The organism is Paraburkholderia sp. CNPSo 3272 (genome assembly GCF_024206495.1).
In the GTDB taxonomy this organism is placed as follows: domain Bacteria; phylum Pseudomonadota; class Gammaproteobacteria; order Burkholderiales; family Burkholderiaceae; genus Paraburkholderia.
This window is the reverse complement of record NZ_JAMBPQ010000020.1, coordinates 1-57671: the sequence shown is the minus strand read 5'-3', so window position 1 is coordinate 57671 and position 57671 is coordinate 1. Positions and strand designations below refer to the sequence as shown.

The window sequence follows — 57671 nt, the reverse complement described above, 5'->3', positions numbered from 1 at the left end:
CGCCGCCCAGGCGCGTGTGCGCGAAGCGCGCTCGATGGTCGGCGTGGCCCAAGCCGGGCTCCTGCCGCAAATCAACGGCAGCATGTCCATCCAGCGCCAGCAATGGTCCGACAACGTCTACTACGGGCCGGGCCCGCTCGCGGGTGCGAACACGTGGAACAACACGGCTACCCTCGGCCTGTCGTATCACCTCGACCTCTGGGGCCAGGACAGGAACAACGCCGAGCGCGCGCTGGACGTGGCGCACGCCACCGCCGCCGACGCGCGCGCGGCGCAGCTCGAACTCGAAGTCAACGTCACGCGCACCTACATCGAGATGTCGATGAACTACGCGCTGCTCGACATTGCGAAGCAAACGCTGGCCCAGCAGCAGCGCATTCTCACGCTCGCGCAAAAGCGCCTGGCCGGCGGCATCGGCACGCAGCTCGAAGTGAGCCAGGCGCAAACGCCGCTGCCCGAATACGAACGCCAGATCGACGCGCTCGAAGAATCCATTGCGCTCGGCAAGAACCAGCTCGCGGCGCTCGCGGGCAAGGGCCCGGGCGCCGGTGAAGCGATCGAGCGGCCTGCGCTCTCGCTCGCGGCGCCCGCGGGCCTGCCCTCCGCGCTGCCCGCCCAGTTGATCGGCTATCGCCCCGACGTGGTCGCGGCGCGCTGGCTCGTCGCCGCGCAGGCGCGCGGCATCGACGTCGCGAAGGCCGACTTCTATCCGAACGTAAACCTGCTGGTTTCGATGGGCGGCTACGCGGCGGCCGGACCGCTATTCCAGTTCCTCAAGTCGATGAGCGGCAGCTATGCGGGCGGCCCCGCGTTCTCGCTGCCGATCTTCGACGGCGGACGCCTGCGCGCGCAGCTCGGCGCGCAGTCCGCCGCGTACGACATCGCCGTCGATCAGTACAACCAGACGATCGTCACCGCGCTCAAGGAAATCGCCGATCAGGTCGTGCGCATGCGCTCGCTCGCGACGCAGGAGGACGACGCGCACCGCTCTGTCGCGGCCGCGCAGCGCAATTACGATCTCGCGCAGGAAGGCTTCCGCCGCGGCCTGACCGACTATGTGAACGTGCTGATTGCGCAAACGCAGTTGCTGCGCGCGCAGGAAGGCGTCGCGCACATCCAGGCCGAGCGGCTCGCCGCGCACGCCACGCTCGTCGCGGCGCTGGGTGGCGGCATGATCGACGCATCGAGCGATGCCGCCGCGAAGGGCCCGACCGAAGCCGAGCAACTCCCCGCGCACGGCAAGAAGACGCGTGACGTGCCGCTCATGCCCGCGGCGCTGCTCGCGCCGCATGGCTCGCATGCTTCGTCCGGCCCCGACGCCGCCGATGCGAGCGCATCGGGCAACGCCGGCGCAGCCGGCACGGTGCACTGAGGCAGACGACGATGCAAGCGTCCACCTCCTCCCCTTCGCAGCCGGGCGGCCAAAGCCTCTACGCCGCGCTCGCCGACTGGGCGCGTACCGACGGCCTCGTGTGGATCTATCTCTTCAAGGCGATCGCGGCCGCGCTGCTCGCGCTCGGCATCGCCATGAAGCTCGATCTGCCGCAGCCGCGCACGGCCATGACGACCGTGTTCATCGTGATGCAGCCGCAAAGCGGTCCCGTGTTCGCAAAGAGCTTCTACCGGCTGTGCGGTACGCTCGTGGGCCTCGTCGTGATGCTCGCGCTGATCGGGCTCTTCGCGCAGCAGCCGGAACTCTTCATCGTCTCGACGGCGCTGTGGGTCGGCCTGTGCACCGCGGGCGCCGCGCGCAACCGCAACTTCCGTTCGTACGGCTTCGTGCTCGCGGGCTATACCGCGGCGCTCATCGGCATTCCGGCCTCGCAGCATCCCGACGGCGCGTTCATGTCGGCGATGACGCGCGTGGGCGAGATCTCGATCGGCATCCTTTGCTCGGGCTTCGTCAGCGCCGTGGTGTTTCCGCAGTTTACGGGCGAGCTGCTGCGCTCGAACGTGCGGCGCCGTTTCTCGTCGTTCGTCGACTACGTTTCGGCGGCGCTCGCCGGGCGCGTCGATCGTTCGCATATAGAAGCGAGCAATGCGCGCTTCGTCGCCGACGTCGTGGGCCTCGAAGCGAATCGCAGCACGGCCGTGTTCGAGTCGCCCGACGCGCGCATGCGCTCGGGGCGCCTCGCGCGCCTGAACACCGAGTTCATGACGGTCTCCACGCGCTTTCATGCGCTGCATCAGTTGATGAACCGTCTGCGCGCGGACGGCTCCTCTGCAACCGTCGATGCGCTCGAACCGTACTTCCGCGAGATCGCGCCGCTGTTCGCCAAAGCGGGCGAGCCGGTGCTCACGGCCGCCGACGCGACGCACGTCTCAAAGCAACTCGACGACTACCGTTCGGCGCTGCCGCGGCGCGTGCGCGCCACGCGCGCCGAACTCGAAGCGCAAGGCGACGCACGCCTGCTCGACTTCGACACCGCCACGGAACTGTTCTACCGCTTCGTGCACGAGATGACCGAGTACACGGCCACCTACGCGTCGCTCGCCGTCGATACGCACTCGCGGGAGAAATGGCTTTCGCGCTACGTGCCGAAGACCAACCTGATCGCGGCGGGCGTGGCGGGTCTGCGCGCGGCCATCGTGATGACGCTGCTCGGCGCGTTCTGGATCGCCACCGCGTGGCCGAGCGGCACTAACCTCGTGCTCAACGCCGCCGCGACCTGCGCGCTCGCCTCATCCGCGCCGCAGCCCTCGCGCATGGCGACGCAGATGGCGCTCGGCACCGTGCTCGCATCGGTCGTCGGCATGATTCTCACGTTCGGCGTGTTTCCGCATATCGATGGCTTCGTCATGCTGTGCGTCGCGCTCGCCCCTGCGCTCGCGTTCGGCGTGTTTCTCACGACGCGCCCGAAGTACGCGGGCTACGGCGTGGGCTACTGCATCTTCCTGTGCTTTCTCGCGGGGCCGGACAACGTCGTGCAGTACAACCCGAGCAGCTACATGAACGACGCGCTCGCGCTCGTCGCGTCGATGGCGGTCTCGGCGCTGGCGTTCGCCGTGCTCCTGCCGCCTTCCACGCCGTGGCTGCGCCGGCGACTGCTGGCCGACTTGCGCGGCGGCGCCGTGCACGCTTGCTGCTCGCGCCTGAAAGGACTGCGCAACCGCTTCGAGAGCGGCGCGCGCGACCTGATGTTTCAGCTCTCGGCGATCGCGGGCAACGACGACGCGCAACGCCGCGACACGATGCGCTGGCTCTTCTCGACGCTCGAAGTGGGCAACGCCGCACTCGATCTGCGCCACGAGCTGGCCACGCTGCCCGCGCATCCGCAGTACGCGCGCGGAACGGCGTGGCGCATGGCGATCGACGCGACGCTCAAAGCCGTGAGCGCGCTCTTCGACCGCCCAGGCGAGGCGCGTTACCGCGACGCGCTCGCGGCGACGGCTCGCGCGATCGACGCAAGCCAGGCCGTACTGCAAGGCATGTGGCAGCCCGCTGCAACGAGCGCAGCCGGGAACGGCGATGCGCCGCCGCGCGAAGAGCGCCACCAGCTGCAGCGCATCCAGAGCCATCTGCATTTCATCCGCACCGCGCTCATCGACCCGCAATCGCCGCTCGCGGCGTATCCGGGCAACGAAAGCGCGAATCCGGGCGTGAGCCAAGGAGCCAACCATGCCTCGTGACGTCGCGTTTCTCGACGCCTATATCCCGGCGATCGTGCTGCTCTTCATTCTGGGCGCGGCGATCACCTGGGTGCTCGATTCCGTACTGGCCCGAACCGGCCTCTACCGGGTCGTGTGGCACCCATCCCTCTTTCGCGTGAGCCTGCTCGTGGTCGTGTGCTGCCTGCTCGGTCTCGCGGTCTATCACTAAATGCGTCGCTGCATGCATCGCTGAACGAATCAACCGAATCATGACAATCCGCAACCTCATTGGCTTTATCGCGACGGCCATCATCTTCGTCGTCGCCATTCTGGTCGGGCGCGTCCTGTGGGTTCACTACATGGACGAGCCGTGGACCCGCGACGGCCGCGTGCGCGCCGAAGTGGTGAACATCGCCCCCGACGTCTCGGGCGCCGTGGTCGAGCTGCCCGTGAAGGACAACCAGTTCGTGCACAAGGGCGACCTGCTCATGCAGATCGACCCGTCGCACTATCAGATCGCCGTGGAGCAGGCCGAGGCCGCCGTGGCCGCGCGCAAGGCCGAGCTGACAATGCGCCAGGACGACGCGCGCCGCCGCGCCGACATGGACAGCGAAGTGGTCTCGGCCGAAAACCGCGAAAACGCCTCGCATACGGCAAATTCGGCACAGGCGCAGTACCAGCAGGCAATCGCCGCGCTCGACGCAGCCAAGCTCAACCTCGAACGCACGCGCGTGGTCTCGCCGGTGGACGGCTACATCACGAACCTGCAGGTGTTCCAGGGCGACTACGCGATCTCGGGCCAGGCCAAGCTTGCCGTGGTGGACAGCCATTCGTTCTGGGTCTACGGCTACTTCGAGGAAACCAAGCTGCCGCACGTGAAGGTGGGCAACAAGGCCGACATCAAGCTGATGAGCGGCGGCACACTCCAGGGCCACGTCGAGAGCATCTCGCGCGGCATTTACGACCGCGACAATCCGCAAAGCCGCGAACTGCTCGCCGACGTGAACCCGACCTTCAACTGGGTGCGCCTCGCGCAGCGTGTGCCGGTGCGCATCCACATCGACAAGGTGCCGGACGACATGGTCCTCGCCGCGGGCACGACCTGCACGGTGGTCGTCAAACCAGGCACGTGATGGCGCCGTGACGGCGCGTACTGCCAGCCGGGCTACGCAACAGCGCAAGCAAAAAGGGAACGCCAGTTTGGCGTTCCCTTTTTTGTTGCTGTGCGCACACGGAGTGTTAGCGCTTGCCGCACAGTGCGCCGACAGCGAATCGATGAGTATTGCAAAACAATGTCTTTATCACGTTAAAGCCTCTCTCGTTTGATCCATGTCAACGGATGTTGGTCGGATTACTCGGATTATTCCTATTCCCCAGTCTTCCAATCAGCCCTCAACGTGATCCTTCGCCTACATCGACCTCGCGAAATCGGCGCCATGCCGCGGACGGCGCGCGACGACGGCGCGGTGCGCGCGTTCGCGCGCCGCGCGCTGGCCGGGCTCGCGAAGCGCCAGGCTCTCGCGCCGCAACGGGTGGTCGTGCTCAGTCTAGGCAACGTTCAATGGGGCGACGCCGGCGTTGGGGTGCTCGCGCTCGAGCGACTGAAAGCGGCCTGGCAATGCCCCGCGCAGGTCGAGCTCGTGGAAGGCGGCACGCGCGGCCGCGCGCTGCTGCCCGTCGTCGAATCCACGCAGCGTTTGATCGTGCTTAGCGCAATCGATTTCGGGCTCGAGCCGGGCGCGCTGCGCGTCCTCACCGGCGATGCGGCCGCCGAACACCTCTACACGCGGCGCCCGAGCCGGCCCGGCATGGCCTTCGCCGACGCGCTCGCCTGCGCGCAGCTGAGCGGCCGCTCGCCACGCGAGATCGTGCTGATCGGCGTGCAGCCGCAAGGCAGCGACTGTTACGGCGCGGGCTTGTCGAGCACGGTGCGCGCGCAACTCGATGCGACTGTCGATGCCGCCCGGCTCTGGCTGCGCCGCTGGCGCGTCGCACCGCTGCCGCGTCTCGAGCACCCCGAAATCGACGGCTGAGCGCCGCGCAGGGGTTGCGCGGGCTTTGCACGAGCCCGGCGGGCGCACAGCATGCGCCCGTACCCGGAAATCTGCGAGAGAATCCGCGGGAGAACCCGCGTTGCCCGGGCGCATTGCACTGCACTATCCTGAAAAACTGCGCCAGATCGGCCAACGGCTGCACCATCAGCACGGGAGGAAGGTAGTCATGCGTTACCGCGATTTTCACTGCGAGTCGGTCGCGAACCCCGACGACTTCTGGCGCCGCGAGGCCGAGCGCATCCATTGGGAGACGCCGTTCGACCATGTGCTCGACCGCTCGAACCCGCCTTTCGCGCGCTGGTTCTGCGGCGGCCGCACGAACCTGTGCTTCAACGCCGTGGACCGTCACCTCGCGGCGCGCGCGCACCAGAATGCGCTCGTATATGTCTCGACCGAGACCGGCATCGAGCGGCGCTACACCTACGCCGACCTGCACGCCGAAGTGAACCGCATGGCCGCCGTGATGCGCTCGCTCGGCGTCGCGCGCGGCGAGCGCGTGCTGATCTATCTGCCGATGATTCCGGAGGCCGTGTTCGCCATGCTCGCCTGTGCGCGCCTGGGCGCAATCCACTCGGTGGTGTTCGGCGGATTCGCCGCACCGAGCCTCGCCGCGCGCATGGACGACGCGAAGCCCGTGCTGCTCGTGAGCGCCGACGCCGGGGCGCGCGGCGGCAAGGTGATCGACTACACGCCGCTCGTGGACGAAGCCATGGCGCGCGCCGAATATCCGCCGCCCAAGGTGCTGCTGATCGACCGCCAGCTCGCGCCCGAGCGGCTGAACGCGCCGTATCTCGTCGACTACGAGCCGCTGCGCGAGCAGCACTACGACGTGCAGATTCCCTGCGAATGGCTCGAATCGAACGAGCCTTCGTACATCCTCTACACCTCGGGCACGACGGGCAAACCCAAGGGCGTGCAGCGCGACGTGGGCGGCTACGCGGTGGCGCTCGCGGCATCGATGGAATACATCTTCGAGGGACGCGCCGGCGACACCATGTTCACGGCTTCGGACATCGGCTGGGTGGTCGGTCACAGCTACATCATCTATGCGCCGCTGCTCGCGGGCATGACCACGGTGATGTACGAAGGCACGCCGGTGCGCCCCGATGGCGGCATCTGGTGGCGCCTCGTCGAGCAGCACCGCATCAATCTGATGTTCACGGCGCCGACGGCCATTCGCGTGCTCAAGAAGCAGGACCCGGCGCTGCTTCACTGCGCCGATCTTTCGAGCCTGCGCACGCTCTTTCTCGCCGGCGAACCGCTCGACGAGCCCACGGCCGAATGGATTTCCGAGGCGCTCGGCAAGCCCGTCGTCGACAACTACTGGCAGACCGAGACCGGCTGGCCGATGCTGGCGATCCAGCGCGGCGTCGATCCGCTGCCGCAAAAGCTTGGTTCGCCGGGCGTGCCCTGCTACGGCTACGATCTCGTGCTGCGCAACGAACATACGGGCGAGCCCTGCGCGCAAGGCGAGAAGGGTGTGATCACGCTCAGCTACCCGTTGCCGCCCGGCTGCATGCAGACCGTGTGGGGCGACGATGCGCGCTTCGTGAAAACGTACTGGGAAAGCGTGCCTGGCCAGCAGGTGTATTCGACCTTCGACTGGGGCGTGCAGGACAGCGACGGCTACGTGACGATCCTCGGGCGCACCGACGACGTGATCAATGTGGCGGGCCATCGCCTCGGCACGCGCGAGATCGAAGAGGCGATCTCGTCGCACGCGGCCGTCGCGGAAGTGGCCGTGGTGGGCGTGAACGACGCGGTGAAGGGTCAGGCGGCGCTCGCGTTCGTCGTGCTGCGCGACGCGAATGCGGCCGCCAGTCCCGCCGAGGCACAGAAGCTCGCGGCTTCCCTCACCGCGACGGTGGACCGCCAGCTCGGCGCGATCGGCCGGCCCGCGCGCGTTCACTTCGTGCCGATGCTGCCCAAGACGCGCTCCGGCAAGCTATTGCGGCGCGCGATCGCTGCGCTCGCCGAAGGGCGCGACCCGGGCGATCTGCCGACCATCGAGGACGCCTCGGCGCTGCAGTCGATTCGCGAGGCGGTGGACGCAGGCGACAACTGAGGCCTGCGCGTACGCCCGCTCAGCGTGCGAGCGGGCGGTACGCGGCCAGGAAGCGCTTGAGGATGCCCGTCGAGTACGTGCCCGCGATATCGGTGAGGAAGCTCGAGAACGAGGTGCTCGCGTGCTCGTCGGCGGTATCGGAGATCGTGCGCACGATCGCGCACGGCACGTCGTACTCGTGGCAGACCTGGGCGATCGCGGCGCCTTCCATCTCGACGGCGAGCGCATCGGGCAGCAGCGCGCGCAGCGCGCCCACGGCCGCGGCGCTCGCCACGAACTGGTCGCCGCTGATCACGAGCCCGCGATGCACCTGCGGCAGCGCGGTCTCCAGGCGCGGCAGCGCGGCCTTGAAGCGCGCCGTCAACTCCGGCCCCTCCTCGGCGATGAAACGCTCGCAGGCGGCGGCGAGCGCCTGCGCCAGCACATGATCGGCATCGAAACGCGAGCGCGCGAGCAGCGGGATCTCGTGACGCGGGAACAGCGGCTCCGCGTTCATGTCGTGCTGGAGCAGCGTTTCGCCCACCACCACGTCGCCCACGTGGACGCCCGAACCCACGCCGCCGGCGACACCCGTAAAGACGATCGCTTCCACGTCGAACGCATGAATCAGCGCGCTGGCCGTGGCGGCCGCCGCGACCTTGCCGACGCGTGCGAGCGTCACCACGCACGGCGCGCCGTGCACGGTGCCGAGGTGATAGTCACGCCGGCCGAACGTTCGGGTCACGACACCCGATTCGGCCTGCATGGCCGCGATCAGATCGCCGAGTTCCTGGGGCAGCGCGGCGAGTACGCCGAGCGGACGGGCGGTCGTGCCGCCCGCCTGGATCGAGAGGTTCATCTTCGAATGATTTCCGTCTGAGTCGTTTGAGGCTTGCGCGCGCTCACTCCACCGGCTGCAGCTTGGCCACCGCCAGCGCGAGCCACTTCTCGCCGTGACGCTTGAAGCGCACCTGCGCCTTGGCGTCGGTGCCGCTGCCTTCGAGCGCCGTGATGGTGCCTTCGCCGAACTTCGTGTGGAACACGCCCTGGCCCACACGGAAGCCCGTCTCGGCGGCGCGCTGTTCGTTGGCGAACGCGGGCGCCGGGCTCTTGTCGGCGATATAGGCGTCGCGCTCGCGACGGCCGCCTTCGCCGCCGCCACTGCCGCCGCCCGGACGCGCAAACCAGTCGCGGCCCCAGCCGGCGTTGTCGGAACGCCCGCCCCAGCGCGAACCCGCCTCGACCTTGGGCGTGAGCCACTTGAGCGATTCCTGCGGCAGTTCGTCGAAAAAGCGCGAGCGCACGTTGTAGCGCGTCTGGCCGTGCAGCAAGCGGCTCTGCGCGAACGAGATATAGAGCCGCTCTTTCGCACGCGTGATCGCCACGTACATCAGGCGGCGCTCTTCTTCGAGGCCGTCGGCTTCCATCGCGCTGTTCTCGTGCGGGAACAGGCCCTCTTCGAGACCGGTGATGAAGACCGCCGTGAATTCGAGGCCCTTCGCCGCGTGCACCGTCATCAGCTGCACGGCGTCCTGGCCTGCCTGCGCCTGGTTGTCGCCGGCTTCGAGCGACGCATGCGAGAGGAAGCCCGCGAGCGGCGTCATGACGTCGGGGTTCTGCGCGGGATCGGTGATCGTGGGCGCGTCGAGCACTTCGATCTCGCCGTCCTGCGAGACGATCTCGGGCACCGCGCTCGCGCCCGGGCGCAGCGGAATCGAGCGCGCGGGCGTGTCGAGGCCGTAGCCCTCTTCGCTCACGAACGCCGTGGCCGCGGTCACGAGTTCCTGCAAGTTCTCGAGGCGATCCTGGCCTTCGCGCTCGTTCTGATAGAACTCGGCGAGACCGCTCATGCGCACCGTGTATTCGACCGTTTCCGGCAGGCTCATCTGCGCGGTCTCGGCGCGCATCTTCGCGACCAGATTGGCGAACGAACCCAGGCTCGAGCCTGCCTTGCCCGTCACGTACGGAATGGCCGCGGCCATCGAACAATTGTAGAGGCGCGCGGCATCCGCCAGCTGCTCGATCGAGCGCGCGCCAATGCCGCGCGTGGGGAAATTCACGACGCGCGCGAACGCCGTATCGTCGTTCGGGTTGTCGATGAGACGCAGATACGCGAGCGCATGCTTCACTTCCTGGCGCTCGAAGAAGCGCAAGCCGCCGTACACCTTGTACGGCACGCCCGCGTTCACGAGCGTGTGCTCGATCGTGCGCGACTGCGCGTTGCTGCGATAAAGAATGGCGATCTCGTTGCGCGCCAGCCCCTGGTTGATGAGCGCGCGAATTTCCTCGACGATCCAGCCCGCTTCCTGCGAATCGGTGGCCGCCTCGTACACGCGCACCGGCTCGCCGTGGCCCGCATCGGTGCGCAGGTTCTTGCCCAGACGCCGCGAGTTATGCGCGATCAGGTAGTTGGCAGCATCGAGAATATGGCCGTGCGAACGGTAGTTCTGCTCCAGCTTGATCATGTGCTTCACGCGGAACTCGTTCTCGAAGTCGCGCATGTTGCCGACGTTCGCCCCGCGGAACGCGTAGATCGACTGGTCGTCGTCGCCCACCGCGAAGATCGCGTTGCCCGGCCCCGCGAGCAGCTTGAGCCACGCGTACTGGAGTTTGTTGGTGTCCTGGAACTCGTCCACGAGGATGTCGCGAAAGCGCCCCTGATAGTGCGCGCGCAGCGGCGGGTTGTACGCGAGCAGTTCGTAGCAGCGCAGCAGCAGCTCCGCAAAATCGACCACGCCTTCGCGCTGGCACTGCTGGTCGTAGGCCTCGTAGAGTTCGACGAATTTGCGGTTGAAGTCGTCGCTCACATCCACGTCTTTCGGACGCAGCCCCTGCTCCTTCGCGTTGTTGATGAAATACTGCAGGTTCTTGGGCGGGTACTTCTCGTCGTCGACGTTCAGGCCCTTCATCAGACGCTTGATGGCCGAAAGCTGGTCGGCGGTATCGAGGATCTGGAAGGTCTGCGGCAGACCGGCGTCGCGGAAATGCGCGCGCAGCATGCGGTTGCACAGACCGTGGAACGTGCCGATCCACATGCCGCGCGTGTCGATGGGCAAAAGCGCCTGGAGGCGCCCCACCATTTCGCGCGCGGCCTTGTTCGTGAAGGTCACGGCCAGGATGGTCGAGGGCGAGGCCATGCCCTGCTGGATCAGCCACGCAATGCGCGTGATCAGCACGCGCGTCTTGCCGCTGCCGGCCCCGGCCAGAATGAGCGCCGGTTCGTTGGGCAACGTGACGGCGGCGAGTTGTTCGGGGTTCAGGTTCGCGAGCAGTTCGGGCATGGGCTGAAAAGGAGCGTGACCCCAGGGCGGGACCCCGGGGACGTGGCGCGCGGCACAGGCGCGCCGTCGTTGAATGGCAGATCGCCATTATAAGTGCGCACGCACGCTGCGGCTTGGGTGACCCAAGCGGCACGCCTCGCGCGCAGAACGCCCGCATTGCGGCCTGCGCCATGGCCCGCGCGACGCCCCAGCTCGGCTGGCGCGTCGGCTCAGGCGGGACTTCCCCTTATAATCGAACGTTTCCGCATCCTTTTTTCGGCAGATTCCACCCATGAGCGACAGCACGCTAGCGAAAAGCTTCGAGCCCCAGACGATCGAGGCCCACTGGGGGCCCGAATGGGAGCGTCGAGGCTACGCCGCCGCGACCTTCGAGCCCGGCCGCAACAACTTCTCGATCCAGTTGCCGCCGCCCAACGTCACCGGCACGCTGCACATGGGGCACGCGTTCAACCAGACGATCATGGACGGCCTCGCGCGCTATCACCGCATGCTCGGCGAGAACACGCTGTGGGTGCCGGGCACGGACCACGCGGGCATCGCCACGCAGATCGTGGTCGAGCGCCAGCTCGACGCGCAGAAGATCTCGCGTCACGACCTGGGCCGCGAGAAGTTCGTCGAGCGCGTGTGGGAATGGAAGCAGCAGTCGGGTTCGACCATCACGGGTCAGGTGCGGCGTCTGGGCGCCTCGATCGACTGGTCGCGCGAATACTTCACGATGGACGACAAGATGTCGACCGCCGTGCGCGACGTGTTCGTGCGCCTCTATGAACAGGGCCTGATCTATCGCGGCAAGCGCCTCGTGAACTGGGACCCGGTGCTGGGCACCGCCGTTTCGGACCTCGAAGTCGTGAGCGAAGAGGAAAACGGCAACCTGTGGCACCTGCGCTATCCGCTCACGGACGGCTCGGGCCACCTCACGGTCGCGACCACGCGCCCGGAAACCATGCTCGGCGACACGGCCGTGATGGTCCACCCGGAAGACGAGCGCTACGCGCACCTGATCGGCAAGACCGTGAAGCTGCCGCTCGCGGACCGCGAGATCCCCATCATCGCCGACGAATACGTGGACCGCGAGTTCGGCACGGGCGTCGTGAAGGTCACGCCTGCGCACGACTTCAACGACTACCAGGTGGGCTTGCGCCATGGCCTGCCGATGATCGAGATCCTCACGCTCGACGCGAAGGTCAACGACAACGCGCCCGCCAAATACCGCGGCCTCGACCGCTTCGAGGCGCGCAAGCAGGTCGTGGCCGAATTCGAGGCACTCGGCCTGCTCGACTCGGTGCAGCCGCACAAGCTGATGGTGCCGCGCGGCGACCGCACGGGCGTGGTGATCGAGCCGATGCTCACGGACCAATGGTTCGTCGCGATGACGAAGCCCGCGCCCGAGGGCACCTTCAATCCCGGCAAGTCGATCACCGAAACTTCGCTCGACGTGGTGCGCAGCGGCCAGATCAAGTTCGTGCCGGAAAACTGGACCACGACCTACTACCAGTGGCTCGAGAACATCCAGGACTGGTGCATCTCGCGCCAGCTCTGGTGGGGCCACCAGATCCCGGCCTGGTACGGCGAGAACGGCGAGATCTTCGTCGCGAAGAGCGAGGAAGAGGCGCGCGCGCAGGCCGAAGCAAAGGGCTACACGGGCGCACTGAAGCGCGACGAAGACGTGCTCGACACGTGGTTCTCGTCGGCGCTCGTGCCGTTCTCGTCGCTCGGCTGGCCGCAGGAGACGCCCGAACTGAAGGCCTTCCTGCCCTCTTCCGTGCTGGTCACGGGCTTCGACATCATCTTCTTCTGGGTAGCGCGCATGGTCATGATGACCACGCACTTCACCGGCAAGGTGCCGTTCGATACGGTGTACGTGCACGGCCTCGTGCGCGACGCCGAAGGCCAGAAGATGTCGAAGAGCAAGGGCAACACGCTCGACCCGATCGATATCGTCGATGGCATCGACCTCGAAGCGCTGGTCGCCAAGCGCACGACCGGCCTCATGAATCCCAAGCAGGCCGCGACCATCGAAAAGAAGACGCGCAAGGAGTTCCCGGAGGGCATTCCCGCGTTCGGCACCGACGCGCTGCGCTTCACGATGGCTTCCATGGCCACGCTCGGCCGCAACGTGAACTTCGACCTCGCGCGTTGCGAAGGCTATCGCAACTTCTGCAACAAGCTCTGGAACGCCACGCGCTTCGTGCTGATGAACTGCGAAGGCCACGATTGCGGTTTCAGCAAGCCGGGCGCATGCCAGCCGGGCGATTGCGGCCCGGGCGGCTACACGGACTTCTCGCCGGCCGACCGCTGGATCGTCTCGCTCCTGCACCGCGTGGAAGCCGAAGTCGCGAAGGGCTTCGCGGACTATCGCTTCGACAACGTGGCCAACGCCATATACAAGTTCGTCTGGGACGAATACTGTGACTGGTACCTGGAACTGGCGAAGGTGCAGATCCAGACGGGTACGCCCGAGCAGCAGCGCGCCACGCGCCGCACGCTGCTGCGCGTGCTGGAAACGGTGTTGCGCCTCGCGCACCCGGTGATTCCGTTCATCACCGAAGCGCTGTGGCAGAAGGTGGCGCCGCTCACCGACGCGTACCCCGAGGGTGCCGCCGAAGGCGCAGCATCGATCATGGTGCAGCGTTACCCGGTGGCGGAAGCAAAGAAGATCGACGAAGCCGCGGAACAGTGGGCCGCCGACCTGAAGGCCGTGATCGACGCGTGCCGCAACCTGCGTGGTGAAATGGGCCTCTCGCCGGCCACGAAGGTGCCGCTGCTCGCCACGGGCAACGCCGAACGGCTCGCGACGTTTGCGCCCTATGCGCAGGCGCTTGCAAAGCTTTCGGAGGTCCAGATCATCGCCGACGAAGCAACGCTCGACGCGGCCTCGGCAGGCGCGCCAGTTGCTATCGTAGGGACGGACAAGCTCGTGCTGAAGGTGGAAATCGACGTCGCCGCCGAACGCGAGCGCCTGTCGAAGGAAATCGCGCGCCTCGGCAATGAGGTAACGAAGTGCACGGCCAAGCTCGGAAATGAGAGTTTTGTAGCGAAAGCACCGCCCGCAGTCGTTGAGCAGGAGCAGAAAAGACTGGCAGAATACCAGGCAACGCTGGACAAGCTGACCGCGCAACTCACGCGGTTGCCGGCCTGAGCGCCATATCGGCCAAGGGCTGTAACGCGTCGCGCCGCACCCGCGGCGTCACACGAGCACCAGGACAGGGACAAAAGACATGCTGAAAGTGACAAAAGCGGTATTCCCGGTAGCGGGCCTCGGCACGCGCTTCCTTCCGGCCACGAAAGCCAGCCCGAAGGAAATGCTGCCCGTGGTCGACAAGCCGCTCATCCAGTACGCGGTCGAAGAAGCCGTGGCTGCGGGCATCACTGAAATGATCTTCGTGACCGGGCGCAGCAAGCGCGCGATCGAGGACCATTTCGACAAGTCGTATGAGATCGAGGCCGAACTCGAAGCGCGCGGCAAGGCCAAGCTGCTCGAACTGGTGCGCAACATCAAGCCGAACAACGTCGACTGCTTCTACGTGCGTCAGCCCGAGGCGCTCGGCCTTGGCCACGCCGTGCTGTGCGCGGAAAAGCTCGTGGGCGACAACCCGTTCGCCGTGATTCTCGCGGACGACCTGCTCTACGGCACGCCGCCCGTCATGCAGCAGATGGTCGAGGTGTTCGATCACTACCATAGCTCGGTGCTCGGCGTGGAAGAGATTCCGCCCTCGGAAACGCGCTCGTACGGCATTGTCGACGGCAAGGAGTGGGAAGACTCGATCGTCAAGCTCTCGGGCATCGTGGAGAAGCCGGCGCCGGAAGTCGCGCCGTCGAACCTCGGCGTGGTCGGCCGCTACGTGCTCAAGCCGCGCATTTTCGAGCATCTGAAGTCGATCAAGCCGGGCGCGGGCGGCGAACTGCAGCTCACCGACGCGATCCAGTCGCTGCTCGCCGACGAGCAGGTGCTCGCCTACAAGTACCACGGCACGCGCTTTGACTGCGGCAGCAAGCTCGGCTACCTGAAGGCGACGGTGGAGTTCGCGCTGCGTCACCCGGAAGTCGGCGCGGATTTCGACGAATATCTGCGTACGCGCAACCCGGTGCTGGAAGGCTAGGGGCCCCCGCTGAGACTCCCGCTCAGCGCAAATGAAAATGGCCCGCACGAGTTTTCACACTCATGCGGGCCATTTTTTATCTGCCGATGCGCCTAGCGCCGGCGCATCAGGAACACGAACGTCTTGTCCTGCTGCGAGCTTTCCACGATCTCGTTGCCGGTTTGCTTGGCGAAGGCGGCGAAATCGCGCTGCGAGCCGGGATCGGTCGCGAGAACCTTGAGGATCTGGCCGCTTTCCATGTCGGCGAGCGCCTTCTTGGCGCGCAGGATCGGCAGCGGGCAGTTCAGCCCGCGTGCATCCACTTCCTTGTGAACCTGAATCTGCATCGGGGTTGGATCCTTCGGTGGCGCACCGTCACGGCGTGAGACGGCGCTGGCAATAGCGTCGATTTTACCGCAGCCACGCCAGCCGCCGCTTGCGTCCCGATCACGGCGCGGCTTACAGCGCGACCGCCGCGCCCGTATGCAGCGATTCACGCAGCGCCTGGCCGATGCGCGTGGCCTCCAGGGCGTCTTCGAGCGTCGCGCCGAGGCTCCCGTTCCGCGCTCCCCCCGCCTTGCGCGCCGCGACTTCGGCGACGAACGCCTGCGCTTCGATCAGGAACGCCTCTTCGAAACGGTCGAAGAAGGTGGGTGTGCAAACGCTGCGCACGCCGGTCGCATCGTAGACGTCGACGCGATTCGCGCGCGGGATGCGGCCGATCGCGAGCGCCCCCGCCGTGCCGATCACCTCGCTCGACGTGTCGTTGCCGTGCGCCATCGTGCGCGAGGCGTAAAACATCGCGAGACGGCCGCCCTCGAACTCGCAGATCGCCACGCCGTTGTCCACGTCGCCCGATTCCCGCAGGCCTTCGTGCAGCGCGATCGCGCCCGCGGCGTACACACGCGTGGCGCGCGGCTTGCCGAGCAGCCACCGCGCGACGTCGATGTCGTGAACCGTGCAGTCGAGGAAAATGCCGCCCGAAGTCGGCGCGAAGCGCACGAAAAAGCCCTCTGGATCGTTGAGATCGCAGGTCTGCGAGCGCACCAGAAAAGGCCTGCCGATCGCCCCCGCCTGCACTTTTGCGTAGGCATCCTGATAACTCGGATCGAAGCGGCGCATGAAGCCGATGGTGACCTGCCGTTCGGCATGACGACGCGACACGTTCACCACCCGCTCGCATTCGGCCACGTCGAGCGAGAGCGGTTTCTCGCAGAACACGTGCTTGCCCGCTTCGAGCGCCTGCACGATCTGCTCGGCATGCATTGCCGAAGGCGTGACGAGCCACACCGCATCGACCGATTGATCGGCCAGTAAATCGGAGTATTCGCCATACAGCCGCGCGGCGGGCAGCGCCTCGCGCGCCCACGCGAGATCCGCTTCGAGCGGACTGCACGCGGCCGCGAGAGTCGCACCCGGCACGCGATACGCCAGGTTCTGCGCATGCCGCCGCCCCAACCGCCCAAGTCCCGCCACACCCATGCGCAACGGCTGGGCACGATCGATTGCCTGCATCCTTGCTCTCCTCGCTTGATCTGCACTGATCCGCGCTCGATTTGCGATCTATTTGCGCTCGCTCCGTTTCACTCGCCCAGCGCCACCACACGGCCCTCGCGCCAGGATAGCGAGGCGGCTTCGGCCAGCTCCAGCGCCTTCAGGCCGTCGGCGACCGACGTGCGCACCGGCACGCCCTGCGTCACCGCCTCGTGAAAGTGCGCCATTTCGCGCGCATAGGCCGCGCGATAGCGTTCGAGGAAGAACGCCTCGGGCACGTCCTGCGCGACAGCGGTCTTCGACCACGCGACCACCTCGGTCGGCTTCATGTTGCCCGCCTGCAGCATGCCCTCGCTGCCGAGCACCTCGAAGCGCTGGTCGTAGCCATAGGCCGCGCGCCGCGCCGTGTTGATCTGGCAAAGACGCCCGCGCTTCGTGCGGATCGTCACCGCCGTCGAATCGATGTCGCCCGCGTCGGCAATCGCCGGGTCGGACAGGCAGCTGCCTGTGGCGTGCACGCTCACCGCCTCGTCGTCGAGGATCCAGCGGAAGATGTCGAAGTCGTGGATCAGCATGTCCTTGAAGATGCCGCCCGAGTGCTTGATGTATTCGACGGGCGGCGCGCCCGGATCGCGGCTCGTGACGATCAGCATTTCCGGCGTACCGATCTCGCCTGCGTCGAGGCGCGTCTTCAGCGCGGCGAACGTGGGATCGTAGCGGCGCTGGAAGCCGATCATGGCCACGACGCCCGCGCGCTGAACGGCTTCAGCACAGGCGCGCGCGCGCTCGATGGTCAGATCGACGGGCTTTTCGCAGAATATATGCTTGCCTGCCGCGGCCGACTTCAGGATCAGTTCGGAGTGCGTATCGGTGCTCGAGCAGATCACGGCGGCGCCGATCGAAGCGTCGCCGAACGCGGCGTCGACGTCCACGACCTGGGCGCCGTGCTGTGCGGCGAGCGCGACGGCGGCTTCGCGATTGACATCGATCACGTACTTCAGTCGCACGCCCGGCTGGCGCGCGAGATTGCCCGCATGAATGCGGCCGATGCGCCCCGCGCCGAATACCGCCACATCCAGCGTTTTCGCTGCGCCGCTTGCTGCACTAGTCATCGTATCCTCCGGTGTCGGTCGATTCTTCCACGTTGAGTTCGAGCCGGTACGCAAGCGCAATGAAGAGCGCCTGGCACAGGCAGAAGGTGCTGGTGAGCGAACGGAACGCGAACGCGCTCCCTTCCTTCACATAGAGCTGCGCGTTCGCGTGGCGCGCGAGCGGCGAAAGCTGGCTGTCGGTGATGACGAGCGTCCTGGCGTGGTGCTGCTGCGCCACGCGCAGGCAGTACTGCGTTTCTTTGCCGTAGGGTGCGAAGCTGATGGCGATCACCACGTCGCCCTTCTTCACGCCGCGAATCTGTTCGTGGTACATGCCGCCGAGCCCCGAGACGAGGTGCACGCGCTTGCGCGTGTGCTGCAAGGCATAGACGATGTAGCTCGCCACCGGAAACGAGCGGCGCACGCCGATCACGTAGATGTTGTCCGCCTGCTCGAGCATCTTCACGGCCTCGTCGAACTGTGCACCGTCGAGGCCGGCTTCGAGTTCGTCGAGTCCGCTGCGGCACGCGCCGATGAACTCGCGCGCCACGGCGCCGCCCATGTCCGGGCTCGCCTCGCCCTCCTTGGCGTCGATCAGCTGGCGAATGCGCTGCTGGTAGCTCGTGGCCGAAGCGCCCTGCCCCGCATAGGCCTGACGGAACACGGCCTGGAGGTCGGAGAAGCCCGAGAAACCGAAGCGCTGCGCGAAGCGCACCACCGCCGAAGGATGCACGGCGCAACTCGCGGCAATGTCGCTCGTGCGGTCCATCATCACACTCGCGCGGTGCTGCTCGATGTAGGTCGCGATGCTTTTCAGCTGACGCGGCAGCGCCTCGTAATCGTGGGCGATGCGCTGCATCAATTCGTCTACGCCTGCTACGGCGTCGGTTGTGTCATCCGCCATGATTGTTTTCCTCGGCTGGTTGCCGCACTGCCGCAAAGCCTTACCAGGCTTCGATTCCACGGCATGCCGACGGAGCCGATTATAGGCAGCGTGTCACACGAATGGAACAGATTTTCCATTTTTATTTGCAATGAAATTTTCGTTGCAAGTCGCGAAGCGATGTCCTACTCTTGTCGATGAGCGCGGCAGCTGGTGCAGGAAACAAGCGGCATGTCAAAAGCGCGGCTGCGGCATTCACCCCAAGAACGAACGACAGACCGAGAAAGGTGGAGACAATGACTCAACGCAAGGGCAAGACCATGCTCCGGAGGTTGGCCGCAGTGCTCGCGCTGGCAGCGGGCGTCACAGGCGCGAGCGTGCTCAGCGCGCAAACGGCGCAAGCCGCCGACGCGCATTTCGTGCTGATCAGCCACGCGCCCGATTCCGACTCGTGGTGGAACACGATCAAGAACGCCATCAAGCAGGCCGACGAAGACTGGAACGTCGAGACCGACTACCGCAATCCACCCAACGGCGACATCGCCGACATGTCGCGCCTGATCGAACAGGCCGCCGCGCGCAACTACGACGGCGTGATCGTCACCATTGCCGACTACGACGTGCTCAAGAGCTCGATCGGCAAGGTCACGCAAAAGAAGATTCCGCTCGTGACGATCAACTCGGGCACCGAGGAGCAGAGCGAGAAGCTCGGCGCGATCATGCACGTGGGTCAGCCCGAATACGTGGCGGGCCACGCAGCCGGCGAAAAGGCCAAGGCCGCGGGCGTGAAGTCGTTCCTGTGCGTGAATCACTTCGCGACCAACGCCGTATCGTTCGAACGCTGCCGCGGTTTTGCCGACGCGCTCGGCGTGGACTACAAGACCTCGACGATCGACTCCGGCCAGGACCCGACGGAAATCCAGTCGAAGGTGAGCGCGTATTTGCGCAACCATCCGAACACGGGCGCCGTCCTCACGCTCGGCCCGGTGCCGGCGGCCGCTACGCTCAAGGCGATCGACCAGATGGGCCTTGCGGGCAAGATCTACTTCTGCACGTTCGACTTCTCGGATGACATCGCCAAGGCGATCCGCGCGGGCACCATCCAGTTCGCGATCGATCAGCAGCCGTACCTGCAGGGCTATATCCCCGTGGCCGTGCTCGCGATCGTGAAGAAGGAGCACACTACCGACCCGCAGAAGATCCGCCAGATCCTCGAAGCGAATCCGAAGTTCAAGCAGCGCCTCGAAACCTATGGCCTGCAGCCCTCGTACGGTCCGAAGAATATCCGCTCGGGTCCGGGCTTCATCACCAAGGACAATCTCGACAAGGTCGTGAAGTACGCCGGTCAGTATCGCTAAGCAGTTTTCGTCAGCCCCGCGCGGCGGTGGCTAGCATCCTCCGATGCCCATCGCCTCTCGCCAGCCTCGCCGCGCGCCATTCACCGTGTTGCTTCTACTGCAAGGCAGTCGCTTGTGGGGAATGCGCTCGGGTATTTGAGCCAAAGCAGGTGCGAATGCCCCTGCCACGGCCGATCGCCTTGCATAGGACCAGCGTAAGGCGCTAAAGCACCAACTCTGGTCGATATAGGAGACATCATGGGTGTAGCCGGCAAACACTTCCCCTCGCACGCTCCGGAAAGCGGCGCGCAAGACGCGCCCGCACCGCAGCCTGGCGCCAGCGACGAACGCGTGCGCCGCGAATCGCGGTTCGGCCATCTGCTCGGCCGCCCGGAATTCGCCGCGATTTCCGGCACCGTGCTGGTCTTCGCCGTCTTCGCGATCGGCGCCGGCGGCTCGGGCATGTTCGATCTCGACGGCGTGATGAACTGGTCCCAGGTCGCCGCCTACCTCGGCATCCTGAGCGTCGGCGCGTGCCTGCTCATGATCGCCGGCGAATTCGACCTCTCCATCGGCTCGATGATCGGCTTCGCCGGCATGATGGTGGCGATCCCCACCATGTACTTCCACTGGCCCATCGCGCTTTCCATTCTGTTCGCGTTCGTGGGCTGCACCGCGCTCGGCGCGCTCAACGGCTACCTCGTGATGCGCACGCGGCTGCCGTCGTTCATCGTCACCCTCGCGTTCCTCTTCATCCTGCGCGGCCTGACGCTTGCGCTTTCGATCATGTTCGCCGACCGCACGATCGTCTCGGGCGTGGGCGACGTGGCCAAGGCCGACTTCGTGACCAACCTGCTCTTTCACGGCACGGCGTTCAAGGGCCTGTTCGTGGCGCTCACGCATATCGGCATCGGCAAGATGCTCGACAACGGCCAGCCGCTCGTGCCCGGCGTGCCCAAGGTGATTCTCTGGTGGTTCGCGCTCGTGGCGATCGGCGCATTCGTGCTCGCCAAGACGCGCTACGGCAACTGGATTCTCGCGGTGGGCGGCGACACCAACGCTGCGAAGAACGTGGGCGTACCCGTTAAGCGCGTGAAGATCTCGCTGTTCATGCTCACCGCGTTCTGCTCGTGCCTGTTCGCCGTGCTGCAGGTGTGCGACATCGGCTCGGCCGCTGCCGATCGTGGCCTGCAGAAGGAATTCGAAGCCATCATCGCCGCGGTGATCGGCGGGACGCTGCTCACGGGCGGCTATGGCTCGGTGATCGGCGCGGCATTCGGCGCACTCATCTTCGGCGTCGTGCAGATCGGCATCACTTACACGAACATCGATTCGGACTGGTTCCGCGTGTTCCTCGGCGTGATGCTGCTCATTGCCGTGCTCTTCAATCACTACGTGCGCCGCCGCGTCGCGCAATCGTAAGCCGGAGGCTCAAATGTCCGAAACACCCAACCCCGTCCAGAACACCGCAGACGACGACACGATTCTCGCGCTCGAGAACGTCAGCAAGTACTTCGGCAAGGTCATCGCACTGAACGGCGTCACGCTGCGCCTGAAACGCGGCGAGGTGCACTGCCTGCTCGGCGACAACGGTGCGGGCAAGTCCACGCTCATCAAGACGCTCGCCGGCGTGCACCAGCCGACCTCCGGCCAGTATTTCGTGGACGGCAAACCCGTGGCATTCGATTCGCCGAAAGACGCGCTCGATCTCGGTATCGCCACCGTCTATCAGGATCTCGCGCTCGTGCCGCTGCTCTCGGTCGCGCGTAACTTCTTCATGGGCCGCGAGCCGCAAAAGAAGCTGTTCGGCTTCATCAACGTGATGGATCTCGATTCGAGCGCAACGATCGCGAAAGAGCGCCTCGCCGGAATGGGCATAAACGTGCGCGACCCGCATCAGGCCATCGGCACGATGTCGGGCGGCGAAAAACAGTGCCTCGCGATCGCACGCGCCATTCACTTCGGCGCACGCGTGCTGATTCTCGACGAGCCGAGCGCCGCACTCGGCGTGAAGCAGAGCTTCAACGTGCTCAAGCTGATTCACGCCGCGCGCGCCAAGGGCATTTCGGTGATCTTCATCACCCACAACGTGCACCACGCCTACCCCATCGGCGACTCGTTCACGCTGCTCAATCGCGGCCGCTCGCTCGGCACCTACACGAAAGACACCATCAGCAAGAACGAAGTGCTCGACATGATGGCGGGCGGCGCGGAGATGCAGAAGATGATCGCCGAACTCGACGGCGCGACCATCTGAGCACGAGCGAACGGCACAGCACCCAACAGGAATACACATGGCCCTGACTCATTCAACCCCGCCCCGTTCCACTCCAGGCCGTTTCGCCGCCGGACGCAGCCTCGACATCGTCTGCCTCGGCCGCCTGGGCGTCGATCTCTACGCTCAACAGGTGGGCGCGCGGCTCGAAGACGTCTCCACCTTTGCGAAGTATCTGGGCGGCTCCTCGGCGAACATCGCCTTCGGCTGCGCACGTCTTGGCCTGAAGTCGGCGATGCTCACGCGCGTGGGCGACGATCATATGGGGCGCTTCCTCGTCGAAACCCTCACGAAGGAAGGCTGCGACACGAGCCATGTGTGCGTGGACCACGAACGCCTCACGGCGCTCGTGCTGCTGGGCCTGAAAGACCGCGACACGTTCCCGCTCATTTTCTACCGCGAGAACTGTGCCGACATGGCCGTCGATTCGGGCGACTTCGACGAAGCCTTCATCGCGTCCTCGAAAGCGCTGCTCATCACCGGCACGCACTTCTCGACCGAACAGGTGAACCGCACGAGCCTCACCGCGCTCGACTACGCGCGCCGCAACAACGTGCGCACCGTGCTCGACATCGACTACCGTCCCGTGCTGTGGGGCCTCACGGGCAAGGCCGATGGGGAAACGCGCTTCGTCGCGAGCGAAGGCGTGAGCGCGCATTTGCAGCGCATCCTGCCGCATTTCGATCTCGTGATCGGCACCGAGGAAGAATTCCGTATTGCGGGCGGCAAGGAATCGCTCGTCGATGCGCTCAAGCGCGTGCGCGAAGTCACGGGCGCGACGCTGCTCGTCAAGCGCGGGCCACTCGGCTGCCAGATCGTGGAAGGCGCGGTGCCCGCCTCGATGGACGACTTGCCGATGCAGCGCGGCGTTGAAGTCGAAGTGCTCAACGTGCTCGGCGCCGGCGACGCTTTCGCCTCCGGCTTTCTTTCGGGCTGGCTGCGCGACGCTTCGCTCGAAGACTGCGCGCGCTCGGCCAACGCGTGCGGCGCCCTCGTCGTCTCGCGGCACGGCTGCGCGCCCGCCATGCCCACGCCCGTGGAACTCGACTACTTTCTGCGCGAAGCGGCCGCCGACCCCGTGCGTATGCGCCGCCCCGACCGCGACGCGACGCTCGCGCGCCTGCATCGCGTCACGCCCGCGCGCAAGCGGCACGACGAAGTACTCGGCTTCGCGTTCGATCACCGCAATCAGTTCTTCGATCTCGCGCAGCAGACCGGTGTAAGCGAAGCGCGCATTTCGTATCTGAAGAATCTCTTCGTCGAGGCCGTGGCGCAGACCGAGCGCACGCTCGGTTTGCAAGGACGCATCGGTGTCCTGATCGATGACCGCTACGGCCAGGATGCGCTCAACGCCGCGACCGGCCGCGGCTGGTGGATCGGCCGCCCGGTCGAGTTGCCGGGCTCCGTGCCGCTCGTGTTCGACCATGGCCGGTCGATCGGCACGACGCTCGCGTCCTGGCCCATCGACCACACGGTGAAGTGTCTCGTGCAGTTCCATCCCGACGAGCCCATCGAACAGCGTCTCGAACAGGAAACGCAACTGCGCGCGCTCTACGACGCCACCCAGGCGAGCGGCCACGAACTGCTGCTCGAAGTGATCCCGCCGAAGCTTAACGGCAAGCCGAATGCGCCCGATACGGTCTATCGCGCGCTCAAGCGGCTCTACAACATCGGCCTCTATCCGGAGTGGTGGAAGCTCGAACCGATGGGCGCCGCTCAATGGCGCGAGATCGACGCGCTGATCGCCGAGCGCGACCCGTATTGCCGCGGCGTCGTGCTGCTCGGGCTCTCCGCGCCGATCGACCAGCTCGTGGAGGGCTTTCGCGCGGCGGCCGTCTCGAATACGTGCCGGGGCTTCACAGTGGGCCGCTCTATCTTCTATGAACCGAGCCTCGCCTGGCTCGCAGGCGAAATCGGCGACGACGAGGTGATCGCCCGCGCGCGCCGCGCCTTCGAAACGCTGATCGGCGCGTGGCGCGCCGCGCGCACCGACGCTCAAGGTGCGCACGACAATCATGAGGAGAAGGCGGCATGAATCAACGCATTGCTCCTGGCGATGACGCCGCGCAGGAACGCGCCCAGAACGCGACGCCCGCAGCGCACACGAGCACCGTTCGGCTCACGGCGTCACAGGCGCTCGTGCGCTATCTCGCTGCGCAGCGCGTGGCGAGCGAGGACGGCTCGGGCCGCACCGAGCCGCTATTCGGCGGCGTGTTCGCGATCTTCGGCCACGGCAACGTGGCCGGCCTCGGCGAGGCGCTCTATCAGCATCGGCACGAACTGCCCACGCTGCGCGCGCACAACGAGCAGGCCATGGCGCACAGCGCGATCGCTTATGCGAAGGCGCACTTTCGCCGCCGCATGATGGCGGTGACGACCTCGATCGGCCCGGGCGCGACGAATCTCGTCACGGCAGCCGCGCTTGCCCACGTGAACCGCTTGCCGGTGCTGCTATTGCCCGGCGACATTTTCGTGTCGCGCGAACCCGATCCGGTGCTGCAGCAGATCGAGGACCTGCACGACGGCGGCATCTCCGCGAATGACGCGCTGCGCCCCGTGTCGCGCTACTTCGATCGCATCGTGCATCCCGCGCAGCTGCTCACGGCGCTGCCGCGCGCGCTGCGCGTGCTCACCGACGCCGCGCTCTGCGGCCCGGTCACGCTCGCGCTGCCGCAGGACGTGCAGGCCATGGCGTGGGACTATCCGGCGAGCTTCTTCACGCCGCGCCTCGTGACATTCCACGCCCCCGCGCCTGTGCAGACCGAGATCGACGCGGCGCTTATGCAGCTGCATCGCGCGAAGCGCCCGCTCATCGTCGCGGGCGGCGGCGTGCTCTATGCACGAGCCTCGCAGGCCTTGCAGACGCTTGCGGCCTCGCGCGGCATTCCCGTGGCCGAAACGCAGGCGGGCAAAGGCTCGCTCGCGTGGGACGATCCGCTCAACGTCGGCGCGCTCGGCGTAACGGGCTCGCCCGCCGCCAACGAACTGGCGCGCGACGCCGACTGCGTGCTCGCCGTGGGTACGCGTCTGCAGGACTTCACGACCGGCTCGAACTCGCTCTTTGCGAACGCGCATGTGATCGGCGTGAACGCCAACGGCTTTGACGCGCTCAAGCACGACGGCCTCGCCGTGCAAGCCGACGCGCGCCAGGCGCTTGCTGCGCTCAACGACGAACTGATCAACTGGCGCGCCGACGCGAACTGGACCGCCCGCGCCCAGCGCCTCGCGGGCGACTGGCGCGCGAGCATCGAGCGTCTTACGCACGCGCCGCAGGAACGCAGCCGCCTGCCCTACGACGCCGATGTGATCGGCGCCGTGCAGCGCTCGTCGAGTCGTTCGTATACCGAAGACATCGTCGTCTGCGCGGCCGGCACGCTGCCCGCCGAGCTGCACAAGCTCTGGCGCGCGGGCCAGCCCGGCGCGTATCACGTCGAATACGGCTACTCGTGCATGGGCTACGAGATCGCGGGCGGCCTGGGCGCGAAACTTGCGCGCCCCGATCGCGAGGTCATCGTCATGGTCGGCGACGGCAGCTATCTGATGATGAACAGCGAGATCGCCACCTCGGTCATGCTGGGCGCGAAGCTCATCGTCGTCGTGCTCGACAACCGCGGCTATGGCTGCATCAACCGGTTGCAGCAGGCTTGCGGCGGCGCGCCGTTCAACAACCTGTTCGACGACTGTGCGCAGGGGCCGCTCGGCGCGCCGCGCATCGACTTCGCCTCGCATGCGCGCTCGCTCGGCGCGCAGGCCGAACACGTCGCGAACGTCGCGGAACTCGAAGCGGCGCTGCAACGCGCGCGCGCCTCGTCGCGCACCTATGTGGTCTCAATCGACACCGACCCCGCGCGCACGACCGAGGAAGGCGGCTGGTGGTGGGAAGTCGCCGTGCCCGAAGTGTCCACGCGCCCTGCGGTGCGCGAGGCGCGCGAACGCTATGAAGAACAGGTCGCGCAGCGCAGCGGACGCGCGCAACCCAGCGAAGATTCACCCGCCAGCGACGACGAACCCGGCGACGCATAACGCCTCTGACGACACAGACATCGAGGAGCGCACATGAGCGCATTTGAAGTACGCATCGGCATCAATCCGCTGTCGTGGATGAACGACGACCTGCCCTCGCTCGGCGGCGAGACGCCGCTATCGCAGGCGCTCACCGAGGGCCGCGAGATCGGCTATGAGGGTTTCGAGCTAGGCAACAAGTTTCCGCGCGAGCCGCAGGCGCTCAAGGCGCTCCTCGCGCAATACGATCTATCGCTCGTATCCGGCTGGTACTCGGGCATGCTCGCGCGGCGCAGCGTGGAGGAAGAGATCGCCGCGGTCGAGGAGCATCTGGACCTGCTCGCGCAGAACGGCGCGACCGTGATGGTCTACGGCGAGGTCGCCGATTCGATCCAGGGCGCGCCGCGTCCGCTCTATCAGCGCCCGCGCTTTTTCAGCGACAAGCAGTGGGACGAGTACGCCGCACGCGTGGACGCCTTCGCACGCCATACGCTCTCGCGCGGCGTGCGGCTCGCGTACCACCATCACATGGGCGCCTACGTCGAAACGCCTGCCGACGTCGACAAGCTGATGGCGCGCACGAGCGACGCCGTGGGCCTGCTGTTCGACGCGGGCCATATCACGTTTGCCGGCGGCGACCCCGTCGCGGAGCTCGACAAGCACATTGCGCGCGTGTGCCATGTGCACTGCAAGGACGTGCGGCCCGCGGTCATGAAACTCGCCCGCAACCGCAACTGGAGCTTTCTCGACGCCGTGCTCGCAGGCGCGTTCACCGTGCCCGGCGACGGCGCCGTCGATTTCCCCGCGATCATCGCGCGGCTCAAGCGCCACGGCTATCGCGGCTGGCTCGTCGTCGAAGCCGAGCAGGACCCGGTGATCGCACCGTCTTACGAATATGCGCAAAGGGGTTACCGTACGCTGCGCACGCTCGTCGATGCGACCGATACCCCATCGAAGGAGGCAGCATGACTCTACTGGTCAAGGCCGCGCGCGAAGGCCAAACGATCGCGCGCGTCACGCCCGACACCGCGGGCTGGCGCTATGTCGGCTTCGCCGCATATCGGCTCGAGACGGATGAACTCGTCTATGTCGGCGAGCCCGATCGCGAGAGCTGCATCGTCGTACTCTCGGGCGCGGTGGATATCGAGGCGCTCGGTGAGCGCTGGTCGAGTCTCGGCTCGCGCGACAGCGTCTTCGAAGACGCCGCGCCGTATGCCCTTTATGTGCCGCCCGGCGTGAAAGCGACCGTGCGCGCCAAACGCAACGCCGAAGTGGGCGTGGCGAGCGCGCCCGCCAAGGGCACGCTGCCCGTTCGCCTCATCGAGCCCGCGCAGATGAAGCGCTCCACGCGCGGCAAGGGCGCAAATACACGCTACGTCTGCGATATCCTGCCGCAAGACGCGCCCGCGGAATCGCTGCTCGTGGTCGAGGTGCGCACGCCGTCGGGCCACTCGTCGAGCTACCCGCCGCACAAGCACGACGCCGACCGCTTGCCGCACGAAAGCGCGCTCGAAGAAACCTACTATCACCGGCTCAATCCGCAGCAGGGTTTCGCGTTCCAGCGCGTGTACACCGACGCGCGCGATCTGGACGAAACAATGGCCGTGGAAAATCACGACATCGTGATGGTGCCGCGCGGCTATCACCCGGTCGTCGTCCCGTATGGCTACGACTCGTACTACCTGAACGTGATGGCGGGCCCCACGCGCGAATGGCACTTCCACAACGACCCGGCGCACGAGTGGATCATCGAGCGGGACGCGAAGTGACGCGTCCATAAAAAACGCCGCGTGTCGAAATCACGCGGCGTTTTCGCTGTGCCCGCAACGAGCAATGAACGGCGGGGGCGTCAAGCCAGCCGGAATTTCCCCACCAGCCGCTTGAGCACCGTGGCCTGATCGTCGAGCGATTGCGCAGCCGCGGTCGCCTCTTCAACGAGCGCCGCGTTCTGCTGCGTGCCGGCGTCCATCTGCGTGACCGCGCGGCTGATTTCCTCGATGCCCGAACGCTGCTCGCGCGAAGCCGCCGAAATTTCCCCGATGATGTCGTTCACGCGCCGCACGGCCTTCACGACTTCGTCCATCGTCGAGCCCGCGTCCTGCGCCAGTGTCGAGCCATTCGATACGCGCTCGACCGACGCGCCGATCAGCGTCTTGATCTCCTTGGCCGCCGCCGCGCTGCGCTGCGCGAGGCTGCGCACTTCGCCCGCCACCACCGCGAAACCGCGCCCTTCCTCGCCTGCACGCGCCGCTTCAACGGCGGCGTTGAGCGCGAGGATGTTGGTCTGGAATGCAATGCCCTCGATTACGCCGATGATGTCCACAATGCTCTTCGCGCTGTCGTTGATCTCCTGCATCGTCGCGACCACGCGCCCCACCACCGAGCCGCCCTTCTCCGCGATTGCCGAGGCATTGCCCGCGAGCGTGCTGGCCTGCTCCGCGTTCTCGGCGTTCAGGCGAACCGTGGACGTGAGCTGCTCCATGCTGCTCGCCGTGCGCTCGAGCGCCATGGCCTGTTCTTCGGTGCGGCGCGACAGATCGAGATTGCCGGTCGAGATTTCGCCCGAGGCGCAGGCGATCGCCTCGGCGCTGGCCGCAATCTCGGCCACCGTGGTCGAGAGACCCTTCTGCATGTCGCGCAGGGCGCCCAGCATGCTCGCCGCGTCACGGGCGTGAACCGTGACGGGCTGTGCGAGGTCGCCGGCCGCGATACGGGCCGCGATGGCCTTGGCGTGCGCCGGCTCGCCGCCCAGTTGTCGCGCAATGCGGCGCACGACCCATTCGCTCACGAAGAAGGCGAGCACGAACATGGCCACCGTCGCCACGGCCATCATCACGAACGACGACTTGAAGATGAACTCGGCCTTCGCGATGGTCGCCTTCGCGGCCGTGCCGCGCTGCGCGACGAGGTCGTTGACGAGCGTTTCGAGCTTGCCGGTCTCCACGAGCAGCGAGACGTCCTGCGTGCCCACCTGCCAGCTCATCTGCGAGAGATCGAGCGGCTGCTGCTTCACGAGCGTCACGAACTCGCGCAGGTGTGCGCTCCACGCCGTGGTCGCATCGGCGAGCTTCTTTTGCAGGGCGAGCGCGTCGCCGCCCTGTTCCTGTGCGTATTGCTGCAGCTGGCTCATGCCGAGCTCCAGTGCGCCGAGATCCTTGTCGATGTCCTGGCCCAGTTCGTCGCGCTCGCGCGCCGTGGTCGCGGTGAGCAGCATCTTCTGCGCGCGGCTCGCACGCAGCACGTGCCCGCGCGCTTCCTCGGCGGCGCGGCTCGCGACGTAGCCCTGTTCGTAGATCGATTGCGTCGAGCCGTTGAGACGGCTGATTTGCGCGAGCGAAATCGCGCCGATGGCGAGCGTGCCGATCAACACCAACGCGAAGGCGAGGCGCAGTGTGGCCTTCACGGAAAGCCGCGAGCTGCGCGTCGCCGCGCCAGCCCGTCCCGTTTTGCGTTGCTGCGCGTGCGCCGCGCCGCTTGCCGGATCCTGCGGCGCAAACCCTGCGTGGCCGCCGCCTTGCGATACTGCTTTCATTTTGGTCTCCAGCATTGTTGTCAGGCTCAGCGCCATCGTTCTTGATTTGCGCTACGCCTCAACCCCGGTCTACGGCACACCGCCGCGCATTCTTTAACGCCTTCGCGCGCGGCTGCGGCTCGTATTCCGGCCCCGTAATGCACGCCTCGTGGGCGCGCACATCGGCGGTTTATACACGGCCAAAATGAGATGCCAAAAATCCCGCATGAATTTTGTGTATTGGCTCTCGCCCTTGCGGCATAGGGCCGCAGCGCAACGGTGCGTCGCTCCTGTCCGATTCTCGACAAATCTTGTCCGTCCGGTTCGAGGAAGACACATTACACTGCGCTCATAACTCTTATACATGTCCTTTCATGCCGCCGCCGCTGCCCGCCAGGCGTGGTGCCCGCTGAATACTCTCTGCTGCTACCGACAACATGGAAACCAGTCTCGACAAGCGCGCCCTGCCGGGCGCCGCCGCGGGTTCGTCCGCGGCCGCTTCCGCCCCCGCTGCGGGCGCCGTGCAACGCACCGTCTACTCGGTGCTGGGTGCGATCAGCTTCTCGCACCTGCTCAACGACATGATCCAGTCGCTGATCCTCGCCATCTACCCGATGCTCAAGGACAACTTCTCGCTGTCGTTCACGCAGATCGGCCTCATCACCCTCACCTACCAGATCACGGCGTCGATGCTGCAGCCGCTGGTGGGCTTCTTCACCGACAAGCGGCCCCTGCCGTACTCGCTGCCCGTCGGCATGGGCTTCACGCTGTGCGGCCTGCTGCTGATGTCGGTCGCGCCGACCTTCGGCGTGCTGCTCGTCGCAGCCGCCCTGGTGGGCTGCGGCTCGTCGGTGTTCCATCCGGAATCTTCGCGCGTGGCGCGCATGGCGTCGGGCGGGCGTCACGGTCTCGCGCAGTCGCTCTTCCAGGTGGGCGGCAACGCAGGCACGTCGCTCGGGCCGCTGCTCGCCGCCGCGATCGTCATCCCGCACGGTCAGCGCAGCATCGCGTGGTTCTCGGCGGCGGCGCTCGTCGGCATGGTCGTGCTCACGCAGATCGGCCGCTGGTACAAGGCCCATCCCGCGATGAAGAAAAAGCGCGCCGAGGTGCCGCACGTGGTGCTCTCGCGTGGACGCGTGGCGGGCGCCATCGGCGTGCTCGTGCTGCTTGTGTTCTCGAAGTACTTCTACCTCGCGAGCATCAACAGCTACTTCACGTTCTATCTGATCGACCGCTTCCACCTCTCCGTGCAGGCCGCGCAGATCCACCTGTTCGTGTTCCTCGCCGCCGTGGCCGCAGGCACGATCATCGGCGGCCCGGTGGGCGACCGCATCGGCCGCAAGTACGTGATCTGGGTCTCGATTCTCGGCGTGGCGCCGTTCACGCTGCTCCTGCCCTACGCCAACCTGTTCTGGACCGGCGTGCTCACGGTGATCATCGGCGTGGTGCTGGCTTCCGCGTTCTCGGCCATCCTCGTCTACGCACAAGAGCTGATTCCGGGCAAGGTGGGCATGGTCGCGGGTCTCTTCTTCGGCTTCGCCTTCGGCCTCGGCGGCATCGGCGCGGCGGTGCTCGGCCAGTTGGCGGATGCGACCAGCATCGGCTTCGTCTACAAGGTGTGCTCGTTCCTGCCGCTCATCGGCATCCTCACCATTTTGCTGCCCGACGTGGAAGGCAAGCGCGCGAAAAAGACCGCGTAAGCGCAGCGGCGCGCCTCGCTCGGCAAAACGGCCGGACGCTCCTCGGGGCTCCGGCCGTTGTTCGTTGTGCGCCTGCACACGCTTTGCCTTGCCGCGAGTTCGTACTAGGCTTGTTGTTGGCCGCCGCCGCCCGCCAGCCAGCTCCTTCTGGCCCGGCGCAAGGCGGCGCGTTCGAGACGCCCGCGCACGAGGTTCGCCATGCAACTGTCCACGGTAGAGATCGAAAAACCCGAAGCCACCAACTTCATCCTTGGCCAGACCCACTTCATCAAATCCGTCGAGGATCTGCACGAGGCGCTCTACGGCACGGTGCCGGGCATCCAGTTCGGCCTCGCGTTCTGCGAGGCGTCGGGCAAGCGCCTCGTGCGGCGTTCGGGCACGCAGGACGCACTCATCGAGATGGCGACGCAAAACGCGTTGCGCATCGCGGCGGGACATAGCTTCATCGTCTTTCTCGGCGACGGCTTCTTCCCCATCAACGTGCTCAATACGGTCAAGGCCGTGCCCGAGGTCTGCCGCATCTTCTGCGCCACCGCGAACCCTACGCAGGTGCTGATCGCGGAAACGGATCAGGGGCGCGGCATCGTCGGCGTGGTGGACGGCATGCCGCCGCTGGGCGTCGAGGGCGAGGACGACGTGCGCTGGCGCAAGGACCTGTTGCGCACCATCGGCTACAAGGCCTGAGCGCCGATGACGACGCTGCGCGCGGCGATCGAGCGGCAGACGGCACACGCGCTCGCGTGCGGCGCGCTTCATCCCATCGAGACGGCGCATACCTTCATCGACGATGGCGGCATGCGTTTCTCCGTGCGCGTGGCCGAGAACCTCGCGCGCAAGGAGGCGGCGCGGCTCACGCCGCAGACTTCGACTTCGTCTGTTCCGCAGCCCCCGCGCAATCCGTTCCTGCCTTACGAGCCCGATCTGTTCGTCGGCGACCTTTCGCCCACCCATATCGCGCTGCTCAACAAGTTCAATGTGATCGACCGGCATCTGCTGATCGTGACGCGCCGCTACGAGCCGCAGGAAGCGCTGCTGGACGCGGCGGACTTCACCGCGCTGATTGCGGTGCTGCGCGAAATCGACGGACTCGGGTTCTACAACGGCGGCGCAGCCGCAGGCGCGAGCCAGCCGCACAAGCATTTGCAGATGGTGCCGCTGCCGCTCGCAGGCGATGGACCTCACGCCGCGCCGCTTGAAGCGCTGCTCGGCGCTGCGCAGGCGGTCCACGGCGCGCGTCCCATCGCAATCGTGCCGGGGCTCGCGTTTCGCCATGCGTTCGCACGCCTCGATCTCGGCCCCGGCATCGGCACAGCGGAAGCTGCCGCGCGTGTCGCACTCGACTGCTATCGTGCGCTGCTGGACGCGGCGGGCGTGCCCGCGATCGACGTGGGCGGCGTCGCGCATCAGGGCGCGCCGTACAACCTGCTCGTCACGCGACGGTGGATGCTGGTGGTGCCGCGCACTACTGAATGTGTCGAAGGGATTTCGGTCAACTCGCTCGGCTTTGCCGGCTCGTTCTTCGTGCGCAATGCGGCGCAGCTGCAAACGCTCGCCCAGCTCGGCCCGATGACGGCGCTCGAGCGCGCGAGCGTGGCGCGCTGAGGCGCTGATGCGCGTCTAGCCGACCGCGTCTAGCCGACCGCGTCTAGCCGACCGCGTCTAGCCGACCGCGTCTGGCCGACCGCGTCTGGCCGACCGCGTCTGGCCGACCGCGTCTGGCCGACCGCGTCTGGCCGACCGCGTCTAGCCGACCGCGTCTAGCCGACCGCGTCTAGCCGACCGCGTCTAGCCGACGACGAGCGGCTCGAGCGCCGCGCGCAGCGCATCGGGCAACGCACTCACGGGCCGGCGCGTCGCGCGATCGACGTAGACATGCACGAAATGACCCTGCGCCGCGGGCGCATCCTCGCCTTCGCGGAAGAGCCCCACCTCGTAGCGCACGCTCGACGACCCGAGACGCGCAACGCGCAGCCCCGCTTCCACGCGATCCGGAAACACGAGCGGCGCGAAGTAATTGCACTGCGTTTCGACGACGAGCCCGATGGTCGTGCCGTGCTCGATGTCGAGCGCGCCCGCGCGAATCAGATACTCGTTCACCACGGTGTCGAAGTAACTGTAGTAGACGACGTTGTTCACGTGGCCGTAGACATCGTTGTCCATCCAGCGCGTGCCGATCGGCAGGAAATGACGATACCCGGAGCGGGCGACGGTGACGGGTCGATTCATCGAGGAGATCCAGGGAAGGCGTAGCGGGAAAGCGTCGCTCGTCGCCCGGCCATCACTGGCCCGGACGCTCGACGAACTCGAACGGCAGGCCGCGCCGGCGCATCCATTCGCCGAGCGCCTGGCCCGTGCCCGCGCGCCACGGCCGCAGCTTCGCGGGCTCGACGAGGCGGTATTCGAGCAGTTCCGGCGAGAGCGCGATCGTGCCCGACGCCTTCACGTGATACGCGATGATGAGTTCGTTCTTGCGGATGAACTCGTACACGCCAACGAGCTCGACACTCTCGGCGCGCAGCGCGGTTTCTTCATGCACTTCGCGCGCGATGCCTTCTTCGGGCGTCTCGCCGTTTTCGAGAAAGCCGGTGATGAGCGCGAACATGCCTTCGGGCCACGCGGCGTTACGGGCGAGCAGAATGCGGCCCTCGTACTCGACGATCGCCGCCACGACGGGCAACGGATTGTTCCAGTGGACGTAGCCGCAGACGTCGTCCGGGCAGGCAAGACGCACGCGGCCGCCTTCGTGGGCGGGATCGGCGCGCTCGGTCAGGCGCGTGGCGCAGCGCGGGCAAAACTGGTAGTCGCTCATGGGGGAAAAGACACGGGTCGATGGCGCGGGGAACCGGCCGCGCGGCCCGGCGGGCACGCTCGCGGCGCCCGCGAAAGCGACCATTCTAGTGTGCTATCGGAGTCCGCGTGCGGCCTCGCGCGTATGCCAGGCCCGCCAGACGAGCCCGATTGCGCCGGCCACGAGCGCACCCGCCGCGAGCCACAGCGAAGGCGAGAACGAGCCTGTGGAAGCCGCGAGCGGCGCGGCCACGAGCGGACCCGCGATCTGCCCGACGCCGTAGGCGGCCGTCGCATATCCCATCAGCGCGGCGGCATGCTCGCCACGCAGCAGACGCGCCTCGCGCATCGCGAAGAGCGTGATCGCCGTGAACGGCAGCCCGATCAACACGCTGCCGAACGAGAAGCCCGCGGCGTTGGGCCAGACGATGCCGAGCGCGATGCCCACGGCCTGCAGCACGTAGGCGCCCGCCAGCATCAGGCGGTTATCCCAATGCAGCGGGAGGCGCGCAGCCAGCAGCGCGCCGGCGATCAGCGCCGCGCCGAGCATCGGCCAGAACAGGTCGGGCCAGGCCGAGCCGGGCAACGCGTGGCGCGCGATCACGGGCAGGAACGTCGCCGTGATGATGTAGCCGAAACCCGGCACGCCGTAGAGCAGCACGAGCCAGAAGGCGTCGGCACGGCGCCCTTCGCGCTGCGCGTGCGCGACGCTTGCCGAGGCACGCGCGGCGGGACGCGGCGCCAGCGCGCGCATGTCTTCTCCAAACGTCGACCAGACGACGGCGGCGAGCAGCGCGCTGATCAGCCCGAAGCCGATCCAGCCCGTGCGCGCGCCGAGACCGCCGGCCGCGCTCACGAACAGCCCGGTCGCAATGATGCCGACGCCGGGACCGGTGTAGATCACGCCGCCCCACTCGTTCGCGCCGAGCTGAGCGAGCCGCCGCAGGCCCCACTGCGAGGCGAACACGAACGTCCACGCGCTCACCGCGCCCGCCACGAAGCGCACGACCGCCCAGATCCAGAACTGCTGCGTGAGGCCCATCGCCAGCGTGAGGAGCACCGTGACCACGAGGCCCGCGCGCACGATCTTCGCGGGCGCCATGCGCAGCGCGACGCAGCTGATCGCGCCAACGAAGTAGCCAGCGTAGTTCAGCGACGCGAGCCAGCCGCCGTGACGCAAGTCGAGCGCGCCGCCGTGCAGCATGAGCGGCAGGAGCGGCGTAAAGGCGAAACGCCCGACGCCCAGCGCAACGGCGAGGGACACCATGCAGGCCAACGCCGCGCGCCGACCGGCATGCGGGCGGGCTTGGGAAACGTGGGCGGCGCGGGGGACGAAGTCGTTCATGAGATCAGCGGATTAAGCGACTGCCTACCATCGTAGGCGATCCTATCGTTCATGAAAAATGAATTATCATGAATCGATGTATCCCGAGGAGAGAACCATGGACCTCGCCGAACTGGCGATTTTCCGGGCGGTCGTGCGGGAAAACGGCGTGACGCGGGCCGCTGCCAAGCTCAACCGCGTCCAGTCGAACGTGACCACCCGCATCAAGCAGCTCGAAGATCAACTCGGCACCCCGCTTTTCACGCGCGAGGGCCGCCGCCTCATTCTCACGCCCGCTGGCGAAACCCTGCTGCCCTACGCCGAGCGCCTGCTCGCGCTCGCCGACGAAGCGCGCCATGCACTGAAGGCCGGGCGCCCGGCGGGACGCCTGCGGCTGGGCACCATGGAGAGCGCTGCAGCAAGCCGTCTGCCCGGCCTGCTCGCGCACTATCACCAGACGTGGCCGGAGGTCACGCTCGAACTGGAAACGGGCACGACCGGCACGATGATCGAGCGCCTGCGCGAATACGCAATCGATGCGGCGCTGATCGCCACACCGCTCGACGGACTGCCGGACCCTCAGATATTCGAGCACGTGCCGGTCTATCGCGAAGAACTCGTGATGATCACGCCGCGCGGCCACCGGCCGATCCGCCAGCCCGACGACATCGCGCTCTCCACGCTCGTGGCGTTCGAACGCAGCTGCGCGTATCGCGCCTATGTCGAGCGCTGGTATCTGGAGCATGGCATCCGGCCTTCGCGCGTGCTGGAACTGGGCTCGTATCACGCGATCGTTGCGTGCGTGGCGGCGGGCGCGGGTGTGGCCGTCGCGCCGCGTTCGGTGCTCGAACTGCCCCGCAGTGCCGACGACGTCACGATTCATTCGCTTGGCAAGCTCGGTCAGATCGACACGCTGCTCGCCTGGCGGCATGGCCACTATTCGCCAGCGCTCGGCGCGTTGAAGGATGCGCTGCTGGAGGATGCGCAACGCACGGGCAGCGCGGCGGCGCCATTGGCGGCTGAAGCGGCAGGCACGCCTGCAGGCCTTCACGCCTGATAAGCCGCGCGGGAAACAAAAAGGGCTGCCCTCACGGACAGCCCCTCTTCGTCGCAAAGCGGCATTCAAGCCGCGACGCGCGGGTTACAGCTTCGCTTCGACCCAGCCCTTCACGCCGGCGAGCGCGGCCGGCAGGTTGGCCGGCTCGGTGCCGCCCGCCTGCGCCATGTCGGGACGGCCGCCGCCCTTGCCGCCGACCTGCTGGGCGACGAAGTTCACGAGTTCGCCGGCCTTGACCTTCTTGCTCGCCTCGGCGGTCACGCCCGCGATCAGGCTGACCTTGCCGCCGTCAACAGCCGCCAGCACGATCGCCGCGCTCTTGAGCTTGTCCTTGAGCTTATCCACGGTCTCGCGCAGCGTCTTCGAATCGGCGCCATCGAGCGTCGCGGCCAGCACGTGCACGCCGTTGACTTCGATGGCCTGCCCTACGAGCTCGTCGCCCTGACTCGAAGCGAGCTTCGACTTGAGCGCGCCCAGTTCCTTCTCGAGCGACTTCACCTGGTCCTGCACCTGCGCGATACGCTGCGTCAGTTCCGAAGGTTGCGCCTTGAGCGCCGCCGCTGCCGCATTCACGCGTGCATCGAGCTCCTGCACGAAGCGCACGGCGTTGTCGCCCGTGATCGCTTCCACGCGGCGGATGCCTGCGGCCACGCCGCCTTCCATCACGATCTTGAAGAAACCGATGTCGCCGCTGCGCGTGACGTGCGTGCCGCCGCACAGCTCGCGCGAGAACCCGAGGTCGAGCACGCGCACTTCGTCGCCGTACTTCTCGCCGAACAGCGCCATCGCGCCGCCCTTCACCGCATCGTCGTAGGACATGACGCGCACGATGCCGGGCGCGTTCGCGAGCACTTCCGCATTGACGATCTGCTCGACGCGGCGGATTTCGTCGTCCGTCATCGGCGCGTTGTGCGCGAAGTCGAAGCGGGTTTTATCCGCGTCGACGAGCGAGCCCTTCTGCTGCACGTGCGAACCGAGCACTTCGCGCAGCGCCTTGTGCATCAAGTGCGTGGCCGAGTGGTTGCGCGCCGTGCGAGCGCGGAGGATGGCGTCGATTTCCGCCTTCACGACGTCGCCGACCTTGAGCGTGCCCTGCTCGAGCGTGCCGTGGTGGCCGCTCACATCGGCTTGAACCTTGAGCGTGTCGGCCACGGCGAAACGGATGCTCGCGTTCGAGATCACGCCCTGGTCGCCCACCTGGCCGCCCGATTCCGCGTAGAACGGCGTGTGGTCGAGCACGACCACGGCGTCCTGGCCGGTCTTCACTTCGGTGACCGATGCGCCGTCGACGTAGAGCGCGACGACCTTCGCGTCGTCGAACGCGATTTCCTCGTAGCCGTGGAACGTCGTCTTCGCGCCCGAGTATTCGAGGCCCTGCGTCATCTTGAACTTGCCTGCCGCGCGCGCCTGCTCGCGCTGACGCGCCATCGCTTCGTCGAACGCCGGCTCGTCGACCGTGACGTTGCGCTCGCGGCAAACGTCGGCCGTGAGGTCGAGCGGGAAGCCGTACGTGTCGTGCAGCTTGAATGCGAGTTCGCCCGAGAGCGTCTTGCCGCCCTTCGCTTCGAGGTCGGCCAGTTCGGCTTCGAGAATCGACATGCCGTGCTCGATGGTCTCGAAGAAGCGCTCTTCTTCCTGACGCAGCACGTCCGTCACGCGCTGCTGCGCTTCGGCCAGTTCCGGATAGGCGGCGCCCATTTCCGCGACGAGATCCCCAACCAGCTTGTGGAAGAACGCGCTCTTCTGGCCGAGCTTGTAGCCGTGGCGGATCGCGCGGCGCACGATACGGCGCAGCACGTAGCCGCGGCCTTCGTTGCCGGGAATCACGCCGTCGACGATCAGGAACGAGCACGCGCGGATATGGTCGGCAATGACCTTCAGCGAGTTGTTCGTGAGGTCGGGCGTATTCGTTTCGCGCGAAGCCGCCTTGATGAGATTCTGGAACAGGTCGATCTCGTAGTTGCTGTGCACGTGCTGGAGCACGGCGGCGAGACGCTCGAGACCCATGCCCGTGTCGACGCACTGTTTGGGCAGCGGCGTCATGTTGCCCTGGGCGTCGCGGTTGAACTGCATGAACACGAGATTCCAGATCTCGATGAAGCGGTCGCCGTCTTCCTCAGGCGATCCCGGGGGGCCGCCCCAGATTTCCGGGCCGTGGTCGTAGAACACTTCCGAGCACGGACCGCAGGGACCGGTGTCGGCCATCTGCCAGAAGTTGTCCGACGCGTAGCGCGCGCCCTTGTTGTCGCCGATACGGATGATGCGCTCGACCGGCACGCCGATTTCCTTCGCCCAGATGTCGAACGCTTCGTCGTCTTCCTTGTAGACGGTGACCGTCAGCTTGTCCGCCGGCAGCGCGTAGACCTTGGTCAGCAGCTCCCAGCAGTAGTGGATCGCGTCGCGCTTGAAGTAGTCGCCGAACGAGAAGTTGCCGAGCATCTCGAAGAACGTGTGGTGACGCGCCGTGTAGCCGACGTTCTCGAGGTCGTTGTGCTTGCCGCCTGCGCGCACGCTGCGCTGCGCGGTCGTGGCGCGCGTGTACGGACGCTTGTCGGTGCCGAGGAACACGTCCTTGAACTGCACCATGCCCGAGTTGGTGAAGAGCAGTGTGGGGTCGTTGCCCGGCACGAGGCTCGACGAGCGCACGATCGTGTGGCCCTTCGATTCGAAGAACTTGAGGAATTTCTCGCGGATGTCGGCGGCTTTCATGGCGTGCGTTGGGTCCTTCCTGGGGGCGTACGGTGCTGAATCTTTGTCGTGGTCGCGCTCGGGGCCCAAGTTGCTCACGGAAACCCCGGTGCTGAATCGAACGATTATACGGGATCGTCGCACGCTCGCGGCGGCGCGTCCGGCGGGGTTTGCATGGTCGCGACAGGGCGCGCGGCGACGCGATGGGCCGCTCGCCCCTGTTCCGCACTGCGGAACCTTGTACCGAATATTGGCGCGTGCCGCGCCTTTTCGCTTACTATGGGCGGCATCGGCCGGCGCACAACGCGCGCTCGCGCCCCGCCTCGGAACGACATTGGAAGACACAGCATGGGCGCTCTCAGCCATATCCGCGTACTCGATCTCACCCGCGTCCTCGCCGGACCGTGGTGCGCACAGACTCTCGCCGACTTCGGCGCCGACGTGATCAAGGTGGAGCGCCCCGGCGCCGGCGACGACACGCGCCACTGGGGCCCTCCGTACCTGAAGACGCCCGATGGCGCGGACACCGCCGAGGCCGCCTACTACCTCGCCGCGAACCGCAACAAGCGCTCGGTCACGGTGGATATCGCCACGCCCGAGGGGCAGCGCATCGTGCGCGAGCTGGCTGCGCAAAGCGATGTCGTGCTGGAGAACTACAAGGCGGGCCAGTTGAAGAAGTACGGCCTCGACTACGAGTCGCTGCGCGAGGTGAAGCCCGACCTCGTCTACTGCTCGGTCACCGGCTTCGGCCAGACCGGGCCCTACGCCTCGCGCGCGGGCTACGACTTCATCGTGCAAGGCATGGGCGGCTTCATGAGTATCACCGGCGAGCGCGACGCGCTGCCGGGCGGCGGCCCGCAAAAGGCGGGCGTCGCGATCGCCGACCTCATGACTGGCATGTATTCGACGATTGCCGTGCTGACGGCGCTCGCACACCGCGATCGCACGGGCGTGGGCCAGTACATCGACATGGCGCTGCTCGACGTGCAGGTGGCGATGCTCGCGAACATGAATTCGAACTACCTGGCGCGCGGCAATCCGCCCGCGCGCTGGGGCAACGCGCATCCCAACATCGTGCCCTATCAGGCCTTCCAGACGAGCGACAGCTGGATCATCCTCGCCGTCGGCAACGACGGGCAGTTCCGCAAGTTCGTCGAGGTGGCGGGCCAGCCCGGGCTGGCCGACGACGAGCGCTTCGCGACCAATCCGGCGCGCGTGCGCCATCGCGACACGCTCGTGCCGATCGTCGCCGACCTGATCCGCACCCGCACGAAAGCCGACTGGATCGGCGCGCTCGAAGCCGCAGGCGTGCCGTGCGGGCCGATCAACAACCTCGCGGAAGTGTTCGAGAACGAGCAGGTGATCGCGCGCGGGCTGCAGGTGGACGTGCCCCACCCTTCAGGCGGCACGGCGCGGCTCGTGGGCAACCCCATCCGCATGAGCGAAACACCGCCGCGCGTGGCGAGCCATCCGCCTACGCTCGGCGAGCATACCGATGCGGTACTGCGCGAAGTGCTCGGCTACGGCGAGGAGCAAGTGGCGACGTTGCGCAGCAAGGGCGTGGTGTAACCGCAAGGTGCCGGGGCGGCCGCTCAGCCTTGGCCGCCCGGTGTCTCCATCGACATCAGCCAAGCCAGCCCCTGCGGCCAGTCGTCGAGCCCGCTGTCGGCATTGATGTGCCCGCGCGCGCCGATCTCGATCCAGCGGCTGCCCCACGCCTGCGCGCAGCGCTGCGAAAACGCCACGCCGCCATACGGATCGTCGCTGCTGGCGACGACGACGCTCGCAAACGGCAGCGCCGCCAGCGGAACCGGATCGAAGCCGCGCGCGGCGCGCGGAAATTCGGGACCGTGCGGGTCGGGGAGCGCCACCAGCAGCGCGCCGGCCACCTTCGCGCGCGTCGCCGCGCTCGCGTGATGCGCGGCCCAGTGCGCCACGCTCAGGCAGCCGAGGCTGTGAGCGGCGAAGCGCACGCCAGCCGGCGCGCGTTGCACGGCAGCCTCGAGCGCCGTGCACCACGCCTCGCAGTCCGGGTGCATCCAGTCGGGCATCTGCACCCGTGCAAAGCCCGCGTGCGCGGCTTCCCAGCGCGTCTGCCAGTGCCCCGGCCCCGAATCCATGTAGCCCGGCAGCACCAGCACAGCCGTTTCGCTCGATGTCACGTTTTCCCCTCGCTTGTTGTGCTCCGCGCGACGATCCGGCACCGGGACTGGCACGGCGGGTCGCGTCAGGTAGAATGGAAGACACCATCGGGTGCCCGGTTACGCGCTTTTATCCTTTTGACGGGCGCCCTCGAACGACTCCCTTTTCGCATGAATACCGAACGTAAAGACGCCGACCGCACGGACGCGCCTGCGGCATCCAATTTCATCCGCAACATCATCGACGACGACAACCGCTCGGGCAAGTGGGCGCAGCGCGTCGAAACGCGCTTCCCGCCGGAGCCGAATGGCTACCTTCACATCGGCCACGCCAAGAGCATCTGCCTGAACTTCGGCGTCGCGAAAAGCTACGGCGGCGTGTGCCACCTGCGCTTCGACGACACGAACCCGGAGAAGGAAGATGTCGAATACGTCAACTCGATCATCGACGCCGTCGAATGGCTCGGCTTCGAGTGGAAGAAAGAAGATCACGAATACCTCTTCTACGCGAGCGACTACTACGACAAGCTCTACGAGTTCGCCGAACTGCTGATCCAGCGCGGCAAGGCGTACGTGGACAGCCAGTCGCCGGAAGAGATGCGCGCGAACCGCGGCTCGGCCACCGAAGCCGGCAAGAACTCGCCGTTCCGAGATCGCTCCGTCGACGAAAACCTCGACCTCTTGCGCCGCATGAAGGCGGGCGAATTCGAGGAAGGCGCCCATGTGCTGCGCGCGAAGATCGACATGGCGTCGCCGAACTTCAACATGCGCGATCCGGTGATCTACCGCATCCGCTTCGCACATCACTACCGCACCGGCGACAAGTGGTGCGTGTACCCGATGTACGACTACACGCACTGCATTTCGGACGCGCTGGAAAACATCACGCATTCGCTGTGCACGCTCGAGTTCGAAGACCATCGCCCGCTGTATGACTGGGTTCTCAATGAACTGGCCGACGCCGGCGTCTTCACGCGCCCGCTGCCGCAGCAAATCGAGTTTTCGCGCCTGAACCTCACCTACGCGATCACGAGCAAGCGCAAGCTGCTGCAACTGGTGACCGAAGGCCACGTGGAAGGCTGGGACGACCCGCGCATGCCGACCATCGTCGGCGTGCGCCGCCGCGGCTTCACGCCGGAAGCGATCCAGCTCTTCTGCGAGCGCATCGGCGTGACGAAGGTCGATTCGTGGATCGACATGAGCGTGTTCGAAGGCGCGCTGCGCGACGACCTCGACGACAAGGCGCCGCGTACGGCCGCCGTGCTCGATCCGCTCAAGCTCATCATCGACAACTATCCGGAAGGTCAAAGCGAAGACTGCACGGCCCCCGTGCATCCGCATCATCCGGAGCGCGGCCTGCGCACGTTCCCGATCTCGCGCGAGCTGTGGATCGAGCGCGAGGACTTCAACGAGACGCCGCCGAAGGGCTATTTCCGCCTGTTCCCGGGCAACAAGGTGCGTCTGCGCTATGGCTTCGTGATCGAATGCACGGGTGCGGACAAGGACGAGAACGGCAACGTGATCGCCGTGCACTGCAACTACTTCCCGGACAGCAAGTCGGGCACGGAAGGCGCGAACAACTACAAGGTCAAGGGCAACATTCACTGGGTCAGCGCAGCGCACGCGTGCCCGGCGGAAGTGCGCCTCTACGATCGCCTGTTCCGCGAAGAGCAACCCGACGCGGGCGGCCGCGACTTCCTCGAAGCGCTCAATCCGGATTCGAAGCGCGTGGTCCAGGCGTATCTGGAACCGGGCGCACGCGACGCCGCGCCGGAAGACCGCTATCAGTTCGAGCGTCATGGCTACTTCGTCGCCGACCGCCACGACTCGAAGCCGGGCGCGCCGGTATTCAACCGCATCGTCGGTTTGCGCGACAGCTGGGGCAAGTAAGCCTCGCGCCGCGCTCGCCGGCAAACTAAAAGCCCGCACGGGTTCGTGCGGGCTTCTTTCATTGCGGCGGCGGCCGGCTAGGGGGACCGGCCTACAGTCTGCGATGCAGCTCCGCGAGCGAGAGCGACGTGCTAAAGAGCCGCGCGAGACTGCGGCTCGCGTAGCGATCCACTTCGCCGGGTACGGTCCAGCGCCAGGCGTCCATTTCAGGAATCATCACGCCGTCCTCGCGGCGCGGAAACAGCGACACGCAGACGCAACGCGTGAGGTCGAGTTCATCGGCGCTCGCGCGCGCGGCAAAGAGATGCAGATCCTTGTCGCGCCGGTACACGTAGCGCCCGAGATCGACGAGGCGCGACGCCGCGACATCGATGCCGGTCTCCTCGACCATCTCGCGGCGCGCGCTCTGCGATTCGGTCTCGCCGGGATCGCCCTGCCCCTTCGGAATGTCCCAGTGATTCGTGCCGGTTGCGTGCGCGAGCAGCACGCGGCCTTCAGGATCGAGCAGCACGATGCCGCACGAAACGATCTTGCCGTTCACCGCGCGCTCAGTGCTGCTTCTGGAAAACCCAGGCGCCTTCGCCCGTGCGGCAGAAGTGCGGACGCAGTGTCATCGACTGGCCCTTCGCGTTGATCACGACCTCCGTATCGCGGCACGTCTTGTCGCCTTCCTTTTGCGTATTCGACGGCGTGATGGTCGAGGTGATGCGCGTGCCGTTGCGCGAGCCTTCGTTCGACCATGACGTGCTCTCGCCATCGGCCTTATGCTCGACGGCATCGCGCACGGCGTTCTGGAGCGAGTTGTAGTCGGCCTGGGTCATGAACGACATGGGCGTGTTGTTCAGAAAGCCCAGATTGGCGGCATGCGCGCTGCTCATGCCAACGGCGACAAAAAGCGCCGCGCCCAGGGCGCTCAGCGTGTGAAGGGTTCGGGGCATTCTGGACATTATGTGTTCTCCTCGGCGGACTGAAAGAATCGACAAAAAGCATAACACGCACCCTTTTTTCGGCTCGTCCAGCAAGGCCGCTTACACGCGCGGGCGGCCGGTTCGATTTTCGGATTGATCCGATGGTGTGGGAGAGGGCCGATCACTACGATGGCTCCCTCGCCCACTTACAGCCCATCCGGTTAATCTGACATGACCTACGCCATCGCATTGAGGGTCTTTGCGCTCCTGCTGATCCTCATCTGCATCGGCTTGATGTCGTTCGTCGTGCATTACCGGCTCGCGCCACAACCGCAGGCGCCCGGCGCGAACTTCGCAGTCGGTCCCGAACGCACGCCGCGCTGGCCGGACGCGACGCTGCGCATTGGCACGATCGGCTTGCTCGTGTCGTTCCTCGTGCTCACCGGCGCCTGCCTGCTGATCGCGGGCGTCTGACGCTGCGCGACCAGTGCACACTCAGCGCGCGCCCGGCTGCCAGCCGTCGGTGAGCGTATCGAGAAACGCGAGCACGTCCTCGATTTCGGCGTTGCTGAACACCGGCTCGTCGCCCGGCTTGCGATCGAACGGCGGATCCGTGTTGAGATTCGCCCAGTAGCGCCGCGGCAGGTCGTCGAACTTCTGCACCCTGCCCTTCACCACCGGATAGAACTCTTCCGGATTCGTGTCGCGCCGCGCGTAGAAACGCAGCACGTCTTCCAGCGAGTGATAGATGCCGTTGTGGGAGAACGACTTCTTGAGCGCGACGTTGCGCAGCGTCGGCGTACGGAAGAGCCCGCAAAATTGCGCACGGTGATCGAGATCCGTACGTTCCGGACCGCATGCGCCGAGATCGAAGAACTTGCGGTCGCGGTTCACGGCAAGCGCGCGGTTGCGCGGCACGCCCACGGCGATCAAACCGAAGTCGCTGAACTGCGGCGGCGAGCCGTCCTTTGCACGCTGGCTGATATGGCAGCTCGCGCAATTGCCCTTCTTCTCGTCGTTGAAGAGTTGGAGCCCGCGCAGTTCGGCGGCGCTAAGCGTGGCCCTGCCGGCCAGGTACGCGTCGTATTTGCTCGTGTACGGATAGAACACCTCGGGCGACTGCTCGAATGTCTCCAATGACTTCAGGACTGCCTTGAAAGTCGCGTCGTCGTCAGCGAGGACGCGCGCACCGAAGGCCTCGCGAAACGCCCCAGCGTAGGGCGCCGCGCGCACGGCTTCGGCGACCTTCTTCGGCGAACTCGCCATCTCGAACGTCGATAGCAACGGGATGCGCGCCTGGTCCGAGCCCCGATCGACGCGCCCATCCCACGTCAGTCCGCCGGTCGGACCTGCATCGACGCTTTCGTCGCCTTCGTCATCGGAGTCGTGATAGTGCTCGGCGAACGCCGGCACCGCCTGCAGATATTTGAGCGTCGGCACGGCGCGCATGCCCTGGCGTCGCATGTCAGCGCCGCCGATCTGCACGTCGAGCGAGTTGGTCGGCGTGAACGCGTGGTCCGGGCTGTGGCACGACGCGCATGCCATCTTGCCCGAACCCGAGAGCGACGGATCGAAGAACATCTGCTTGCCGAGCGCCGTCATGCGGCGCACCTGCGCATAGACCTCGGCACGCGTCTGCCCGCCTTGCGCAGGCGCGGCGATGTTCATGAGCTTCACGCCCTGTACGGCGCGTGCGTTCGCATTGGCGTCGTGAGCGCGCGAGGCGCTGCCCGATGCACCAGTCGTCGCATCGACGTCCGCGGAAGCGCCGGTGCTGCCATCGCATGCCGCCAGCAGCAACGACAGCCCCGCCGCCATCACGAGGAGCCCCGCGTTGCGGCGCGCGTCGCCGTGGGGGTCGAGCCCGCCCCTGACCTTCCGTTCGCGCCGAACGACGCGCCAATCTACGCAACATGCCTGGTCCCCGAAGCTTGAGCGCGACGTGCGCATGGTGGCGCGCCGCTGCAGTGCGAATGCCGATGCGCTCAGCCGCGCATCGAAGTCGCGAAAGCGTATGTCGGGGATGTGACGATCCAATGACATGACGTAAGACAGATGTCATGCAATCAAAGGCCGCAAAGAAGCTAAATGTAATTTTTTACATATCGCTGTCAAATTCCGTTGCGACACTGCGCCTCGCCCAAAGACCGGCGCCATCGCGCCGGCCTCCATGCGGGCCCCCAACGCGAGAGAGAAAAATGATCAACAGCAAATGGTTCTATGCCACGCCGATCGCGATAGCGGCGTCGGTATTGGCCGTCGCGGCTTGCGGCGGCAACGACAGCAGCAAGCCCGGCCTTTCGTCGGTGAAGAATATCGTCGTGATCTACGCGGAAAACCGCAGCTTCGACAATCTGTACAGCAGCTTCCCGAACGCCAACGGCCTGCAAAACGTGAGCGCGCAAAGCGCGCAGCAGCTCGATCGCGACGGCTCCGTGCTGGCCACGCTGCCGACCGTCTGGAACGGTCTCACGCAAACGGGAGTCACGCCCGTCGTGACCGCGGCGATGACCGAGAACATGCCGAATGCGCCGTTCGCCATCGACGACGCGAAGGGCTACAACGTGCCGCTCTCAGTTACGACGCGCGACCTGTATCACCGCTTTTACGAGAACCAGATGCAGATCCACGGCGGCAAGAACGACATGTTCGCGGCCTACGGCGATTCCGGCGGTCTCGTGATGGGGCATTACACGACGAGCGCCGAAAAGCTGCCGCTCTGGAAGATCGCCCAGCAATACACGCTCGCCGACAACTTCTTCATGGGCGCGTTCGGCGGCTCGTTCCTGAATCACCAGTGGCTGATCTGCGCGTGCACGCCGTACTACGCGAACGCGGACACGAGCCCGGCCAAGCCGACGATCTCGACCGTGGACGCCGACGGCGTCTCGCTCACGCTCGCATCGAACTCGCCGAAGTCGGCGCTCGCTGGCGCTCCGAAATTCGTGAAGTCGGGCAATCTGACGCCGGACTTCTACGCGGTCAACACGATGCAGCCGCCGTATCAGCCGAGCGGCAACGCGGCAGCTTCGGGCGGTGACGCGAACCTGGCCGACCCGTCGAACGCCTCGACAATGCCCGCGCAAACGGCGCAGAACATCGGCGATCTGCTTTCGAACGCGGGCGTGACGTGGGCGTGGTACGGCGGCGCGTGGGGCGCGGCCGTGAGCGCGGCGCAGAACAGCACCTCGGGCGTGATCTACGGCGCGAACATGACAGCGCCGAACTTCCAGCCGCACCACCAGCCGTTCAACTACTTCGCGAACTACGCGCCGGGCACCGACGCACGTGCGAAGCACCTGCTCGACGGCGGCATCGACGGCACGGAGTTCATCAAGGCGATCGACGCCGGCGCGCTGCCTGCCGTGGCGTTCTACAAGCCGCAGGGCAACCTGAACGAGCACGCGGGCTACACAGACGTGACGAGCGGGGACCAGCACATCGCGGACGTCATCGCGCATTTGCAGAAGAGCCCGCAGTGGAACAACATGGTCGTGGTCGTCACGTACGACGAAAACGGCGGCTTCTGGGACCACGTTGGGCCGCCCAAGGGCGACCGCTGGGGTCCGGGCTCGCGCATTCCGGCGCTCATCATTTCGCCGTACGCAAAAAAGGGCTACGTCGACCACACGCAGTACGACACAACCTCGATCCTGCGCCTCATCACGCGCCGCTTCTCGCTGCCCACGCTGCCGGGGCTTGCCAACCGCGACGCCGCGCTCAAGAGCAACGGCGCCCAGCCGATGGGCGATCTGACCAACGCACTGGACGTGAAGCTCTAAGCGCGAAAACCACCGGACCATCGATTGCCGCATGTTGCTCATCCGGTTTGACGGGCAGCCCTCGGGCTGCCCTTTTTATTGCGCCGCGGATTCGTCGCCCGCTGCACGCTCTACGCGCCAGCCGGGCGTCGACCCGCGACGTTTGACCACGGAGCCTGCGCCGCAAGATGGACTACCTTACAGATTAATTACTGCACAAAACTTGACGGAGGTCATTGTGAAATACGTCGAATCGACTCTCCTGCCAGGCGAACGGTTCGTCTGCGAGGGACACCCCTGCTTCTGGGCGATGGGGCCGCGTATCACACTGAGCCTTCTGCTCATGGTTTGGGGCGTGCTCGTCGGCACCATGGGAACGTCGCCGCTCGCGGCGGTGGGGTTTTTTGCCGGGGGGCTAGCACTGTTCTGCGCGTCGCTACTCGCCTGGTGGACGACGGAATTCGCCGTGACCAACAAGCGCGTGGTGGCCAGGTTCGGCGCGGTACGCCGTCAGACAGTAGAGTTGACGCTCGCGAAGATCGAGAGCGTGCGGATCGAGCAAAGCTTGATCGGCCGGATTTTCGACTATGGTTCGCTCGTCGTGGGCGGCGGTGGCTTGATCGCTACGCCGATTCCCGGCATTTCGAACCCGCACGAGTTTCGCCGCATGGTTTTTCTCGCGCAGGAGGCCGAAGAGCCGGTGCCGTTGCGGCTCGTGGCGTGAGGGGTTTGAATCGGCCTGGATTCGTGGGGTGGGAAAAAGCAAAAAGCCCGGCGGTGAAGGCCGGGCTTTTTGTTTATTTGATCTGGCGCGACAGGAGGGGCTCGAACCCCCGACCCTCGGCTTAGAAGGCCGATGCTCTATCCAGCTGAGCTACTGTCGCGTGAACGTCCGCGAGGCCGCAGGCGGCCTCGCAAAGACGGGGCTGGATTATACCGCGATCGCCTCACGCGGTCGCGCCTCGCTCGTGCCGCGTGCCAAGGGCTTTCGCGCCAGAATCAAACCGGCTGCTGATGCAGTGCGAACCAGCCAAGGAAAATCGCCCCGGCGATCAGGCAATACGCACCGAACGACGCGAGGCGCCCGCGTCCCTCGAAATAGCTCATGAGGAACTTCACGCTCAACCAGGCCGCAATACCCGTGAGCACGCCGCCAACGACCGCCGTCATCAACTGATCGCGAGCATGGAAGAGCTTGGGCAGTTCGAGCAGGCCAGCCGCGAAGATGATCGGCGTGCCCAGCAGGAACGAGAACTCCGCGGCCTTTTCTGCCGTGAGGCCTGCCGCATTGCCGGCGATCATCGTGAGGCCACTGCGCGAAAAGCCGGGAATGAGCGCGCCGATCTGCGCGAGGCCGACGAGGAATGCCTGGCGGAACGTGAGTTTCTCAGGCGGACGATGCGCACGCGCACGCTGGATGCGATCGCCGAACCACAGCAGCACGCCATTGACCATCAACGCCGCCGCGACGATGCGCAGATCGTGAAAGATGGCTTCGATGCGCTTTTCGAGCACGAGGCCGACGATGCCCGTCGGAATCGTCCCGATGATGAGCGCCCACATCATGTGCCCGTCGTCGTTCTTGCGACCGCCCAGCGAGGCAAAGAAGCCGCTGATCAACGCGACCCAGCGCTCACGGAAATACCAGAGCAGCGCGATGGCGGTCCCCAGGTGCAATGCGACGAGGAACGGCAGCAATTGCGGCGCGTGCTTGTCGATGTGCATGCCGAACAGCGCCGGCACGAGCAGCGTATGGCCGAGGCTGCTCACGGGAAACAGTTCGGTGACGCCTTGCAACACGCTCAGGAAGAAAAGAAACCAGAGACTCACGCGCGGATCCTCGTAGTGGTGGGGTAAGGGGCCGGACCGCTGCGGAGCCGGTGCGGCGAAGCGCACCGATTATGCCTGGGACGTATTGCAGCGCCAAGCTTGAACAGGGATTTGTCAGAAAAGTTACCGCGTCGCAACAAAATTGGCTGCGAATGCAGGGAACCTGGCGCAACCGCGCATGGCGCGCGCGCCTCCGGCAATCAAAACGAGGGGGACGGACCGCGGCGCGATTAGCGCGCCATCTTGTAGAAGAAATAGGCGCTGCTACCGACGAAGAGGCTGAACAGAGCCATGCTCATTGCCATTGCGAGGTCCATGGGGAGGTCTCCTGCGAAAATGCTCTGTGCGCTAGCGCACGATCATGCGGATTATGCTGACTCTTGTCCGTCAAACACACCCACGATTTCCCGACGAGGGTTTTCACGCAGGAGAAAGCGGCGCAAAATCCGCCTCTGCCCGGCGCACTAGCACCACCTTTCTTCCACCCACTCCAGGCCTGCCCATGAACGCACATCCAGAACAGGACACCCTCACCCTCACCCGCGGTGACTCGACGCTGCGCTTCGCGCCGTGGGCTGGCGGCCGTTTGCTCTCGTGGCACGTCGGTGGACAGCCGGTCATCGTGTGGCCGGAAAATGCGAACTGGGCCGAGCCCGCACGGGTGCGCGGCGGCAATCCGCTGCTCTTCCCCTTCCTTGGCCGCCATCGTGTCGACGGCCAGATCGGACGCTGGCGCGACGCCCAAGGCGTGGTTCGCGATCTGCCGATGCACGGCTTCGCGCGCGACCTGCCGTTCGCGGCGCAGGTTGACGCCGACGGGCACGGTCTCCGGATGACTCTCGTCGACTCCGACGCCACCCGCACTGGCTACCCGTTCGCCTTTCGCTTCGAAGCGGCCTACCGGCTGGCCGATGCGCATACGCTCGATGTAACGCTCGCCGCGACCAATACCGGCGTGGATTCGCTTCCCTGGTACGCGGGTCATCACTTTTACTTCGCCTTGCCCCACGCGCAGCGCGCGCAGACGACGCTCGACCTGCCGCCCAGCCAACGCCGTCATCAGCTCCCGGACGGTTCTATCAGTGCGCCCGAGCCCGGCAAAGCGCAATACAGACTCGACGACGCGAGCATCATCGACCGCTTCCATGTGATCGAGCCAACGCCGCCCGCCTCGCCGGTGCGCCTCGTAGCGCCGGGACTCGGCCGCGCGGTGACGATCGACCTGAACCGGCCCGGCTCGCTTGCCTGGTACGCCGTCACGACGTGGACGGAAGCCGCGGACTCCGACTTCTACTGCGTCGAACCCTGGCTAGGTCTGCCCGATGCGATCCACAACGGGCTCGGCCTGCGCTGGCTCGCACCGGGTCAAGGGGAGACGGCCACGCTGCGCATCGGCGTCGAGACGCTGGGCGGCTGATCGCGCGCACCGGGGCCGTGCTGGGCCGGTGCCGATATGGATGCTGCCGCCCGCGTCAGCCATTCGTCAGGCAAAACCCCAGTTGCGCTGGCAAACCCGCTAAAATCAGGCGTTTTGCCGGCGCGGCGGACCGTGGTCCGTCGAGGCAAGGTCATGCGAGGTTCAATGTTGGCACCAGGAATCAGACGGATTGCATGTGCGGCGCTCGTTGCGCTGCTCGCGGCGTGCGGATCGGCTCCCGTCGGCCCCGGCTTTTATCGCGTGGAACGCGGCGACACCGTGTTCAAGATCGCGCGCAGCAATCACCAGTCCGTGCAGAACATCGTGCGCTGGAACAATCTGTCGAACGCCGACGCCATCGAAGTCGGTCAGGTCCTGCGCGTGGAGCCGCCGGCCGGCACAGCGAGCGTGCGCACCGCGCCGCGTAGCGCAACAACTGCCCCACGCGAAAGCGCCGACACAGCCGATACGACATCCGCACCTTCGGCGGCGGCGGCGCCGTCGATTTCGCTCGTCTGGCCCACCAGCGGTCAGGTCATCCGCAACTTTGACGGCCGCAACTCGAAGGGCATCGACATCGCCAATGCGGCGGGCACTCCCATCGTCGCCGCGGCGCCGGGCACTGTGGTCTATGCCGGCAATGGTCTGCGTGGCTACGGTAACTTGCTGATTATCAAGCACAGCGGCGATTACCTGACGGCCTATGCGCACAATCAGGCGTTGTTCGTGAAGGAAGGTCAAAGCGTCGCGCAAGGGCAGAAGATCGCGGAAATGGGCAGCAGCGACAACGATCGCGTCATGCTGCATTTCGAGTTGCGATACCAGGGGCGCTCGATCGATCCGACTCGAGAACTTCCCGCACGTTGAGACAGGCCGCTACTCCCAGTGAAATCAACGGACGAAAAAAAGCCCGGCATGGCGCCGGGCTAACGGGGGTTTGGCGCATATCGGCAAAGGACCGGTTTACCATGCGCCGAGTCGCAATCTATCAACGCGCTTCCGGCGGCGCAATCACTTAATTAGCGCGAAAATGTGCTACGGCGCACGGATTATGTGTCGCATCACTTTTCAGCAACGAATGAGGATGCCGTATCAACTGCTGCCGCCCATAAGATCGCATACTTCAATGACACGCAGCGACAAGTGGTCAAGCAGCGCAAAGGCTTGCTGGACGGTCCGTTCAGGCTGAAGAACACGCCCTTGTCGAGGGATTTTGCCAGCCTCGATCGGCGGTTTAACGCACGACGCTTTTCGCATTTTCGAGGCAGCCGGCTTTAGTGTGCAAGCGCACGCAACAATGCATTTATTCAGTGTGGTGTACAAATTTGAAACACCAATCGCCGCACGCTTAGATCAGATGTTTGCTGATTTAATGTGGCTTATTGTCTGTATTTTGGCACCGCAAGCCTGGATATTGACTTAATAATGTGATTAATCCCCGCATCCGGCGTTCGCCATCGGGCCGTCGGTCTGATGCCGGACTATCGTTTATAGTATCGGCCGCAACGAATTTCCAATCATCATGACTATCGAAGACGCCAACCCCAGTCCGACGTATGCCAGGCTGCTCGGCGAAACCGCCAAGATCGACTGGCAGGATCTCGAACGTTTCTTTGCGCAAGGCAAGCTACTGAGCGTGGCGCGCGACCTCGACCTCGTCAGCGTGGCGGAGGCCATCGCCGACGACGACAGTGCGGTCGTCATGCAATGGCTGTCATCGGGCCTCGTCGCACGTATGCCGGCAGAAACCGCAGCCGATTACGCGGCGCGCAAGCCGGAGTTGTGGGCGGTCGTCGTCTCGCCGTGGGTGTGCGTGCAGGAACGCTCTTGAGCGGCGCTGAGGCGCTGCCTGACCAGCGAGGCTGGCATCGACGCGTGCTGACGCTCGCGTTTCCCATCGTCCTCGCCAATCTCACGCAGCCGATCCTCGGCGCCGTCGACACGGCCGTAGCAGGCCACTTCGGCAGCGCGGCCGATCTTGCCGGCGTCGCACTGGGCGGCCTGTTCTTCAACTTCGTGTTCTGGGGTTTCGGCTTCCTGCGCATGGGGACGACGGGACTCGTCGCTCAGGCCTACGGCGCCCGCGACCTCCCCGCATTGCGCGCGAATGTCGTGCGCGCCCTGTTGTTGGCATTCGCGATCGGCGCCGCGATCCTGCTGATTCAATCGCCCTTGATCCACTACACGCTCGCGGCCATTGGCGGTAGCACAGACGTGCAACGCAACGCCGGGGTCTATTGCCTTGCGCGTATCGGCTCTGCGCCTTTCGCTTTGGCTAATTACGTCGTGCTCGGATATCTGCTCGGCACTCAGCGCGTGCGCATTGCGCTGCTTTCGCAGATCTTTATCAATCTGACAAACGTCATTGCCGTGCTCGCCTATGTGTATGGACTCCGCTGGGGCATCGCCGGGATCGGCGCGGCGACGGCTACCGCCGATACGCTCGGTTTTGTCTTCGGCGCCTGTGTGCTGTGGAGGCTGCGTCCTCGCGGGCTTGCGCCGCTCGGGTTGCAGACTGTGCTCGAGCCGGCAGCGCTCAAACGCCTCGTCGCGATCAATCGCGATATCTTTCTGCGTACGCTTTGTCTGCTGGGCTCGTTCGGGTGGTTCGCGCATCTGGGCGCGAAGCAAGGCGACGCAATCCTTGCCGCGAACGCCCTGCTCCTCAACTTCCAGACCTTCATGGCCTACGGCCTCGACGGGTTCGCCCACGCAGCCGAGGCGCTGGTAGGCGCGGCAATCGGCGCCGGTAATCGCAATGCGTTCCGCAAAGCCGTGAAAGTCAACCTGTTCTGGGCAGCGCTGGGTGCCTTCGGTTTTTCGTTGGTTTATTGGGCCTGCGGCCCCTGGATCATCGAGAAGCTTACCAACCAGCCGGCCGTGCGTGCCGCTGCCCAGGCATTCCTCCCATGGGCCGCGCTTTCGCCGCTCATCTCCGTCTGGGGCTTTTTGCTGGACGGCGTATTCATCGGCGCGACGCGCACGCGCGAACTCATGCAAGCCATGGCGGTGTCGCTGGCTGTGTTTCTGTGCGCGTCATGGGCGCTGGTCGGGCCGCTCGGCAATCATGGGTTGTGGATCGCCCTGCTCGTCTTCATGGCCGCGCGCGGGCTGACGCTCTCCCCGTTGCTACCGCGCATCAGCGGCGCGATCGTACCTGTGGCTGCGCAGTTGCACTGACGGCGCTCGCGCCAGGCGTCGGCTCTTACTGTGCAGGCGGCGGGTTGTCGATTATCATCGGCGGCCGGTCGTCGGTCGGCACACCGTGGTAGTCGGGCGGATCCTGCGGCGGGCTGCCGTGGCGGTGAGTCGTTGCATTGTCGGCACACGCCGAAAGCAATGCGGCCACTGCAAGGGCCAGATAAACACGGTACATCGCCTCAAATCCTTCTGAATGGTGATCCCAGCGTCGCACCAGATGGGTAGCGAAGCGGCTGAACTCGGTATTTTTTCCGTTGCGACACTGTTCTAAGATACGGACATGGCTGCAATCGACAGGAGGCTGCCATGGATGCCGAAACTATTGCGGGTCTGATCGGTCTTGCTGTGGGTCTGCTGGTTCTGCTTGGGCTATCGATTTTCGAATCGCGCGCCTACCGGAAAGAGCACGACGGCGAAGGCATGATGCATCACTGGCTGGCCGAGCATCACGTGCTCGGCCGGGTTCGTCGCAGGCACTGAACCCAGCGTCGGCACGCCCCTTGGCTGAATCTCGCCGCGGCCAGTCGAGCTGGCCGCGGGGTGGTTTTGCTGCGTCGTTCGGTGAACGAGCCCCTCGTTTTTTCCGACGCGCCCAAACGCCAGAACCCCGGTGCTCTTTCGGAGACACCGGGGTTCTGGACGTTACAGCATAAGGAGCCTGACGATTACCTACTTTCACACGGGCAATCCGCACTATCATCGGCGTGGAGCTGTTTCACGGTCCTGTTCGGGATGGGAAGGGGTGGGACCAGCTCGCTATGGTCATCAGGCATGACGGGTTGCTGCGTCGACGGAGGCACACCTGTTATAGGATCAAGCCTTACGGGCAATTAGTATCAGTTAGCTTAACGCATTACTGCGCTTCCACACCTGACCTATCAACGTCCTGGTCTCGAACGACCCTTCAAGGGGCTCGAAGCCCCGGGGATATCTCATCTCAAGGCGAGTTTCCCGCTTAGATGCTTTCAGCGGTTATCTCTTCCGAACATAGCTACCCGGCGATGCCACTGGCGTGACAACCGGTACACCAGAGGTTCGTCCACTCCGGTCCTCTCGTACTAGGAGCAGGTCCCTTCAAATATCCAGCGCCCACGGCAGATAGGGACCAAACTGTCTCACGACGTTTTAAACCCAGCTCACGTACCTCTTTAAATGGCGAACAGCCATACCCTTGGGACCGGCTACAGCCCCAGGATGAGATGAGCCGACATCGAGGTGCCAAACACCGCCGTCGATATGAACTCTTGGGCGGTATCAGCCTGTTATCCCCAGAGTACCTTTTATCCGTTGAGCGATGGCCCTTCCATACAGAACCACCGGATCACTATGACCTGCTTTCGCACCTGTTCGACTTGTGAGTCTCACAGTCAAGCACGCTTATGCCATTGCACTATCAGCACGATTTCCGACCGTACCTAGCGTACCTTCGTACTCCTCCGTTACCCTTTGGGAGGAGACCGCCCCAGTCAAACTGCCTACCATGCACTGTCCCCGATCCGGATCACGGACCAAGGTTAGAACCTCAAACAGATCAGGGTGGTATTTCAAGGACGGCTCCACGGAAACTAGCGTTCCCGCTTCACAGCCTCCCACCTATCCTACACAAACCGGTTCAAAGTCCAATGCAAAGCTACAGTAAAGGTTCATGGGGTCTTTCCGTCTAGCCGCGGGGAGATTGCATCATCACAAACACTTCAACTTCGCTGAGTCTCGGGAGGAGACAGTGTGGCCATCGTTACGCCATTCGTGCAGGTCGGAACTTACCCGACAAGGAATTTCGCTACCTTAGGACCGTTATAGTTACGGCCGCCGTTTACCGGGACTTCAATCAAGAGCTTGCACCCCATCATTTAATCTTCCGGCACCGGGCAGGCGTCACACCCTATACGTCCACTTTCGTGTTTGCAGAGTGCTGTGTTTTTATTAAACAGTCGCAGCCACCAGTTTATTGCAACCCCTTCACCCTTCTGGCGCAGGCCAGTCAAGCTACCAGGGCGTACCTTATCCCGAAGTTACGGTACCAATTTGCCGAGTTCCTTCTCCCGAGTTCTCTCAAGCGCCTTAGAATACTCATCTCGCCCACCTGTGTCGGTTTGCGGTACGGTCACTGTGAAACTGAAGCTTAGAGGCTTTTCTTGGAACCACTTCCAGTTGCTTCTGCTCCGAAGAGCATGGCCTCGCACCCTTGAATTCCGCGCCCGGATTTGCCAAAGCGCCTTCTCCAATGCAAGGACCGGGACTTCCAACACCCGGACAACCTTCCGCGATCCGTCCCCCCATCGCATTTCACAATGGTGCAGGAATATTGACCTGCTTCCCATCAGCTACGCATTTCTGCCTCGCCTTAGGGGCCGACTCACCCTACGCCGATGAACGTTGCGTAGGAAACCTTGGGCTTACGGCGAGGGGGCCTTTCACCCCCTTTATCGCTACTCATGTCAGCATTCGCACTTCCGATACCTCCAGCACGCTTTTCAACGCACCTTCGCAGGCTTACGGAACGCTCTCCTACCATGCATATAAATATGCATCCGCAGCTTCGGTATATGACTTAGCCCCGTTACATCTTCCGCGCAGGACGACTCGATCAGTGAGCTATTACGCTTTCTTTAAAGGGTGGCTGCTTCTAAGCCAACCTCCTGACTGTTTTAGCCTTCCCACTTCGTTTCCCACTTAGTCATATTTGGGGACCTTAGCTGGCGGTCTGGGTTGTTTCCCTCTTGACACCGGACGTTAGCACCCGATGTCTGTCTCCCGTGATTGCACTCTTCGGTATTCGGAGTTTGCTATGGCGACGTAATCCGCAATGGACCCATCAACCATGACAGTGCTCTACCCCCGAAGGTGATACACGAGGCACTACCTAAATAGTTTTCGGAGAGAACCAGCTATTTCCAGGTTTGTTTAGCCTTTCACCCCTATCCACAGCTCATCCCCTAACTTTTCAACGTTAGTGGGTTCGGTCCTCCAGCACGTGTTACCGTGCCTTCAACCTGGCCATGGATAGATCACCTGGTTTCGGGTCTACACCCAGCGACTGGACGCCCTGTTCGGACTCGCTTTCGCTACGCCTGCCCTATTCGGTTAAGCTTGCCACTGAATGTAAGTCGCTGACCCATTATACAAAAGGTACGCCGTCACCCCTTGCGAGGCTCCGACTGTTTGTATGCATGCGGTTTCAGGATCTGTTTCACTCCCCTCCCGGGGTTCTTTTCGCCTTTCCCTCACGGTACTGGTTCACTATCGGTCGATCACGAGTATTTAGCCTTGGAGGATGGTCCCCCCATCTTCAGACAGGATTTCACGTGTCCCGCCCTACTTGTCG

Annotated in this window: 46 protein-coding genes, 1 tRNA gene and 2 rRNA genes (1 of these 49 running past the window's edge); 29 read left to right on the top strand and 20 right to left on the bottom strand. The window is 65.4% G+C overall.

The genetic code is table 11. The features are described 5' to 3' along the window. The 6 genes from M3I53_RS22995 to M3I53_RS22970 form a co-directional block, all read left to right on the top strand. On the top strand, positions 1–1372 hold the 3' portion of the coding sequence (locus M3I53_RS22995; RefSeq protein WP_254318146.1) for an efflux transporter outer membrane subunit. The gene continues 257 nt to the left of window position 1, outside the view; only the last 1372 of its 1629 coding nucleotides appear in the window; its start codon lies beyond the left edge, outside the window; the stop codon is at positions 1370–1372. Between the two features lie 11 nt (positions 1373–1383). Next, the gene (locus M3I53_RS22990) at positions 1384–3630 is read left to right on the top strand and encodes an FUSC family protein (protein WP_254318145.1); all 2247 of its coding nucleotides are present in this window, start codon (positions 1384–1386) and stop codon (positions 3628–3630) included. Beyond that, positions 3620–3820 carry a DUF1656 domain-containing protein gene (locus M3I53_RS22985; protein ID WP_042271036.1) on the top strand — a complete coding sequence of 67 codons (201 nt, stop codon included), beginning with the start codon at positions 3620–3622 and terminating at the stop codon, positions 3818–3820. Before M3I53_RS22990 ends, M3I53_RS22985 begins: the two co-directional genes overlap by 11 nt. Positions 3821–3860: 40 nt before the next feature. Then, positions 3861–4724, top strand: a complete 864-nt coding sequence (locus M3I53_RS22980) for an HlyD family secretion protein (protein WP_069268663.1) — start codon at positions 3861–3863, stop codon at positions 4722–4724. 303 nt (positions 4725–5027) lie between these two features. Then, on the top strand, positions 5028–5624 hold the full coding sequence (locus tag M3I53_RS22975; protein ID WP_254318144.1) for a hydrogenase maturation protease: 597 nt from the start codon (positions 5028–5030) through the stop codon (positions 5622–5624). A 187-nt stretch (positions 5625–5811) separates the two neighbouring features. After that, positions 5812–7710, top strand: coding sequence for a propionate--CoA ligase (locus M3I53_RS22970; protein ID WP_254318143.1), 1899 nt, complete (start codon positions 5812–5814; stop codon positions 7708–7710). Between the two features lie 19 nt (positions 7711–7729). Here M3I53_RS22970 and M3I53_RS22965 read toward each other — a convergent pair whose 3' ends face one another. Further along, positions 7730–8548 carry a 5'-methylthioadenosine/adenosylhomocysteine nucleosidase gene (locus M3I53_RS22965; protein ID WP_254318142.1) on the bottom strand — a complete coding sequence of 273 codons (819 nt, stop codon included), beginning with the start codon at positions 8546–8548 and terminating at the stop codon, positions 7730–7732. Between the two features lie 43 nt (positions 8549–8591). Next, positions 8592–10970, bottom strand: a complete 2379-nt coding sequence (locus M3I53_RS22960) for a UvrD-helicase domain-containing protein (protein ID WP_254318141.1) — start codon at positions 10968–10970, stop codon at positions 8592–8594. Between the two features lie 271 nt (positions 10971–11241). On the opposite strand from M3I53_RS22960, the gene M3I53_RS22955 reads away from it, so the two are divergent. Both M3I53_RS22955 and galU read left to right on the top strand, forming a co-directional pair. Further along, positions 11242–14109 carry a valine--tRNA ligase gene (locus M3I53_RS22955; protein WP_254318140.1) on the top strand — a complete coding sequence of 956 codons (2868 nt, stop codon included), beginning with the start codon at positions 11242–11244 and terminating at the stop codon, positions 14107–14109. A gap of 79 nt (positions 14110–14188) precedes the next feature. Continuing rightward, positions 14189–15070, top strand: a complete 882-nt coding sequence (galU, locus tag M3I53_RS22950; RefSeq protein WP_201700762.1) for a UTP--glucose-1-phosphate uridylyltransferase GalU — start codon at positions 14189–14191, stop codon at positions 15068–15070. A 92-nt stretch (positions 15071–15162) separates the two neighbouring features. On the opposite strand, the gene M3I53_RS22945 is transcribed toward galU, so the two are convergent. From M3I53_RS22945 to M3I53_RS22930, 4 genes are all read right to left on the bottom strand, one after another. Then, on the bottom strand, positions 15163–15390 hold the full coding sequence (locus M3I53_RS22945) for a sulfurtransferase TusA family protein (protein ID WP_028208042.1): 228 nt from the start codon (positions 15388–15390) through the stop codon (positions 15163–15165). A gap of 118 nt (positions 15391–15508) precedes the next feature. Next, positions 15509–16564 carry a Gfo/Idh/MocA family oxidoreductase gene (locus M3I53_RS22940; RefSeq protein ID WP_254318139.1) on the bottom strand — a complete coding sequence of 352 codons (1056 nt, stop codon included), beginning with the start codon at positions 16562–16564 and terminating at the stop codon, positions 15509–15511. 68 nt (positions 16565–16632) lie between these two features. Beyond that, complete coding sequence (gene iolG / locus M3I53_RS22935) at positions 16633–17655, bottom strand: inositol 2-dehydrogenase (RefSeq protein WP_254318138.1); 1023 nt, start codon at positions 17653–17655, stop codon at positions 16633–16635. Then, positions 17648–18538: a MurR/RpiR family transcriptional regulator gene (locus tag M3I53_RS22930; RefSeq protein ID WP_254318137.1), complete on the bottom strand. Its 891-nt coding sequence runs from the start codon at positions 18536–18538 to the stop codon at positions 17648–17650. Before M3I53_RS22930 ends, iolG begins: the two co-directional genes overlap by 8 nt. A gap of 275 nt (positions 18539–18813) precedes the next feature. On the opposite strand from M3I53_RS22930, the gene M3I53_RS22925 reads away from it, so the two are divergent. The 7 genes from M3I53_RS22925 (at position 18814) to iolB (ending at position 27900) form a co-directional block, all read left to right on the top strand. Further along, on the top strand, positions 18814–19875 hold the full coding sequence (locus M3I53_RS22925; protein WP_254318136.1) for a sugar ABC transporter substrate-binding protein: 1062 nt from the start codon (positions 18814–18816) through the stop codon (positions 19873–19875). Positions 19876–20112: 237 nt separating this feature from the next. Further along, positions 20113–21276 carry an ABC transporter permease gene (locus tag M3I53_RS22920; protein WP_254318135.1) on the top strand — a complete coding sequence of 388 codons (1164 nt, stop codon included), beginning with the start codon at positions 20113–20115 and terminating at the stop codon, positions 21274–21276. A gap of 13 nt (positions 21277–21289) precedes the next feature. Next, positions 21290–22111, top strand: a complete 822-nt coding sequence (locus M3I53_RS22915; RefSeq protein WP_254318134.1) for an ATP-binding cassette domain-containing protein — start codon at positions 21290–21292, stop codon at positions 22109–22111. A gap of 37 nt (positions 22112–22148) precedes the next feature. Further along, positions 22149–24164 (top strand): 5-dehydro-2-deoxygluconokinase, encoded by a 2016-nt coding sequence (gene iolC, locus M3I53_RS22910; protein WP_254318133.1) that lies wholly within the window; start codon positions 22149–22151, stop codon positions 24162–24164. Continuing rightward, positions 24161–26152, top strand: coding sequence for a 3D-(3,5/4)-trihydroxycyclohexane-1,2-dione acylhydrolase (decyclizing) (gene iolD, locus M3I53_RS22905; protein WP_254318132.1), 1992 nt, complete (start codon positions 24161–24163; stop codon positions 26150–26152). The genes iolC and iolD overlap by 4 nt, the downstream gene beginning before the upstream one ends. Before the next feature lie 33 nt (positions 26153–26185). Beyond that, complete coding sequence (gene iolE / locus M3I53_RS22900) at positions 26186–27100, top strand: myo-inosose-2 dehydratase (protein ID WP_254318131.1); 915 nt, start codon at positions 26186–26188, stop codon at positions 27098–27100. Then, complete coding sequence (gene iolB, locus M3I53_RS22895) at positions 27097–27900, top strand: 5-deoxy-glucuronate isomerase (protein ID WP_254318130.1); 804 nt, start codon at positions 27097–27099, stop codon at positions 27898–27900. Before iolE ends, iolB begins: the two co-directional genes overlap by 4 nt. 80 nt (positions 27901–27980) lie before the next feature. On the opposite strand, the gene M3I53_RS22890 is transcribed toward iolB, so the two are convergent. Further along, complete coding sequence (locus M3I53_RS22890; RefSeq protein ID WP_254318129.1) at positions 27981–29663, bottom strand: methyl-accepting chemotaxis protein; 1683 nt, start codon at positions 29661–29663, stop codon at positions 27981–27983. A 416-nt stretch (positions 29664–30079) separates the two neighbouring features. Between M3I53_RS22890 and M3I53_RS22885 the strand changes: the two genes are divergently transcribed. The 3 genes from M3I53_RS22885 (at position 30080) to M3I53_RS22875 (ending at position 32944) form a co-directional block, all read left to right on the top strand. Beyond that, positions 30080–31342, top strand: coding sequence for an MFS transporter (locus tag M3I53_RS22885; RefSeq protein ID WP_254318128.1), 1263 nt, complete (start codon positions 30080–30082; stop codon positions 31340–31342). 198 nt (positions 31343–31540) lie between these two features. Next, positions 31541–32026 carry an adenosine-specific kinase gene (locus M3I53_RS22880; RefSeq protein ID WP_254318127.1) on the top strand — a complete coding sequence of 162 codons (486 nt, stop codon included), beginning with the start codon at positions 31541–31543 and terminating at the stop codon, positions 32024–32026. A 6-nt stretch (positions 32027–32032) separates the two neighbouring features. Next, positions 32033–32944 (top strand): DUF4922 domain-containing protein, encoded by a 912-nt coding sequence (locus tag M3I53_RS22875; protein ID WP_254318126.1) that lies wholly within the window; start codon positions 32033–32035, stop codon positions 32942–32944. A 183-nt stretch (positions 32945–33127) separates the two neighbouring features. On the opposite strand, the gene M3I53_RS22870 is transcribed toward M3I53_RS22875, so the two are convergent. From M3I53_RS22870 to M3I53_RS22860, 3 genes are all read right to left on the bottom strand, one after another. Beyond that, on the bottom strand, positions 33128–33568 hold the full coding sequence (locus tag M3I53_RS22870) for a thioesterase family protein (protein WP_254318125.1): 441 nt from the start codon (positions 33566–33568) through the stop codon (positions 33128–33130). 52 nt (positions 33569–33620) lie between these two features. Then, the gene (locus M3I53_RS22865) at positions 33621–34151 is read right to left on the bottom strand and encodes an NUDIX domain-containing protein (protein WP_254318124.1); all 531 of its coding nucleotides are present in this window, start codon (positions 34149–34151) and stop codon (positions 33621–33623) included. A 93-nt stretch (positions 34152–34244) separates the two neighbouring features. Continuing rightward, positions 34245–35474, bottom strand: a complete 1230-nt coding sequence (locus M3I53_RS22860; RefSeq protein ID WP_254318123.1) for a YbfB/YjiJ family MFS transporter — start codon at positions 35472–35474, stop codon at positions 34245–34247. A 97-nt stretch (positions 35475–35571) separates the two neighbouring features. On the opposite strand from M3I53_RS22860, the gene M3I53_RS22855 reads away from it, so the two are divergent. After that, positions 35572–36510, top strand: coding sequence for a LysR family transcriptional regulator (locus M3I53_RS22855; protein ID WP_254318122.1), 939 nt, complete (start codon positions 35572–35574; stop codon positions 36508–36510). An 84-nt stretch (positions 36511–36594) separates the two neighbouring features. On the opposite strand, the gene alaS is transcribed toward M3I53_RS22855, so the two are convergent. After that, a complete protein-coding gene (alaS, locus tag M3I53_RS22850) occupies positions 36595–39219 on the bottom strand; it encodes an alanine--tRNA ligase (protein WP_254318121.1) in 2625 nt (874 codons plus the stop codon). Positions 39220–39546: 327 nt separating this feature from the next. On the opposite strand from alaS, the gene M3I53_RS22845 reads away from it, so the two are divergent. Further along, positions 39547–40767, top strand: a complete 1221-nt coding sequence (locus M3I53_RS22845) for a CaiB/BaiF CoA-transferase family protein (protein ID WP_254318120.1) — start codon at positions 39547–39549, stop codon at positions 40765–40767. A 23-nt stretch (positions 40768–40790) separates the two neighbouring features. Here M3I53_RS22845 and M3I53_RS22840 read toward each other — a convergent pair whose 3' ends face one another. Beyond that, entirely contained in the window at positions 40791–41360 is a 570-nt protein-coding gene (locus M3I53_RS22840; protein WP_309249544.1) for an alpha/beta hydrolase, read from the bottom strand. A 150-nt stretch (positions 41361–41510) separates the two neighbouring features. Between M3I53_RS22840 and M3I53_RS22835 the strand changes: the two genes are divergently transcribed. Beyond that, positions 41511–43229 carry a glutamine--tRNA ligase/YqeY domain fusion protein gene (locus tag M3I53_RS22835; RefSeq protein ID WP_254318119.1) on the top strand — a complete coding sequence of 573 codons (1719 nt, stop codon included), beginning with the start codon at positions 41511–41513 and terminating at the stop codon, positions 43227–43229. Between the two features lie 91 nt (positions 43230–43320). On the opposite strand, the gene M3I53_RS22830 is transcribed toward M3I53_RS22835, so the two are convergent. Both M3I53_RS22830 and M3I53_RS22825 read right to left on the bottom strand, forming a co-directional pair. Continuing rightward, positions 43321–43770, bottom strand: coding sequence for an NUDIX hydrolase (locus M3I53_RS22830; RefSeq protein WP_254318118.1), 450 nt, complete (start codon positions 43768–43770; stop codon positions 43321–43323). Positions 43771–43777: 7 nt separating this feature from the next. Next, positions 43778–44176, bottom strand: a complete 399-nt coding sequence (locus M3I53_RS22825; protein WP_254318117.1) for an RT0821/Lpp0805 family surface protein — start codon at positions 44174–44176, stop codon at positions 43778–43780. Positions 44177–44368: 192 nt separating this feature from the next. On the opposite strand from M3I53_RS22825, the gene M3I53_RS22820 reads away from it, so the two are divergent. Next, positions 44369–44611 (top strand): hypothetical protein, encoded by a 243-nt coding sequence (locus M3I53_RS22820; RefSeq protein ID WP_254318116.1) that lies wholly within the window; start codon positions 44369–44371, stop codon positions 44609–44611. A gap of 21 nt (positions 44612–44632) precedes the next feature. On the opposite strand, the gene M3I53_RS22815 is transcribed toward M3I53_RS22820, so the two are convergent. Further along, on the bottom strand, positions 44633–45955 hold the full coding sequence (locus M3I53_RS22815) for a cytochrome-c peroxidase (protein WP_254318206.1): 1323 nt from the start codon (positions 45953–45955) through the stop codon (positions 44633–44635). 380 nt (positions 45956–46335) lie between these two features. Between M3I53_RS22815 and M3I53_RS22810 the strand changes: the two genes are divergently transcribed. Both M3I53_RS22810 and M3I53_RS22805 read left to right on the top strand, forming a co-directional pair. Then, entirely contained in the window at positions 46336–47919 is a 1584-nt protein-coding gene (locus M3I53_RS22810; RefSeq protein WP_254318115.1) for an acid phosphatase, read from the top strand. A 31-nt stretch (positions 47920–47950) separates the two neighbouring features. Beyond that, complete coding sequence (locus M3I53_RS22805) at positions 47951–48622, top strand: PH domain-containing protein (protein ID WP_254318114.1); 672 nt, start codon at positions 47951–47953, stop codon at positions 48620–48622. Positions 48623–48705: 83 nt separating this feature from the next. Here the strand turns inward: M3I53_RS22805 and M3I53_RS22800 are convergent. Together M3I53_RS22800 and M3I53_RS22795 are read right to left on the bottom strand one after the other, a co-directional pair. After that, positions 48706–48782 (bottom strand) — tRNA-Arg (locus M3I53_RS22800). A gap of 115 nt (positions 48783–48897) precedes the next feature. Further along, positions 48898–49728 carry an undecaprenyl-diphosphate phosphatase gene (locus tag M3I53_RS22795; protein ID WP_254318113.1) on the bottom strand — a complete coding sequence of 277 codons (831 nt, stop codon included), beginning with the start codon at positions 49726–49728 and terminating at the stop codon, positions 48898–48900. 502 nt (positions 49729–50230) lie between these two features. Here M3I53_RS22795 and M3I53_RS22790 point away from each other — a divergent pair. The 4 genes from M3I53_RS22790 (at position 50231) to M3I53_RS22775 (ending at position 54325) form a co-directional block, all read left to right on the top strand. After that, positions 50231–51145 carry an aldose epimerase gene (locus M3I53_RS22790; RefSeq protein ID WP_254318112.1) on the top strand — a complete coding sequence of 305 codons (915 nt, stop codon included), beginning with the start codon at positions 50231–50233 and terminating at the stop codon, positions 51143–51145. Positions 51146–51310: 165 nt separating this feature from the next. Continuing rightward, positions 51311–52012, top strand: coding sequence for a peptidoglycan DD-metalloendopeptidase family protein (locus M3I53_RS22785; RefSeq protein ID WP_254318205.1), 702 nt, complete (start codon positions 51311–51313; stop codon positions 52010–52012). A gap of 655 nt (positions 52013–52667) precedes the next feature. Continuing rightward, positions 52668–52976, top strand: a complete 309-nt coding sequence (locus tag M3I53_RS22780) for a DUF2288 domain-containing protein (RefSeq protein ID WP_254318111.1) — start codon at positions 52668–52670, stop codon at positions 52974–52976. Beyond that, a complete protein-coding gene (locus M3I53_RS22775) occupies positions 52973–54325 on the top strand; it encodes an MATE family efflux transporter (protein WP_254318110.1) in 1353 nt (450 codons plus the stop codon). The genes M3I53_RS22780 and M3I53_RS22775 overlap by 4 nt, the downstream gene beginning before the upstream one ends. A gap of 25 nt (positions 54326–54350) precedes the next feature. Here M3I53_RS22775 and M3I53_RS22770 read toward each other — a convergent pair whose 3' ends face one another. Further along, positions 54351–54521: a hypothetical protein gene (locus tag M3I53_RS22770; RefSeq protein WP_254318109.1), complete on the bottom strand. Its 171-nt coding sequence runs from the start codon at positions 54519–54521 to the stop codon at positions 54351–54353. Positions 54522–54652: 131 nt separating this feature from the next. Between M3I53_RS22770 and M3I53_RS22765 the strand changes: the two genes are divergently transcribed. Beyond that, positions 54653–54826, top strand: coding sequence for a hypothetical protein (locus M3I53_RS22765; RefSeq protein ID WP_254318108.1), 174 nt, complete (start codon positions 54653–54655; stop codon positions 54824–54826). Positions 54827–55002: 176 nt separating this feature from the next. Here the strand turns inward: M3I53_RS22765 and rrf are convergent. Next, a 5S ribosomal RNA gene (gene rrf / locus M3I53_RS22760) occupies positions 55003–55116 on the bottom strand. Between the two features lie 39 nt (positions 55117–55155). Next, positions 55156–57671 (bottom strand): 23S ribosomal RNA (locus M3I53_RS22755); the annotation flags it as partial.

Bases quoted from the DNA above. Each gene is read 5' to 3' on its own strand.
- M3I53_RS22990 (WP_254318145.1), top strand. From the start codon at position 1,384: ATGCAAGCGTCCACCTCCTCCCCTTCGCAGCCGGGCGGCCAAAGCCTC.
- M3I53_RS22985 (WP_042271036.1), top strand. From the start codon at position 3,620: ATGCCTCGTGACGTCGCGTTTCTCGACGCCTATATCCCGGCGATCGTG.
- M3I53_RS22980 (WP_069268663.1), top strand. From the start codon at position 3,861: ATGACAATCCGCAACCTCATTGGCTTTATCGCGACGGCCATCATCTTC.
- M3I53_RS22975 (WP_254318144.1), top strand. From the start codon at position 5,028: ATGCCGCGGACGGCGCGCGACGACGGCGCGGTGCGCGCGTTCGCGCGC.
- M3I53_RS22970 (WP_254318143.1), top strand. From the start codon at position 5,812: ATGCGTTACCGCGATTTTCACTGCGAGTCGGTCGCGAACCCCGACGAC.
- M3I53_RS22965 (WP_254318142.1), bottom strand. From the start codon at position 8,548: ATGAACCTCTCGATCCAGGCGGGCGGCACGACCGCCCGTCCGCTCGGC.
- M3I53_RS22960 (WP_254318141.1), bottom strand. From the start codon at position 10,970: ATGCCCGAACTGCTCGCGAACCTGAACCCCGAACAACTCGCCGCCGTC.
- M3I53_RS22955 (WP_254318140.1), top strand. From the start codon at position 11,242: ATGAGCGACAGCACGCTAGCGAAAAGCTTCGAGCCCCAGACGATCGAG.
- galU (WP_201700762.1), top strand. From the start codon at position 14,189: ATGCTGAAAGTGACAAAAGCGGTATTCCCGGTAGCGGGCCTCGGCACG.
- M3I53_RS22940 (WP_254318139.1), bottom strand. From the start codon at position 16,564: ATGCAGGCAATCGATCGTGCCCAGCCGTTGCGCATGGGTGTGGCGGGA.
- iolG (WP_254318138.1), bottom strand. From the start codon at position 17,655: ATGACTAGTGCAGCAAGCGGCGCAGCGAAAACGCTGGATGTGGCGGTA.
- M3I53_RS22930 (WP_254318137.1), bottom strand. From the start codon at position 18,538: ATGGCGGATGACACAACCGACGCCGTAGCAGGCGTAGACGAATTGATG.
- M3I53_RS22925 (WP_254318136.1), top strand. From the start codon at position 18,814: ATGACTCAACGCAAGGGCAAGACCATGCTCCGGAGGTTGGCCGCAGTG.
- M3I53_RS22920 (WP_254318135.1), top strand. From the start codon at position 20,113: ATGGGTGTAGCCGGCAAACACTTCCCCTCGCACGCTCCGGAAAGCGGC.
- M3I53_RS22915 (WP_254318134.1), top strand. From the start codon at position 21,290: ATGTCCGAAACACCCAACCCCGTCCAGAACACCGCAGACGACGACACG.
- iolC (WP_254318133.1), top strand. From the start codon at position 22,149: ATGGCCCTGACTCATTCAACCCCGCCCCGTTCCACTCCAGGCCGTTTC.
- iolD (WP_254318132.1), top strand. From the start codon at position 24,161: ATGAATCAACGCATTGCTCCTGGCGATGACGCCGCGCAGGAACGCGCC.
- iolE (WP_254318131.1), top strand. From the start codon at position 26,186: ATGAGCGCATTTGAAGTACGCATCGGCATCAATCCGCTGTCGTGGATG.
- iolB (WP_254318130.1), top strand. From the start codon at position 27,097: ATGACTCTACTGGTCAAGGCCGCGCGCGAAGGCCAAACGATCGCGCGC.
- M3I53_RS22890 (WP_254318129.1), bottom strand. From the start codon at position 29,663: ATGAAAGCAGTATCGCAAGGCGGCGGCCACGCAGGGTTTGCGCCGCAG.
- M3I53_RS22885 (WP_254318128.1), top strand. From the start codon at position 30,080: ATGGAAACCAGTCTCGACAAGCGCGCCCTGCCGGGCGCCGCCGCGGGT.
- M3I53_RS22880 (WP_254318127.1), top strand. From the start codon at position 31,541: ATGCAACTGTCCACGGTAGAGATCGAAAAACCCGAAGCCACCAACTTC.
- M3I53_RS22875 (WP_254318126.1), top strand. From the start codon at position 32,033: ATGACGACGCTGCGCGCGGCGATCGAGCGGCAGACGGCACACGCGCTC.
- M3I53_RS22870 (WP_254318125.1), bottom strand. From the start codon at position 33,568: ATGAATCGACCCGTCACCGTCGCCCGCTCCGGGTATCGTCATTTCCTG.
- M3I53_RS22865 (WP_254318124.1), bottom strand. From the start codon at position 34,151: ATGAGCGACTACCAGTTTTGCCCGCGCTGCGCCACGCGCCTGACCGAG.
- M3I53_RS22860 (WP_254318123.1), bottom strand. From the start codon at position 35,474: ATGAACGACTTCGTCCCCCGCGCCGCCCACGTTTCCCAAGCCCGCCCG.
- M3I53_RS22855 (WP_254318122.1), top strand. From the start codon at position 35,572: ATGGACCTCGCCGAACTGGCGATTTTCCGGGCGGTCGTGCGGGAAAAC.
- alaS (WP_254318121.1), bottom strand. From the start codon at position 39,219: ATGAAAGCCGCCGACATCCGCGAGAAATTCCTCAAGTTCTTCGAATCG.
- M3I53_RS22845 (WP_254318120.1), top strand. From the start codon at position 39,547: ATGGGCGCTCTCAGCCATATCCGCGTACTCGATCTCACCCGCGTCCTC.
- M3I53_RS22835 (WP_254318119.1), top strand. From the start codon at position 41,511: ATGAATACCGAACGTAAAGACGCCGACCGCACGGACGCGCCTGCGGCA.
- M3I53_RS22825 (WP_254318117.1), bottom strand. From the start codon at position 44,176: ATGTCCAGAATGCCCCGAACCCTTCACACGCTGAGCGCCCTGGGCGCG.
- M3I53_RS22820 (WP_254318116.1), top strand. From the start codon at position 44,369: ATGACCTACGCCATCGCATTGAGGGTCTTTGCGCTCCTGCTGATCCTC.
- M3I53_RS22815 (WP_254318206.1), bottom strand. From the start codon at position 45,955: ATGGCGGCGGGGCTGTCGTTGCTGCTGGCGGCATGCGATGGCAGCACC.
- M3I53_RS22810 (WP_254318115.1), top strand. From the start codon at position 46,336: ATGATCAACAGCAAATGGTTCTATGCCACGCCGATCGCGATAGCGGCG.
- M3I53_RS22805 (WP_254318114.1), top strand. From the start codon at position 47,951: ATGTTGCTCATCCGGTTTGACGGGCAGCCCTCGGGCTGCCCTTTTTAT.
- M3I53_RS22790 (WP_254318112.1), top strand. From the start codon at position 50,231: ATGAACGCACATCCAGAACAGGACACCCTCACCCTCACCCGCGGTGAC.
- M3I53_RS22785 (WP_254318205.1), top strand. From the start codon at position 51,311: ATGTTGGCACCAGGAATCAGACGGATTGCATGTGCGGCGCTCGTTGCG.
- M3I53_RS22780 (WP_254318111.1), top strand. From the start codon at position 52,668: ATGACTATCGAAGACGCCAACCCCAGTCCGACGTATGCCAGGCTGCTC.
- M3I53_RS22770 (WP_254318109.1), bottom strand. From the start codon at position 54,521: ATGTACCGTGTTTATCTGGCCCTTGCAGTGGCCGCATTGCTTTCGGCG.
- M3I53_RS22765 (WP_254318108.1), top strand. From the start codon at position 54,653: ATGGATGCCGAAACTATTGCGGGTCTGATCGGTCTTGCTGTGGGTCTG.